This is a genomic window from Planobispora longispora (assembly GCF_016863135.1).
In the GTDB taxonomy this organism is placed as follows: domain Bacteria; phylum Actinomycetota; class Actinomycetes; order Streptosporangiales; family Streptosporangiaceae; genus Planobispora; species Planobispora longispora.
The window spans coordinates 169,310-226,980 of record NZ_BOOH01000001.1; the positions used below are offsets into that span (position 1 = coordinate 169,310).

The 57,671-nt window shown below is 72.4% G+C and carries 49 protein-coding genes and 1 riboswitch (2 of these 50 running past the window's edge); of the genes, 35 read left to right on the forward strand and 14 right to left on the reverse strand.

Going from position 1 to position 57,671, the window contains the following annotated elements:
• The 6 genes from pulA to Plo01_RS00775 all read left to right on the forward strand — a co-directional run.
• Nucleotides 1-5,169: the 3' portion of a pullulanase-type alpha-1,6-glucosidase gene (gene pulA / locus Plo01_RS00750; protein ID WP_203888469.1), read on the forward strand. 648 nt of this gene lie to the left of the window's left edge; the window shows 5,169 of its 5,817 coding nt (coding positions 649-5,817); the start codon falls outside the window, past its left edge; the stop codon is at nucleotides 5,167-5,169.
• 168 nt (nucleotides 5,170-5,337) lie between these two features.
• Nucleotides 5,338-7,203 (forward strand): carbohydrate-binding module family 20 domain-containing protein, encoded by a 1,866-nt coding sequence (locus Plo01_RS00755; protein WP_239315718.1) that lies wholly within the window; start codon nucleotides 5,338-5,340, stop codon nucleotides 7,201-7,203.
• 258 nt (nucleotides 7,204-7,461) lie between these two features.
• On the forward strand, nucleotides 7,462-8,535 hold the full coding sequence (locus tag Plo01_RS00760) for an alpha/beta hydrolase (RefSeq protein ID WP_203888471.1): 1,074 nt from the start codon (nucleotides 7,462-7,464) through the stop codon (nucleotides 8,533-8,535).
• A 107-nt stretch (nucleotides 8,536-8,642) separates the two neighbouring features.
• A complete protein-coding gene (locus Plo01_RS00765; RefSeq protein WP_203888472.1) occupies nucleotides 8,643-10,328 on the forward strand; it encodes a serine/threonine-protein kinase in 1,686 nt (561 codons plus the stop codon).
• A 92-nt stretch (nucleotides 10,329-10,420) separates the two neighbouring features.
• Entirely contained in the window at nucleotides 10,421-10,666 is a 246-nt protein-coding gene (locus Plo01_RS00770) for a hypothetical protein (RefSeq protein ID WP_203888473.1), read from the forward strand.
• The gene (locus Plo01_RS00775; RefSeq protein ID WP_203888474.1) at nucleotides 10,663-11,124 is read left to right on the forward strand and encodes an SRPBCC family protein; all 462 of its coding nucleotides are present in this window, start codon (nucleotides 10,663-10,665) and stop codon (nucleotides 11,122-11,124) included. Before Plo01_RS00770 ends, Plo01_RS00775 begins: the two co-directional genes overlap by 4 nt.
• 43 nt (nucleotides 11,125-11,167) lie before the next feature.
• Here Plo01_RS00775 and Plo01_RS00780 read toward each other — a convergent pair whose 3' ends face one another.
• Together Plo01_RS00780 and Plo01_RS00785 are read right to left on the reverse strand one after the other, a co-directional pair.
• Nucleotides 11,168-11,737 carry a WD40 repeat domain-containing protein gene (locus Plo01_RS00780; RefSeq protein ID WP_203888475.1) on the reverse strand — a complete coding sequence of 190 codons (570 nt, stop codon included), beginning with the start codon at nucleotides 11,735-11,737 and terminating at the stop codon, nucleotides 11,168-11,170.
• A 91-nt stretch (nucleotides 11,738-11,828) separates the two neighbouring features.
• Nucleotides 11,829-12,323 (reverse strand): NUDIX domain-containing protein, encoded by a 495-nt coding sequence (locus Plo01_RS00785; protein WP_203888476.1) that lies wholly within the window; start codon nucleotides 12,321-12,323, stop codon nucleotides 11,829-11,831.
• A 60-nt stretch (nucleotides 12,324-12,383) separates the two neighbouring features.
• Between Plo01_RS00785 and Plo01_RS00790 the strand changes: the two genes are divergently transcribed.
• Nucleotides 12,384-12,713: a hypothetical protein gene (locus Plo01_RS00790; protein WP_203888477.1), complete on the forward strand. Its 330-nt coding sequence runs from the start codon at nucleotides 12,384-12,386 to the stop codon at nucleotides 12,711-12,713.
• A gap of 48 nt (nucleotides 12,714-12,761) precedes the next feature.
• On the opposite strand, the gene Plo01_RS00795 is transcribed toward Plo01_RS00790, so the two are convergent.
• The 5 genes from Plo01_RS00795 to Plo01_RS00815 are packed head-to-tail and all read right to left on the reverse strand — an operon-like array spanning nucleotide 12,762 to nucleotide 19,292.
• On the reverse strand, nucleotides 12,762-13,559 hold the full coding sequence (locus Plo01_RS00795; RefSeq protein WP_203888478.1) for an AAC(3) family N-acetyltransferase: 798 nt from the start codon (nucleotides 13,557-13,559) through the stop codon (nucleotides 12,762-12,764).
• 3 nt (nucleotides 13,560-13,562) lie between these two features.
• Complete coding sequence (locus Plo01_RS00800) at nucleotides 13,563-15,395, reverse strand: alpha-amylase family glycosyl hydrolase (RefSeq protein WP_203888479.1); 1,833 nt, start codon at nucleotides 15,393-15,395, stop codon at nucleotides 13,563-13,565.
• A gap of 2 nt (nucleotides 15,396-15,397) precedes the next feature.
• Nucleotides 15,398-16,267: a sugar ABC transporter permease gene (locus tag Plo01_RS00805; protein ID WP_203888480.1), complete on the reverse strand. Its 870-nt coding sequence runs from the start codon at nucleotides 16,265-16,267 to the stop codon at nucleotides 15,398-15,400.
• Nucleotides 16,264-18,027 (reverse strand): ABC transporter permease subunit, encoded by a 1,764-nt coding sequence (locus Plo01_RS00810; protein WP_239315719.1) that lies wholly within the window; start codon nucleotides 18,025-18,027, stop codon nucleotides 16,264-16,266. Before Plo01_RS00810 ends, Plo01_RS00805 begins: the two co-directional genes overlap by 4 nt.
• Entirely contained in the window at nucleotides 18,024-19,292 is a 1,269-nt protein-coding gene (locus tag Plo01_RS00815) for a sugar ABC transporter substrate-binding protein (protein ID WP_203888481.1), read from the reverse strand. Before Plo01_RS00815 ends, Plo01_RS00810 begins: the two co-directional genes overlap by 4 nt.
• 159 nt (nucleotides 19,293-19,451) lie before the next feature.
• Between Plo01_RS00815 and Plo01_RS00820 the strand changes: the two genes are divergently transcribed.
• From Plo01_RS00820 to Plo01_RS00840, 5 genes are all read left to right on the forward strand, one after another.
• Nucleotides 19,452-20,489: a LacI family DNA-binding transcriptional regulator gene (locus Plo01_RS00820; protein ID WP_203888482.1), complete on the forward strand. Its 1,038-nt coding sequence runs from the start codon at nucleotides 19,452-19,454 to the stop codon at nucleotides 20,487-20,489.
• A gap of 153 nt (nucleotides 20,490-20,642) precedes the next feature.
• Nucleotides 20,643-20,852, forward strand: a complete 210-nt coding sequence (locus Plo01_RS00825) for a hypothetical protein (RefSeq protein ID WP_203888483.1) — start codon at nucleotides 20,643-20,645, stop codon at nucleotides 20,850-20,852.
• 361 nt (nucleotides 20,853-21,213) lie between these two features.
• Nucleotides 21,214-23,274 (forward strand): N-acetylneuraminate synthase family protein, encoded by a 2,061-nt coding sequence (locus tag Plo01_RS00830; RefSeq protein ID WP_203888484.1) that lies wholly within the window; start codon nucleotides 21,214-21,216, stop codon nucleotides 23,272-23,274.
• 121 nt (nucleotides 23,275-23,395) lie between these two features.
• Nucleotides 23,396-24,325, forward strand: a complete 930-nt coding sequence (locus Plo01_RS00835; RefSeq protein ID WP_203888485.1) for a glycosyltransferase family 2 protein — start codon at nucleotides 23,396-23,398, stop codon at nucleotides 24,323-24,325.
• Nucleotides 24,326-24,395: 70 nt separating this feature from the next.
• Complete coding sequence (locus tag Plo01_RS00840; protein ID WP_203888486.1) at nucleotides 24,396-25,703, forward strand: polysialyltransferase family glycosyltransferase; 1,308 nt, start codon at nucleotides 24,396-24,398, stop codon at nucleotides 25,701-25,703.
• 227 nt (nucleotides 25,704-25,930) lie between these two features.
• Here the strand turns inward: Plo01_RS00840 and Plo01_RS00845 are convergent, their stop codons facing one another.
• Both Plo01_RS00845 and Plo01_RS00850 read right to left on the reverse strand, forming a co-directional pair.
• The gene (locus tag Plo01_RS00845) at nucleotides 25,931-27,163 is read right to left on the reverse strand and encodes a DUF6716 putative glycosyltransferase (protein WP_239315720.1); all 1,233 of its coding nucleotides are present in this window, start codon (nucleotides 27,161-27,163) and stop codon (nucleotides 25,931-25,933) included.
• 11 nt (nucleotides 27,164-27,174) lie between these two features.
• Nucleotides 27,175-28,140, reverse strand: coding sequence for a hypothetical protein (locus tag Plo01_RS00850; protein WP_239315721.1), 966 nt, complete (start codon nucleotides 28,138-28,140; stop codon nucleotides 27,175-27,177).
• A gap of 258 nt (nucleotides 28,141-28,398) precedes the next feature.
• On the opposite strand from Plo01_RS00850, the gene Plo01_RS00855 reads away from it, so the two are divergent.
• The 11 genes from Plo01_RS00855 (at nucleotide 28,399) to Plo01_RS00905 (ending at nucleotide 40,837) form a co-directional block, all read left to right on the forward strand.
• Nucleotides 28,399-29,271 carry an oxidoreductase gene (locus Plo01_RS00855; RefSeq protein WP_203888489.1) on the forward strand — a complete coding sequence of 291 codons (873 nt, stop codon included), beginning with the start codon at nucleotides 28,399-28,401 and terminating at the stop codon, nucleotides 29,269-29,271.
• A gap of 14 nt (nucleotides 29,272-29,285) precedes the next feature.
• Nucleotides 29,286-29,864, forward strand: a complete 579-nt coding sequence (locus Plo01_RS00860) for a TetR/AcrR family transcriptional regulator (protein ID WP_203888490.1) — start codon at nucleotides 29,286-29,288, stop codon at nucleotides 29,862-29,864.
• 216 nt (nucleotides 29,865-30,080) lie between these two features.
• Nucleotides 30,081-30,221: riboswitch (cyclic di-AMP (ydaO/yuaA leader) on the forward strand.
• A gap of 16 nt (nucleotides 30,222-30,237) precedes the next feature.
• Entirely contained in the window at nucleotides 30,238-30,981 is a 744-nt protein-coding gene (locus tag Plo01_RS00865) for a CHAP domain-containing protein (RefSeq protein WP_203888491.1), read from the forward strand.
• 299 nt (nucleotides 30,982-31,280) lie between these two features.
• Complete coding sequence (locus Plo01_RS00870; protein ID WP_203888492.1) at nucleotides 31,281-32,087, forward strand: calcium-binding protein; 807 nt, start codon at nucleotides 31,281-31,283, stop codon at nucleotides 32,085-32,087.
• 988 nt (nucleotides 32,088-33,075) lie between these two features.
• Nucleotides 33,076-34,416, forward strand: a complete 1,341-nt coding sequence (locus tag Plo01_RS00875; protein ID WP_203888493.1) for an ABC transporter substrate-binding protein — start codon at nucleotides 33,076-33,078, stop codon at nucleotides 34,414-34,416.
• Between the two features lie 79 nt (nucleotides 34,417-34,495).
• Nucleotides 34,496-35,476 carry a carbohydrate ABC transporter permease gene (locus Plo01_RS00880; RefSeq protein WP_203888494.1) on the forward strand — a complete coding sequence of 327 codons (981 nt, stop codon included), beginning with the start codon at nucleotides 34,496-34,498 and terminating at the stop codon, nucleotides 35,474-35,476.
• Entirely contained in the window at nucleotides 35,473-36,354 is an 882-nt protein-coding gene (locus tag Plo01_RS00885) for a carbohydrate ABC transporter permease (protein ID WP_203888495.1), read from the forward strand. Before Plo01_RS00880 ends, Plo01_RS00885 begins: the two co-directional genes overlap by 4 nt.
• A complete protein-coding gene (locus Plo01_RS00890) occupies nucleotides 36,351-37,775 on the forward strand; it encodes a GH1 family beta-glucosidase (protein WP_203888496.1) in 1,425 nt (474 codons plus the stop codon). Before Plo01_RS00885 ends, Plo01_RS00890 begins: the two co-directional genes overlap by 4 nt.
• 35 nt (nucleotides 37,776-37,810) lie before the next feature.
• Complete coding sequence (locus Plo01_RS00895) at nucleotides 37,811-38,818, forward strand: LacI family DNA-binding transcriptional regulator (protein WP_203888633.1); 1,008 nt, start codon at nucleotides 37,811-37,813, stop codon at nucleotides 38,816-38,818.
• Between the two features lie 69 nt (nucleotides 38,819-38,887).
• Nucleotides 38,888-39,784: an aldose 1-epimerase family protein gene (locus tag Plo01_RS00900; RefSeq protein ID WP_203888497.1), complete on the forward strand. Its 897-nt coding sequence runs from the start codon at nucleotides 38,888-38,890 to the stop codon at nucleotides 39,782-39,784.
• A 78-nt stretch (nucleotides 39,785-39,862) separates the two neighbouring features.
• Nucleotides 39,863-40,837 carry a phosphotransferase family protein gene (locus Plo01_RS00905; RefSeq protein ID WP_203888498.1) on the forward strand — a complete coding sequence of 325 codons (975 nt, stop codon included), beginning with the start codon at nucleotides 39,863-39,865 and terminating at the stop codon, nucleotides 40,835-40,837.
• A 185-nt stretch (nucleotides 40,838-41,022) separates the two neighbouring features.
• Here Plo01_RS00905 and Plo01_RS00910 read toward each other — a convergent pair whose 3' ends face one another.
• The gene (locus tag Plo01_RS00910; RefSeq protein ID WP_203888499.1) at nucleotides 41,023-41,319 is read right to left on the reverse strand and encodes a hypothetical protein; all 297 of its coding nucleotides are present in this window, start codon (nucleotides 41,317-41,319) and stop codon (nucleotides 41,023-41,025) included.
• Between the two features lie 84 nt (nucleotides 41,320-41,403).
• Complete coding sequence (locus tag Plo01_RS00915) at nucleotides 41,404-41,910, reverse strand: GNAT family N-acetyltransferase (protein ID WP_203888500.1); 507 nt, start codon at nucleotides 41,908-41,910, stop codon at nucleotides 41,404-41,406.
• Nucleotides 41,911-42,084: 174 nt separating this feature from the next.
• Between Plo01_RS00915 and Plo01_RS00920 the strand changes: the two genes are divergently transcribed.
• From Plo01_RS00920 to Plo01_RS00950, 7 genes are all read left to right on the forward strand, one after another.
• A complete protein-coding gene (locus Plo01_RS00920) occupies nucleotides 42,085-43,302 on the forward strand; it encodes an FAD-dependent oxidoreductase (protein ID WP_203888501.1) in 1,218 nt (405 codons plus the stop codon).
• A gap of 80 nt (nucleotides 43,303-43,382) precedes the next feature.
• Nucleotides 43,383-43,994 (forward strand): peptidase inhibitor family I36 protein, encoded by a 612-nt coding sequence (locus Plo01_RS00925; protein WP_203888502.1) that lies wholly within the window; start codon nucleotides 43,383-43,385, stop codon nucleotides 43,992-43,994.
• A gap of 84 nt (nucleotides 43,995-44,078) precedes the next feature.
• Nucleotides 44,079-44,639, forward strand: coding sequence for an RNA polymerase sigma factor (locus tag Plo01_RS00930; protein WP_203888503.1), 561 nt, complete (start codon nucleotides 44,079-44,081; stop codon nucleotides 44,637-44,639).
• On the forward strand, nucleotides 44,636-45,709 hold the full coding sequence (locus Plo01_RS00935; protein WP_203888504.1) for a CU044_5270 family protein: 1,074 nt from the start codon (nucleotides 44,636-44,638) through the stop codon (nucleotides 45,707-45,709). Before Plo01_RS00930 ends, Plo01_RS00935 begins: the two co-directional genes overlap by 4 nt.
• A gap of 79 nt (nucleotides 45,710-45,788) precedes the next feature.
• Nucleotides 45,789-46,691 (forward strand): AfsR/SARP family transcriptional regulator, encoded by a 903-nt coding sequence (locus tag Plo01_RS00940; protein ID WP_239315786.1) that lies wholly within the window; start codon nucleotides 45,789-45,791, stop codon nucleotides 46,689-46,691.
• A gap of 10 nt (nucleotides 46,692-46,701) precedes the next feature.
• Nucleotides 46,702-48,033, forward strand: a complete 1,332-nt coding sequence (locus Plo01_RS00945) for a class II 3-deoxy-7-phosphoheptulonate synthase (RefSeq protein WP_203888506.1) — start codon at nucleotides 46,702-46,704, stop codon at nucleotides 48,031-48,033.
• Nucleotides 48,034-48,138: 105 nt separating this feature from the next.
• Nucleotides 48,139-48,939, forward strand: a complete 801-nt coding sequence (locus Plo01_RS00950) for an SAM-dependent methyltransferase (RefSeq protein ID WP_203888507.1) — start codon at nucleotides 48,139-48,141, stop codon at nucleotides 48,937-48,939.
• A gap of 102 nt (nucleotides 48,940-49,041) precedes the next feature.
• Here Plo01_RS00950 and Plo01_RS00955 read toward each other — a convergent pair whose 3' ends face one another.
• The gene (locus Plo01_RS00955) at nucleotides 49,042-49,410 is read right to left on the reverse strand and encodes a thioredoxin family protein (RefSeq protein ID WP_203888508.1); all 369 of its coding nucleotides are present in this window, start codon (nucleotides 49,408-49,410) and stop codon (nucleotides 49,042-49,044) included.
• 191 nt (nucleotides 49,411-49,601) lie between these two features.
• Between Plo01_RS00955 and Plo01_RS00960 the strand changes: the two genes are divergently transcribed.
• On the forward strand, nucleotides 49,602-50,417 hold the full coding sequence (locus tag Plo01_RS00960; protein WP_203888509.1) for a metallophosphoesterase family protein: 816 nt from the start codon (nucleotides 49,602-49,604) through the stop codon (nucleotides 50,415-50,417).
• Nucleotides 50,418-50,508: 91 nt separating this feature from the next.
• Here the strand turns inward: Plo01_RS00960 and Plo01_RS00965 are convergent, their stop codons facing one another.
• Nucleotides 50,509-52,854 (reverse strand): ExeM/NucH family extracellular endonuclease, encoded by a 2,346-nt coding sequence (locus tag Plo01_RS00965; protein ID WP_203888510.1) that lies wholly within the window; start codon nucleotides 52,852-52,854, stop codon nucleotides 50,509-50,511.
• 242 nt (nucleotides 52,855-53,096) lie between these two features.
• On the opposite strand from Plo01_RS00965, the gene Plo01_RS00970 reads away from it, so the two are divergent.
• Nucleotides 53,097-53,795, forward strand: coding sequence for a permease prefix domain 1-containing protein (locus Plo01_RS00970; protein WP_239315722.1), 699 nt, complete (start codon nucleotides 53,097-53,099; stop codon nucleotides 53,793-53,795).
• Between the two features lie 150 nt (nucleotides 53,796-53,945).
• On the opposite strand, the gene Plo01_RS00975 is transcribed toward Plo01_RS00970, so the two are convergent.
• A complete protein-coding gene (locus Plo01_RS00975) occupies nucleotides 53,946-54,275 on the reverse strand; it encodes a PadR family transcriptional regulator (RefSeq protein WP_203888512.1) in 330 nt (109 codons plus the stop codon).
• 106 nt (nucleotides 54,276-54,381) lie between these two features.
• On the opposite strand from Plo01_RS00975, the gene Plo01_RS00980 reads away from it, so the two are divergent.
• The 3 genes in view from Plo01_RS00980 to cydD are tightly spaced (at most 40 nt apart) and all read left to right on the forward strand, a layout consistent with a single transcriptional unit that may run on beyond the window.
• Nucleotides 54,382-55,572 (forward strand): cytochrome ubiquinol oxidase subunit I, encoded by a 1,191-nt coding sequence (locus tag Plo01_RS00980; protein ID WP_203888513.1) that lies wholly within the window; start codon nucleotides 54,382-54,384, stop codon nucleotides 55,570-55,572.
• Nucleotides 55,573-55,582: 10 nt separating this feature from the next.
• Nucleotides 55,583-56,341, forward strand: a complete 759-nt coding sequence (locus Plo01_RS00985) for a cytochrome d ubiquinol oxidase subunit II (protein ID WP_203888514.1) — start codon at nucleotides 55,583-55,585, stop codon at nucleotides 56,339-56,341.
• Nucleotides 56,342-56,381: 40 nt separating this feature from the next.
• Nucleotides 56,382-57,671: the 5' portion of a thiol reductant ABC exporter subunit CydD gene (gene cydD, locus Plo01_RS00990; RefSeq protein WP_203888515.1), read on the forward strand. It continues 435 nt past the right edge of the window; the window shows 1,290 of its 1,725 coding nt (coding positions 1-1,290); the start codon lies at nucleotides 56,382-56,384; its stop codon lies beyond the right edge, outside the window.

Consider the following 57,671-nt stretch of genomic DNA (forward strand, 5'->3'; position numbering starts at 1 on the left):
TACGCCTACCGCTCCAAGGCCGCCCATCCCTACCTCGACGCGAACGGCACCCCGTTCGACGACCGCGAGTACGCCGGCGGGGACGCCTTCCCCAAGGTCACGACCCGCTCCTTCCCCTACACGCCGGTCGCGCCGAAGGGCGTCAAGACGCCGTCCTGGCTGAACGACCCGACGATGTACCACAACCGGGGCGACTCCACCTTCAGCGGCGAAAACTCCGAGTACGGCGACTTCTTCGGCCTCGACGACCTGTGGACCGAGCGTCCCGAGGTCGTCAGGGGCATGACCGACATCTACAAGACCTGGGTGCGCGAGACCGGCATCGACGGCTTCCGCATCGACACCGCCAAGCACGTCAACATGGAGTTCTGGGAGCGCTTCTCCCCGGCCCTGCGCGGCTACGCCGCCCAGCGCGGCAACAAGCGCTTCTTCATGTTCGGCGAGGTCTACTCCGGCGACCCGGCCTTCACCAGCCGCTACTCCACCCGCGGCGCCATGAACGCCACCCTGGACTTCCCCTTCCAGGAGGCTGCAAGGTCTTTCAGCGGCGGCAAGGAGCCCGCCTCCCGGCTGGCCCGGCTGTTCGCCGGGGACGACTACCACACCGACGCCGACGGCAACGCCTCCTCACTGCCGACCTTCCTCGGCAACCATGACATGGGCCGCATCGGGCGGTTCCTGGCCCAGGACAACCCGGGCGCGCCGGATGCCGAGCTGCTCAGGCGCGATCTGCTGGCCCACGAGCTGATGTACCTCACGCGCGGACAGCCGGTCGTCTACTACGGCGACGAGCAGGGCTTCACCGGTCCCGCCGAAGGCTCAGGCGGAGACCAGGACGCCCGCCAGTCCATGTTCGCTTCCAAAACCGCAAGTTATCTCTCCAACGATCTCATCGGTACCGACGCCACCCACGCGCAGGACAACTACACCCCCTCGCACCCGCTCTACCAGGGCATCTCCTCCCTGGCGAAGCTCCGCGACGCCCACCCGGCGCTGGCCGACGGCGCGCAGGTCGAGCGCCTGGCCTCCGGCGGCGTCTACGCCTTCTCCCGGATCGACGCGCGCGCGCAGGTGGAGTACGTCGTCGCGGTCAACAACGCCGAGCAGCCGGCCACCGTGCAGGTGCCGACGTTCTCGGCGAACCTCGGCTTCACCAAGGTGTACGGCGAGGCCGCAGCCTCCGTCACCACCGGCGCCGACGCGAAGCTCGGGGTGACCGTCCCGGCCCTGTCGGCGGTCGTCTACCGGGCCTCGGCGAAGCTCGCCGCCCCGGCCGCGGCCCCGGCCGTCTCGATCGCGCTCCCGGGGGCCGAGATCAGGGGCACCGCCGAGGACGGCCGGATCCCGGTCACCGCGACCGTGCCGGGCGCCGGCTTCGACCAGGTCACCTTCGCCGCGAAGGTCGGCGACGGCGGCTGGAAGGTGCTGGGCACCGACGACGCGCCCAACCTGTCGGGCGAGAGCCGTACCTTCCGGGTCTTCCACGACCTGAAGGGCCTCACGGCCGGAACGAAGATCACTTACAAGGCCGTGGTGAAGGACTCCGCGGGCCGGTTCGCCTCCGCGACCGCGACCGCGACCGTGGCCCCCGAGCCGGAGCCCGAGGAGCCCGGCGCGGTCAAGCGCGACTGGCTCGTCGTGCACTACCAGCGCGCCGACTACGACGGCTGGGGCCTGCACGTCTGGGGTGACGTCGAGAACCCCACCGACTGGGCCGAGCCCCTCCCGCTGACCGGCGAGGACGCCTACGGCCGCTTCGCCTGGATCAAGCTGAAGCCGGGCGCGGCGAACGTCGGGATCATCGCCCACAAGGGCGACGAGAAGGACGGCGGCGACCGGATCGTCAACCCGGCCAAGAACGGCGAGGTCTGGCTGGCCGAGGGCAAGCCGGACGCCTACCCCTCCCGCGCCGCCGCCCAGGGGTACGCGACCGTCCACTACAACCGGCCGGACAAGGACTACGACGGCTGGGGCCTGCACCTGTGGGGCGACGGTCTGGCCGACGGCGTGCCCACCGAGTGGGCCTCTCCGCGGCAGCCGGACGGCGCCGACTCCTACGGCGCCTTCTGGAAGATCCCGCTGAAGGACGCCTCGCTCCCGGTCAACTACATCATCCACAAGGGCGACACCAAGGATCCCGGCCCCGACCAGGCGTTCACCCCGGCGCGGCAGCCGGACGCCTACGTCACCTCGGGTGCGGCGGCGATCCATCCCACCCGCGCCGCCGCCGAGAACGTGGCGATCCTGCATTACCACCGGCCGGACGGGAACTACGACGGCTGGGGACTGCACCTGTGGGGCGACGTGGCGAACCCCACCGAGTGGGCGAGCCCGCTCCAGCCCGCCGGGACGGACGGCTTCGGCGTCCACTTCCGCGTCCCTCTGAAAGAGGGGGCGAAGAACGTGAGCTACATCATCCACAAGGGCGACGAGAAGGACCTCCCGTCCGACCAGGCGCTCGACCTGACCGCCGACGGCCACGAGATCTGGCGGGCCGCGGCGACCGAGGGCCACGTGCTGCCGCAGGCGGCGGCGCGCGGCGCCGACGCCGACCTGTCCAAGTCCTCCGCCCACTGGATCGACCGGACCACCGTCGCCTGGAAGGTGCGGCCCTCGGCCGCGCTCACCTACACGCTGGCGTTCTCCGCCAAGGGCGACATCGCCTACGACAAGGGAGACCTGACCGGCGACCACCGCCTGATCCGGCTCTCCCCGGGCTCGCTGACCGACGCGCAGAAGGCGAAGTGGCCGCACCTGGCCGGGCACGCCGCGCTCACGGTGGACCCGCGCGACGCCGGCCTGGTGCAGGAGGCGCTGCGCGGCCAGGTCGTGGCCGTCGAGCGGGACGCCTCGGGCGTGCTGCTGACCGCGACCGGCGTGCAGATCCCCGGCGTGCTCGACGACGTCTACGCCGGGGCGGCCGGCGCCGAGCTCGGCCCGGACGCCTCCGGCGCGCTGCCCCGCCTGTCCGTCTGGGCGCCGACCGCGCGCAAGGTGGAGCTGGCGCTCTACCGGGACGCCTCCGGCGGGAGCCGCAGCGTGCACGCGATGCGCCGCGACGACGCCACCGGCGTCTGGTCGGCGCGGGGCCTGCCGGCCTGGAAGGGGCGCTACTACACCTTCCTGGTCACGGTCTACTCCCCCGCCGCGGGCAAGGTCGTCACCAACGAGGTGACCGATCCGTACAGCGTCTCGCTGGCCGCCGACTCGGTCCGCAGCCAGCTGGCAGACCTGTCCGACCGGTCGCTGCGGCCCGAGGGCTGGGCCTCCCTGGCCAAGCCCTCGGCCGTGCCGCAGGAGAAGGCGTCGGTCTACGAGCTGCACGTGCGCGACTTCTCCGCCTCCGACACGACGGTCCCGGCCGAGCGGCGCGGCACCTACGCGGCCTTCACCGGCGACTCCGCGGGCATGAAGGAACTGCGCGCGCTGGCCGCCGACGGGCTGACCCACGTGCACCTGCTGCCGGTCTTCGACATCGCGACCATCCCGGAGCGCCGGGCCGACCGCGCCGAGCCGGACTGCGACCTGGCCGCGCTGCCCGCCGACTCCGACAGGCAGCAGGAGTGCGTGGCGAAGACGGCGGCCGAGGACGGCTTCAACTGGGGTTACGACCCGCGGCACTACACCGTGCCGGAGGGCTCCTACGCCTCCGACCCGGACGGCGCCGCGCGGATCAAGGAGTTCCGGCAGATGGTCGCGGGCCTGAACGGCGCGGGCCTGCGGGTGGTCATGGACGTGGTCTACAACCACACCCACGCCGCCGGGCAGGACCCGACCTCGGTGCTCGACCGGATCGTGCCCGGCTACTACCACCGGCTGCTGGACGACGGCGCGGTGGCCACCTCCACCTGCTGCGCCAACACCGCGCCCGAGCACGCGATGATGGGCAAACTGGTCGTCGACTCCATCGTCACCTGGGCGAAGCAGTACAAGATCGACGGCTTCCGGTTCGACCTGATGGGCCACCACCCCAAGGCGAACATGGTCGCCGTGCGCGAGGCCCTGGACGAGCTGACCCTCGCCAGGGACGGCGTGGACGGCAAGTCGATCATCCTGTACGGCGAGGGCTGGAACTTCGGCGAGGTCGCCGACGGCGCCCGCTTCGAGCAGGCGACCCAGCTCAACATGGCCGGGACCGGCATCGGCACCTTCAACGACCGGCTGCGCGACGCGGTGCGCGGCGGCGGCCCGTTCGACCCCGACCCCCGGGTGCAGGGCTTCGGCTCCGGCCTGGCCGGGTCGCCCAACGGCTCGCCCGCCAACGGCACCGCCGAGGAGCAGCGGGCCCGGCTGCTGCGCTACCACGACCTGATCAAGGTGGGGCTCACCGGCAACCTGCGCGACTACCGCTTCACCGCCTCCTCCGGCAAGGAGGTCAAGGGCTCGGAGGTCGACTACAACGGCGCTCCCGCCGGGTACACCGCCGCGCCCGGCGAGGCCGTGACCTACGTGGACGCCCACGACAACGAGACGCTGTTCGACGCGCTGGCCTACAAGCTGCCGCAGGCGACCCCGATGGCCGACCGGGTGCGCATGCAGACGCTCTCGCTGGCCGCGTCCGCGTTGTCGCAGGGCACCGCGTTCGTGCACGCCGGGAGCGAGCGGCTGCGCTCCAAGTCGCTGGACCGCAACTCCTACGACTCCGGCGACTGGTTCAACCGGCTGCTGTGGGACTGCGCCCGGGGCAACGGCTTCGGCGCGGGCCTGCCGCCCAAGGCCGACAACGAGGACAAGTGGCCCTACGCCAGGCCGCTGCTCGCCGACCCGGCGCTCAAGCCGGACTGCGCCGCGATCGGCTCGGCCCGGGCCCGGTACGGCGAGCTGCTGAAGATCCGCGCCTCCTCCCCCGCCTTCGCGCTGGGCTCCCTGGCCGAGGTGCAGAAGCGGCTGTCGTTCCCGGCGGGCGGCGGCGCGGAGACCCCGGGTGTGCTGACCATGCACCTGGACGCCTCCGGGCTCGACCCGAAGTGGAAGTCGGTCACCGTCGTCTTCAACGCCACCCCCGAGCAGCGGGCGCAGGCCGTGCCCGCGCTCAAGGGCGGCCGGGTGACGCTCCACCCGGTCCAGGCGGAGGGGGAGGACGCCGTCGTGAAGCAGTCGGCCTTCGACGCCGCCACCGGCACGCTGACGGTCCCGGCCCGCACGGTCGCCGTCTTCGTGCAGTCCTAGGAAGCTCCGGGGCCGCCGTCCGGACGGCGGCCCCGGAAAGAGACCGGGCCGTGCGGGGAACGGCCCCGAGAACGCCCGGACCGCTCCGGTCCGGGAATGCCACCGGGCCGGGTGTTGCAGCACCCGGCCCGGCACGGGAACCCATCCATCACTCCTGGAGGCCCCACCGTGGAATCCTACAAATCCCCCGACCCCCGGCCCGCCCCCCGATCACCCGCCCCTCGACTCCCCGCCCGCGGGACCCGCGCCCGCACGGCCCTGGCCGCCGCGGCGCTGAGCGTCCTGGCGGGCGCCGCCGTGCTCGTGCCCGTCACGCTCGGCGCCTCCTCCTCCGCCGCCGCCTCCTCCACCGCTCTCTCCGCGGTCCAGGCGGCGCCCCCGGCCGGCACCGGCCCCATCGTCAAGCTCTGGAGCTGGAACTGGAACTCGGTGGCGCGCGAGTGCGTCGACGTTCTCGGCCCGGCCGGGTACGGCGCCGTCCAGGTCTCCCCGCCGCACGACTCGATGAGCAAGGGCGGCTCGGTCTGGTGGGACGTCTACCAGCCCGCCCGCTACACGCTCACCAGCAAGTTCGGCGACGAGAACGCCTTCAAGAACATGATCGACGCCTGCCACGGCGCGGGCGTCAAGGTGCACGTCGACGCGGTCGTCAACCACATGACCGGTCAGGGCAGCACCAGCTACGGCGGCTACTCCTTCAGCAAGTACAACTATCCCGGCCTCTACTCCTCCTGGGACTTCCGCAACTCGCCCTCCTGCGTCATCGACGACGAGGACTACAAGAAGAACGGCTGGCGGGTGCAGAACTGCGAGCTGGTCAGCCTGGCCGACCTCGACACCGGATCCGGGTACGTCCGCGACCGGATCGCCGGCTGGCTCAACAGGCTCACCGCCCTGGGGGTCGACGGCTTCCGCATCGACGCGGCCAAGCACATCCACCCCGACGACCTGGCCGCCATCAAGGCCAAGCTGACCGGCTCGCCGTACCTGCACCTGGAGGTCATCTACGGCGAGGGCGAGGCGGTCCAGCCGAGCCAGTACACCGGCATCGGCGACGTGCACGAGTTCGTCTTCGGCCGCAAGATGAAAGAGCAGTTCACCGGCCAGATCAAGTGGCTGAGGACGTTCGGCGAGAGCTGGGGACTGTCGGTGCCCGCCGACAGGGCCGTGACGTTCGTCGACAACCATGACACCGAGCGCAAGGACGCCTCCAAGAACGACGCCACGCTCAACTACAAGTACGGCGACACCTACAAACTGGCCAACGTCTTCATGCTCGCCTGGCCGTACGGCACGCCGCGCGTCTACTCCGGCTTCACCTGGAGCGACAAGGAGGCGGGCCCTCCGTCCGCGAACGGCGGCTTCGTCACCGACACCGACTGCGGCAACGGCCGCTGGACCTGCTTCCACCGGCAGATGGCCGGGATGGCCGGCTTCCACAAGGCCGTCGCGGGGACTTCGGTCGCCGACTGGTACGACAACGACGACAACGTCATCGCCTTCAGCCGCGGGAACAAGGGCTGGGTCGCGATCAACAACGGGAGCGGCTCCGTCACCCGCACCTTCACCACCGGCCTGCCCGCCGGGACCTATGCCAACGTCGCCGGGAGCGGCTCGGTGACCGTGGGATCCGGCGGCACCGCGAGCGTCACCGTCCCCGCCAAGAGCGCCGTGGCCGTCCACGTCGGCGGCGGCCCCACCCCGACCCCGACGGCCACCCCCTCCCCGACGGTGAGCCCCGGCAGGGTCGCCGCCTCCTTCAACGCGAACGCGACCACCTACTGGGGCCAGAACGTCTTCGTCGTCGGCGACGCGGCCGAGCTGGGCTCCTGGAACCCGGCGAACGCGGTGGCGCTGTCGGCGGCCGACTATCCCGTCTGGAAGGCCACGGTGAACCTGCCCGCCGGAAGGACGATCTCCTACAAGTACATCAAGAAGAATCCTGACGGCTCGGTGACGTGGGAGAGCGATCCCGACCGCTCCTTCACCACCCCGGCGACCGGCACGGTGACCCGTACCGACACCTGGCGCTGACCCCGTCCCGGCGGTGGGCGGCACGGACGCGGGCCGCGCCCGTGCCGCCCACCCGCCGTCATGACGGCACGCCGGCCGGGTTGACGGCGAGCACGCAGGCGACGGGCGGGTCGAGCTCGAGGGTCTCGGTCCGGGGCCGAAGCCGATCTCGAGCACCCCGTCGGTGGGCCGCTGGGTCGCGCGGCAGGGCATGATGGGGCAGAGCCGACCCAGGGGCGTCCCCGGACGCCCCTGGCCCCCGATGCGGTCTGGAGTGGGATGAAGTCCGTCCGAGTGTGGTGGGCCGTGGCGGCCGGGATCGTCGCGGTCGTCGCGGTCGTCACCGTGATCCTGCGCCCGGAGTCCGCCGGGCCGGCGGCGTCCGCCCCGGTCGCGTCCCCGTCCACCCCGGTCGCGTCCCCGTCCACCCCGGTCGCGTCCCCGTCCGCTCCGGCGTCTCCACGCCGCACGGTCGCGTCCCCGTCCGCTCCGGCTCCCTCCGGCGCGGTGCGGGACGTGCGGAGCGAGAAGGTCGGCGTCAGGTCCCGGGACCTGACGTTCCACTCGCCCGCGCTGGGCCGTACGGCCGAGGCCCGCATCCTGCTGCCGCGCGGCTGGAAGCCGGGGTCGGGCCCGTGGCCGGTGCTCTACCTGCTGCACGGCTGCTGCGGCTCCGGCCATCTCGGCTGGGTCGAGGAAGGCGGCGCGGAGAGGCTGACGGCCGGCGCGCCGGTGATCGTCGTGATCCCCGAGGGCGGCCCGGCCGGCTTCTACTCCGACTGGCTGCGCGGCCCCAAGTGGGAGACCTTCCACCTGACCGAGCTGCTGGGCGTGGTCGGGAAGGAGTACGGGGCCGGAGACCGGCGGGCGGTGGCGGGGCTGTCCATGGGCGGGTTCGGCGCGATGGCGTACGCCGCCCGGCACCCCGGCATGTTCCAGGCGGCGGCGTCCTTCTCCGGCGTGCTCGACCCCGAGGCCAGCCCGCAGGGGGTGATGGAGATCGTCCGGAGCTACGGATTCGAGCCCGGTGACCTGTGGGGCGTCCCCGGCGGCGCCGAGGACGTCTGGGCCGCGCACAACCCGAGGCGGCTGGCGTCCGCGCTGAAGGGCGTGTGGCTCTACGTCTCCTGCGGCAACGGCGAGCCGGGACCGCTGGACGGCCCGGCGGCGTCCGGGGACGCCGGCGAGCGGTTCCTGCTGGCCGAGTCCCGGGCCTTCGTCGACCGGGCCCGCGCGGCGGGCCTGCCCGTCGAGACCGACTTCTACGGCAAGGGCACCCACATCTGGCCCTACTGGGAACGCGCCCTCGAACGCGCCCTGCCCGGCCTGCTGGAGGCGATCGACGCCCGCTGAGCCCGGCACGGACGAGGCCGGGGCCGGCGCCGCGTCCCCGGGGGCCCGCGGTCATCCCTCCGGTGTTTCCGTGGTCCGAGGGCAATGAAGCCGATATGTTGCCCCATATGCCGAAAGATCGGTTGCGCGTACTGGCGCGGCGCTACCAGCTGCAGGCCCCCCTCGGCGAGGGCGGCATGGGCGTCGTCTGGCGGGCCTGGGACGAGCTGCTCCACCAGCCCGTGGCCGTCAAGGAGGTGACGCTGCCCGCCTCCCTGCCCGCCCCGGAGCGTGAGCGGCGGTTGCGGCGGACCCTCCGCGAGGCCCGCATGGCGGCCCGGCTCAGGAACCATCCCGGCATCGTCACCGTCTACGACGTGGTCGAGCAGGACGGGCTGCCGTGGATCGTCATGGAGCTGGTCGACGGCCCGTCCCTGGCCGAGGTGATCAGAACCGGGGGACGGCTGCCCGAGGCCCGCGCCGCCGGGCTCGGCCACCAGGTGATCTCCGCGCTGGCCGCGGCCGAGGCGGCCGGGGTGGTGCACCGGGATGTCAAACCCGCCAACATCCTGCTCAAGAACGGCCGGGCGACGCTCACCGACTTCGGGATCGCGGCGGCGGCCCACGACGACTCCGGCGCGACGGGCAGCGGCCCGCTCATCGGCACGCCCGCCTACCTCGCCCCCGAGCAGCTCGACGGCAGGCCCGCCACCGCGGCCTCCGACCTGTGGGCCGTGGGCGTCACGCTCTACCAGGCGGTGGAGGGCCGCAGGCCGTTCGAGCGGGAGAGCATGATGGCCGTGATCGCGGCGATCGTCAACCAGCCGCCCGCGCCCGCGCAGCACGCGGACCGGCTCCGGCCGGTGATCGACGGCCTGCTCCGCAAGGACCCCGCCGCACGGCTGACCGCGCGGCAGGCGATGGAACTCCTCGCGCCGGTGGCCGCCGGAGACCCCGACGCGTCCGACGCCCCCTGGCGGGGCCCGCGGCACGACGGTCCGGCGGGCGGCGGCCACGGCGGAGGGCCGATCACGGACTCCGCCCCGGGCGGGACGCCCTCGCGGTCGCCCACCCACCCCGGCCCGCCCGGAAAGCGGCCGGGCGGCCGGGTGGCCGCGGCGGCGGGATCGGTGCTGGCCGCCGCCGCCGTGACCGCCGCGATCGCCTGGGGGATCCAGCGGGGCAACGCCGAACCCGTGGTCACCCCGTCCTCCGGCTCCTCCGCGCGGGAGACCGCCGCGAGCCCCGGCGCCACCGGAGGCGAACCCGCCCCGTCGCCCGGCCGGAGCACCGCGGCCTCCCCTGCGACCCCGGGGACCCCGGAGAGCACGGCCTCGCTGCCGCGCGGCTTCACCCTCCACACCGACCGGCGCGGATTCTCCGTCGCGGCGCCCGACGGCTGGACCAAGGAGGAGTCCGGCGACCAGGTGGGCTGGGAACGCCCCGGCGGAACGTTCCTGTCGACCTCCTGGTACCTGGGAACCTTCGCCGATCCGGCGAAGAAGGAGACCAGGAGCCCGACGGCCCTGCTCGACGCGCTCCGCGGCACCCTGCAGGAGGACCAGGGGCTGATCGACCCCGCCTCCTACCGGGAGCTCGGCCGCAGGCAGGCCCCCTACCCCGGCGGCCAGGCCGCCGAGCTGGAGTTCCGGTTCTCCCCTCCGGGGGTGGGCCGTTCCTTCCGCTTCATCGCCCGCTGCCTCGTCCGGGACTCCGGCGGCGTCGGGCTGTTCTGGTTCTTCACTCCCGAGGGCGAGTGGGCCGAGGCCGGAACGCACGTCGACACCTTCGTCAGGACCTTCCGGCTGGACTGACTCCGGCGGAGCTCGACCGGCTCCCGGCGTGCCCGGCGCTCCCGTCCCGGGACCCGCTCTCCACTACATCGGTAATCGAGTACATTGTTACCATGGTAACAGTTGAGCGGGTGCAGACCGGGTTCCGGATCGAGAAGAGCATGCTGAAGGTCCTCAAGGGCCTGGCCGAATACCTCGACATGCCGCTGGGAGACCTCGTGGAGGGCATCGTCCTGCACGCCTTCGAGGGCAGGGCCCCGTTCTCCCCGGAGACGACGGCCAAGATCGACCAGCTCAAGGAGGTCTACTCCCTGACGCTGACCTCCGCCGACGCGCACAGGCTGAAGGAGACGCCGTGAGACTCACCGGCGCCCTCACCGTCCCGCTCCCGCCGGACGAGGCGTTCCGCCTGTTCACCGCCCGGGGCGAGGAACTGTGGGTGGACGGCTGGCAGCCCCGCTTCCCGGTCCCCGTCGAGGACGACACCGAGCCCGGCACCGTCTTCGAGACCGGCGCCCACGGGGAGGCGACCGTCTGGGTGGTGCTCGCCCGCGAGCGGGGCCGGAGCATCTCCTACGCCCGTGTCACCCCCGGCTCCCGCGCGGGGACCGTCTCCGTGACGCTGGAGCCGGCCGGCAGGCCCGCCAGAGAGTACGGCGAGGCCAGCGAGGTCACCGTCACCTACGACCTCACCCCCCTGACCGGTACGGCCGCCCGGGAGCTGGAGGACTTCGCCGCGGGCTATCCCGCCTTCCTCGCCTCCTGGCAGAGCGCCATCGAGACGTGGCTGGCCGGTGGGGGGAACCGGCCCGCGTGAGGGCGGACGGCCGGGCGCGTCCCCATGGACCGCGCGCGTGCCGTCACGGAACGGGCCCCCGATGGCGTCCGTCACTCCCCGGGGATCCTCCGGCGCGCGGAGGCATGCTCCACAACCTCACCGTGCCACCCGTGCCGGGGGCGGCCAGGAGGCGGCCGCCGGGATGGAAGGCCACCGCGTGAACGGGACCGTCGGAGCCGTCCAGCGGCCCCCCGGCGGGGCGGAGGGCCGGGGTGCGCCACAGCCGCGCCGTGCCGTCCTGGCTCGCGCTGGCCAGCAGGCGCCCGCCGGGGTGGAAGGCCAGTGCGGTGACGCCTCCGGTGTGGCCGCGCCGCGACCGGGCGACGGGCCGCCCGGTGGAGACGTCCCGCACCCGGATCGTGCCGTCCGACCAGCCGGTGGCGATCACCCGGCCCCCGGGGTGGAAGGCCACCGCCCAGGCCTCCGCGGCGGAGTCCGTCAGGGGACGGCCGGCGGCGCGGCCGGTGGCGGTGTCCCACAGCCGCACCGTCCCGTCCTCCCCGGCGATGGCGAAACAGCGGCCGCCGGGATGGAAGGCCACGTCCGCCGGCCGGCAGCGGCCGATCCGGATGTCCCGGAAAGGAGGGGTCATATCGCCCGAAGAATAGTCCTGACCGGACCGGCGAGACGGATCGCCGTCGCCCTCACCGTCGCGTCGCCCCGGCCGCCGCGCGGGGACGGCCTCAGCCGCCGGTCGCGGGGAACACATCCGAGAGGTAGACGATCCGCCCGGCCTCGCGGGCCTGACGGGCGGCGAGGAGGCGGGGCGCGGTGTGGAACGCGAGCCGGGCGGCCGCCTCGTCCCAGGGCAGGAATGCCGCGTCGTCGAGCTCTTCCTCCTGCAGCCGGATCCCGGCGGGGTCGGCGACCGTGCCGCCGTCGAACAGGAAGTTGACCATCGCCCGGGGCCGGTCGTCCACCGGCGGGGACCACTGGACGACGAGGAGTTCCCCGGCCCTCACGTCCAGCCCCAGCTCCTCGCCGATCTCCCGGGCCGCGCACTCCTGGGGCAGTTCCCCGGCCTCGATGACGCCTCCGGGGATCATCCAGTACGGCCGGTAGTTGGGCTTGACCACCAGCACCCGGTCGTCGGCGTCGGTGAGCAGCAGGCAGGCGGAGACGAAGGCCGTCGGCAGCGTGGCGTACCACTGCTCCGGATCGAGGAGGGGCTTGCTCATCCAGATCAAGATACCCGCCGCGTTCCCCCTCGCTCGGACCTGTCACCCCCGGACCCGGCGATGCCGGAAACCGGTCAGCGGTGCACACCGGACCGGAAGGAGGCGGAAGCCGCGATCTGGAAGTCCTCCTTCTGCTCCCCTTTCGTGCTGTCCCGGTGGGCCTACGATGATTCGACCATCTCGAGCTGGTTCGGGCTTGGATTCCTCTGGTTCCTGATCCGGCTCGTCGTGGCCCTGATCCCCGGCCTGGTCGATCTGGTCCTCATAGTGGCCTGCGTCGTCGCCGCGATCGCCTTCGTGCTCTTCGGCACCACGGGACAGAACATCGTCTACGGCCTGGAGGCCCTGCTGGCGCTCTTCATCGCTTTCGCGGGCAGCAATCTTCTCTAGCCGGACAACCGCGCACCGCCATGATCAACGGCATCTCCGGCTGCCGCGCTACCGGGGCGCGCGGTGGGCGCGGTGGGCGCGGAACCAGGAGGCGGCGAAGTCGACGAGGGCGCGCTGGCTCATCAGCAGGGCGGTCGCCGCCCCGATCGTGCCGTGCCGTACCCCGCCGGTCCCGGCGAACGCGGCCCCCGCCGCCGGGAAGTCGGCGTCCTCGACGGCGGGCTCGGTGAAGCGGACCCACCGGCGCTCCCCGCCGACCAGCAGGGGCGCGCCGTTGGGAACGCGGGCGCGGGGCAGGCCCGAGCGCGCCTCCGCCAGGTGCAGCGAGGTGTTCTTGTCGTGCCCGACGCCGAGCAGCAGCACCCGGCCGTCGAGGTCGTGGACCGCGGGCAGCGGCGACCCTTCTCCCACGGGGTCGTCGAGGTCGTGCCGGGCCGTGACGGCGTCCGCGTGCCGTCCCCACGCGGCGAACGAGCGGTGCGGATGGCCGCTGCGCCGGGCGCCGGGCATCGTGCGCAGCGCCTCGGCGACCGCGCCCATCGAGCGGGACGGCGTCCAGGCGGGGTCGTACGGGGGCATGGTCCGGCGGATCGTCTCCCACCACGCCTCCGGCACGGCCGGGTCGGCGAGGTAGGCCGGGTCGCACAACTGCCACGACTGGGCGGGGACGACCAGGGTCCCGCCCTCCCCCACCGCCTCGCGCAGGGCGAGCACCACGGCCCCGGCCCCGCCGACGACGTGGCCGAGGCGGGAGAGCGAGCTGTGCACGAGGAGGACGTCGCCCCGGGCCACCCCGAGTGAGCGCAGTCCGGTCACGAGGTGGCCGATCGTCAGCGGGTCCGGCATGTTCTACCCCAGCCGCCAGACGTGGAAGGCGGGGCCGTCGGCGGGCAGGGTGAGCACGCCCTCGGAGTCCGGGGCCAGGTCGGCTCCGCCGTACAGGGCGGTGGCGGCGGTGCCGAGCGGGAGCCGTACCGGCGGATGGGCGGCGCGGGCGGCCAGGACCAGGAGACGCTCGCCCGCGCGCTCGCGGACGTAGGCCACGGCGTCGTCGGAGACGTGCAGCCAGCGCAGGCCGCCCCCGGTCAGGGCGCGCTCGCCGCGGCGCAGGGCGATCAGGTCGCGGTAGACGCCGAGCGTGCGGGCGTGCCAGGTCTCGGGACGGTCCCACGGCATCGTACGGCGGGCGTCCTCGCCCCAGGCGCCCTCCAGGCCGATCTCGTCGCCGGCGAACATCATGGGCGTTCCGGGCAGCGTGAACATCAGCCCGGCGGCGACCTCGACCAGGGCGGGGTCGCCGCCGCACACCGTGCGGATCCGGGCGGTGTCGTGGGAACCGAGGATCGACCAGGAGGAGGTCAGCGTGCGCCACGACATCATGGCGGAGAAGGCCCGCATGGTCGCCACCGCGTCGCCGCCGCCGATCCTGGGGATGTCGGCCGGGAGGCCGAGGAACGGCAGCCGGACCTGCGGGCCGCGCAGCCAGCTCCACACCGGCCGGGTGAACCCGGCGTAGTTCATCGCGCCCTGCCAGCCGTCGGCGTCGAGGTCGCCGGTGGCGTCGTGGGCGTGCTCGGCGACCAGCAGCCCGCCGGGGTTCTCCGCGGCGACCGCCCGCCGGACCCGGCGGGCCACCTCGTGGGTGAGGTCGGCGTCGCGCAGGCGGCCCGTCATGTTGGCCACGTCGATGCGCCAGCCGTCCAGGCCGAAGCGGAGCCAGCGCCGGACCACCTCCTCCATCGCGGCGGCCAGCCGCTCGCTGGACCAGTCGAGCTTGGGCAGGGACGACACGCCCATCCACGCCTCGTAGCCGAGGTCGTCGTCGGTGAAGAAGAACATCTCCCGCTCGGGGGCGTCCTTGTCGCGCAGCGCGGCCTGGAACCAGGGGTGGATCTCGCCGCAGTGGTTGGTGGTGAGGTCGCCCAGGATCCGCATTCCCCGCCGGTGGGCCTCGTCGATCAGTGCGCGGTAGGCGGCGTCCCCGCCGAGCAGCGGGTCGATCTCGGCGAAGGAGGTGGCGTTGTAGCGGTGATTGGAGGCGGCCGGGAAGACCGGGGTCAGGTAGAGGACGTCCGCGCCCAGGGCGGCGACGTGGTCGAGGCGGGAGCGGATGCCGTCCAGGTCCCCGCCGAAGAACTGGCGGGGGGTGGCCGGTCCGGTGCCCGCGACCGGGTCGTCCCAGCCGCACGGGATGGCCCAGTCCGGCAGTTCGCGCCGGGCGCCGGAGGAGGCGAACCGGTCGGGGAAGATCTCGTAGACCACCCCGGCGGCGGCCCAGGCGGGTGGGGCGGCGTGGGTGACCAGCCGGAAGTCGGTGGCGTCGGGCACGTCGTGGGTGGCCAGGCCGCTCGCGGTGAGCCAGCGGTAGCCGTACGGGCTCCCGGTGGAAGCCCCCGTCCCGGCCGCGGACCCCGCGGCCCCGGAGCCGTTGATCAGGAAGCGGTAGCGGGTGACCGGGTTGCGGGCCACCACGTCGGCCCGCCACCACAGCTCGTGCTCGGTCTCGCGGTCGATCACCGCCTCGGTGAAGTGCGGCTCGCCGTCGGGCGTCGTGCGCACGTACACACCCGAGCGCTGGTCGCGCGGGGTCCGGACGAACACCGTCACCGTCTCGCCCGGCTCCGGGGCGAGGGTGCTGACGTGGTCGGCCGAGCCGTCGTGGTGGAAGCCCCGATCGATCATGATCATCCTTTCACGGCGCCCGCGGTCAGCCCGTGGACGATGTATCTCTGCAGGAACTGGAAGACGGCGACGGTCGGGATCGCGGTGAGCAGGGTGCCCACGGCGAACATGCCGAAGTTGGCGTTGCGGCGGTCGGCCAGGAGGCTGAACAGGCCGACGGCGAGGGTGCGGGAGTCGTCGCCGGTGAGGAAGACGCTGGCGATGAGGAACTCGTTGATCGTCGCGATGAAGACGAGCAGCGCGCTGATCGCCAGGACCGGTGCGGACAGCGGCAGGATCACCCGGCGGAACGCCTGGCCGGGGGTGCAGCCGTCGATGAGCATGGCGTCGTCGAGCTCCTTGGGGATCGTGTCGAAGAACCCCTTGATCAGCCAGGTGTTCACGCCGACCTGGCCGCCGACGTAGAGCAGGGTCACGCCCCAGACGCTGTTGAGCCCGAAGGCCGGCCAGTTGTCGCTGATCACACTGAAGATGACGTACAGCGGGACGATCGCCAGGAACTGCGGGAAGGCCTGGATGACCAGCAGCGCGACCAGGCCGATCCGGCGTCCGGCGAAGCGGAAGCGGCTGAAGGCGTAGGCGGAGACCGCCGAGACCGCCACCGACAGGACGGCGGTGAGCCCGGCGATCAGGATGGAGTTGGCGTACCACGTCGGGAACGGCGTGGTCCCGAACAGGCCCCGGACGTTGTCCAGGCTCGCGCCGCCCGGCAGCAGGCTCGCCGAGCTGAGGGTGCCGAGCGGGTTGAGCGCGGCGGAGACCACGAACAGGATCGGGAAGAGGGCGAAGGCGGTGGCGGTGACCGCGGCGGCGTGCCGCAGGACGAGCCCGCTCCCCCGCCCGCCCGCGGCGGTCCCGGGACGACGGTTCAACGGTCCACCTCCTGGAAGACCCGGGTGCGCCGGAAGCTGACGATCGAGAGGACGGCGACGATCAGGTAGACGTAGACGGACATCGCCGAGGCCAGGCCGTACTGGGCGCCCTGCTGCCCGAACGCCAGCCGGAAGGTGTAGGTGATGAGCAGGTCCGTGGCGCCCACGGCCGGATTGTCCGCGGGGAAGGGGCCTCCGGCGGTGACCAGGAAGACGCCGTTGAAGTTGTTGAAGTTGAACGCGAACGAGGAGACCAGCAGCGGGGCCAGCGCCAGCATCAGCAGCGGGAGCGTGACCTTCCGGAACCGGTGCCAGGCGGTCGCCCCGTCCACCTGGGCCGCCTCCATGTACTCCGACGGGATCGTCTGGAGCGCCCCGGTGGCGATCAGGAACATGTAGGGGAAGCCCAGCCAGAGCTGGACCAGCAGGACCGACAGGCGGGCGGTCAGCGGCTCCCCGAGCCAGTCGACCTCCAGCCCGAGCATCCTGTTGACCAGGCCGAAGTCGGTGTTGAACATGTCCCGCCAGACCAGCAGCATGGCGAAGGCGGGCATCGCGTACGGCAGGACGACCAGCGTCCGGTAGACCCGTACGGCGCGCATCCGGGGATGGTGCAGGGCCAGCGCGAGCGCGATGCCGAGGGCGGCGGTGAGGGCCACGACGGAGACGGCGTAGACCACGTTCCACCCGAAGACGCCGAGGAAGTGGGCGTTGACCTGGGGGTTGGTGAGCGCGGCGGTGAGGTTGGCCAGGCCGACGTCCACCTTCCAGCCCTGGGGCAGCGCGGTGCCGTCCGCGGCCACGAACCGGCCCTGCTTCTCATCGGCTCGCCAGACCTTCTCGCGGCCTTCCTGCCCTGCCCCGGCCTCGGTTCCGGCACCGGAGCCGGCCGCCGCGCCGGGATCGGGGCCGCGGACGCAGTCGCATCCCGCCTCGTAGGACAGCTCCGCCCTGCCCCGGTAGGCGCGGGACAGACCCTGGCTGCGGATCGCGCCGCCCTCGACCGGCACGGCCAGTTCGGTGACCTCCGCGCCGCGGGCGGAGGCCTGGGCGGCGGTGAGCACCGCGTATCCCTCGGCGGCGGCGACCCGCCCGCCGGGACCGAGCCTCGCGCCCTCCAGCGGGCGCAGCCCTCCGGCGGTGCCCGCGTAGGCGCGCCCCCCGTCCGCCAGCAGGAAGACCAGCTCGCCGTCCCGCTCGGCCACGGTGAGGCGGTACTCCGCGGAGCCGGGCTCCCGCCGGACCGAGGAGGTCTCGATCGCGGTGATCGCCTCCTGCTTGGTGCCGAGGTGCCCGTCGCCGATGTTGGTCAGCGCCAGCGACATCGTGTGGACCACCGGGAAGACCTGGAAGGCCAGGACCAGGAGGGTGGTGGGGAACAGGTACTTGGCGGGCAGCCGCCTCGGGGTCAGGTAGACGTGCATCCCGGCGGCGGTGACCACCGCGACGATCGCCGTACCGGTCCAGTTCCCCGCCGAGACGAGCGGGGCGGCCGCCCAGAGCGCGACGGCGACGATCAACCCGAGCACCAGGAAGCGCGCCGCGATCGCGCCCGGGCTCCCGGGCCATCCCCTGGCCGGTACGGCCCGCGCCCGGCGCCCCCGGGCCGGCGGTCCGCCGGGCGAGCCCTGGGGCCGGACGCGTTCGCCGGTCTCCCCGGAGCCTCCGCGCGTTCCGGCCTCCCCGCGCCGGGACGCGCCGGTGTCCCCCGGCCGGGGAAGGCCGCGGCCCTCCCCGGTCCGGGTCCGCTGGGTGCTCACTGCTTGAGCTGCCCGGCGATGGCCTCGGCGGCGGCGGCGACCGCCGCGGGCACCGGCTCACCCTTGACCGCGGAGTGGATGAGCGTGTTGAACGGCACCCAGATGGCCACCATCTGCGGGATCGCGGGCAGCGGCGTGCCGTTCTCGGCGGCGGCCTGGAACTTTGCCACGTCGGGGTCCTTGCCCGCGGCGTACTCCAGCGCCTGCTTCAGCGCGGGCATGCGCGGCTCGGCGTCGAACAGCGCCCGCGCCACCTCGGGCGAGGCCAGGGTTCCGGTGACGAACTCCTGGGCGAGCGCCTTGTTCCGGCCCTTGCTCGCCACGAAGAAGGACTGCACGCCGACGAACGGCCGGGCGGGCCCGGCGTCCTTGAAGCCGGGAACCGGTGTGACGTCGTATTCCACGCCCGCCTTGCGGGCGTCGGCCAGCCGCCAGGGCCCGGCGACCATGAACGCGGTCTTGCCCTCGTTGAAGGCCGCAGCGGCGTTGTCGGAGGTGAAGGAGCGCTTGAGCGCGCCCTCGCCCTTCTCTCCCAGCTCGGCGATGCGCTCGAACGCGGCGACCGACTCCTCGGTCCCGACGCCCAGGTCGGCCGGGTCCGGGTCGCCGGTCGGGGTGGTGCCGAACAGGTGCGCTCCGGCCGAGGTGTAGAGGGGGTAGAGGTGGTAGGTGTCGCCGGACTGGCCGTTCTGCTGGCTGACCGGGTAACCGACGATCTCCTCGACCTTCCCGGCGGCCTTGAGCTTCTTGCCGGTGGCGACCAGTTCCTCGAAGCTCTCGGGCGCGTCCGGGGCGAGGTCGGTGTTGCGGAACAGGGCGAGGCTCTCCACCGCGTACGGCACGCCGTACACCTGGCCGCCGTAGGTGACGGCCTTGCGGGCCACGTCCACGTATCCCGACAGCTGCTCCTCGGTCATCTGGACGGGGTCGATGAGCCCGTTCTGGACGAGGTTGCCGATCCAGTCGTGCGCGCCGACGATCACGTCCGGGCCCTTGCCCGCCTGGGAGGCGGTGGTGAAGGTCTGCTGCTGGTTCTGGGCCACGACGACGATCTCGGCCTTGATCCCGTTCTCCTCGGCGAACGCCTCGGCGAACGGCTTGAGGGTGGCCGAGCGCATCTGGTCCGCCCAGATGAGCAGGGTGGTGTCGCTCGCGGCGGACGGGGCGCCGGAGGACTGTCCCGCGGTGCCGCCGCCCCCGCCGCAGGCGGTGAGCGTGAGGCCGAGCACGAGGGCTCCGGCGAGGGCGTGGGGGGATCTGCGCACGGTCGGACTCCAGGTGGGAGGGGTTTTTCAGGGGGTGCACCGCGATGTGCGCCGAAGTTAACAGGGGGTTCACCGTCCCTGGAATGCCTTGCAGGGTTTTGCTGCAAAGTTTCAGGATCTCTTGCGTCGTTTCAGCGGGCTGATCCACAATCGGCCACCATGGCGGCACGACTCGACGAGATCGCCCGGCAGGCCGGGGTGAGCAAGGCGACGGTCTCCCGGGTGCTCAACGAGCGCCCGGGGGTGAGCCGGCGGGCACGGGACGCCGTGCTCACCGCGATGGGCGTGCTCGGCTACGAGCGTCCCAGCGGGCTGCGGCCGCGCAGCTCGGGCCTCGTCGGGCTGATCACCGCCGAGTTGCAGAACCCGGTCTTCCCCTTCTTCGCGCAGGTGATCGAGACCGCCCTGGCCCGCCACGGGTACACCGCCGTGCTGTGCACGCAGACCCCGGAGGGCGCGGGCGAGGACGAGTACGTCGGGATGCTGCTGGACCGGGGCGTCTCCGGGATCGTGTTCGTCTCCGGCCTGCACGCCGACACCACGATCGACCCCTCCCGCTACCGGGACCTGCGCCGGCAGCGGCTGCCCATGGTGTTCGTCAACGGCGACCTCCCCGGCCTCGGCGTCACGTGCGTCTCCTGTGACGACGTCGCGGCGGGACGTACGGCCGCGCTGCACCTGATCGGGCTGGGGCACCGGCGGATCGGCTTCGTCAGCGGGCCGCTGCGCTACTCGCCCTCCCAGCGCCGCCTGGCCGGGTTCCGCGCCGCGATGCGGGAGCTGGGACCTCCGGCGGAGGAGGAGTTGATGGAGCTGGCCCCCTTCGACGTGGAGGGTGGGCAGACGGCCGCGTCCCTGCTGGTGGAGCGGGGCGCGACCGCGCTGGTGTGCGGCAGCGACCTGATGGCGCTGGGCGCCGTGCGCGCGGTGCGGCGGCTCGGCCTGCGGGTGCCGGAGGACGTCTCGATCGTGGGGGCCGACGACTCGCCGCTGATGCCGTTCACCGACCCGCCGCTCACCACGGTCCGCCAGCCGGTCCTGGCCATGGGCGTGGCGGCGGTGCGCGCGCTGCTCGACGAGATCAAGGGCCGCCCGGCCAAGGCCGCCGAGTATCTCTTCGCCCCCGAGCTCGTGGTGCGCGGCTCGACCCTGGCCCGGTGGAGGTCCGGCGACCGGGACCCGGCGGAGACCCGGTGATCGGGACGACACGCCGGGGATTTCTCTGGTGGACTCCAACCGAAGACCAGAGAGTGGTGTTGTGTCCCCTAAAGATATTTAGATCGCGATTATCGCCCTAATTTCCGGTTATGACACTGCTCGACAACCTGTCATTCCAACGGGGAAGGCACCATGACGAACTTCGACCAGATGCGGGGCCAGGGCAGAGAGGCCGGGAGCGAGAGCGGCACCGGGCAGGCCCAGGGCGGCCAGGGCAGGAACCAGAACAAGAACCAGTCCAGGAGCCAGTCCAGGGGGCAGGCCAAGCAGCAGCCCTCGAAGAAGGTCAAGGGGTCCGGCGGGCAGGCCGACGACACCGCCCGGGACACCTTCACCCCGTAACTGATCGCTTCGGATCACCCGGCGCCGCGGGTAGGCTTCACGCCACCCGTGGCGCTTTTTTCTGCTTTATTCTGCGGCGGTTCACGGCGCATATCGGTTCACGACGCACGGGCTTTCCCGCCGGACACCCCTGGGGCTTCTGACCGATTTGTCCTAATTATTCTCGGCGGTGTTCACGTTCCCGAGAGAAGATCGGCAGACGGGACCCGCGCCCGTTTCCGGACGGGAGCTCCACCCTCGCGGAAAGTTCAGACGGGCGACTCTGGACGTTCAGCTCGCACACCCCTTTCCGGTCACCCTCGTGGCTAGCGTTCTCAACACCCCAGCTCAGGGGCGCTGCCGTAGGTTAAGAGGAGTCACTTTGCGAGTCCTGGCCGTCATCCCCGCCCGTGGAGGTTCGGCGGGTGTCCCGCTGAAGAACCTGGCCGCCGTAGGCGGAACTCCCCTGGTCGCCCGCGCGGTGAAGGCCTGCATCCAGGCCGAGCTGATCGACGACGTCGTGGTCAGCACCGATCACCCGGAGATCGCCGGAGCCGCCCTCACCGCCGGGGCCACCGTCATCGACCGGCCCGGCGAGCTGAGCGGGGCGACGGCCTCCAGCGAGTCGGCGGTGCTCCACGCGCTGGAGCACATCTCCGCCGCCCCCGAGGTGGTCCTGCTCGTCCAGTGCACCAGCGCCTTCATCGACCCGTCCGACCTGGACGCCGCGATCGCGCGGGTCCTCGACGGCACCGCCGACGTGGTCTTCTCCGGGCTGGAGACCCACGAGTTCCTGTGGGACGCGGCGAACGCGACCATGAAGGGCGTCAACCACGACCCGGCGTCCCGGCCGCGCCGCCAGGAGCGGGAGCCGCACTACCGCGAGACCGGCGCGTTCTACGTGATGCGCACCGAGGGCCTGCGCGAGCACGGGCACCGCTTCTTCGGCTCGATCGCCGTGCAGCCGGTGCCCTCGCGGCACGCCGTCGAGGTGGACACCCCCGAGGACCTGGAGATCGTCCGGGCGCTGGCGCCGTTCGTGGACCGGCCCGAGCCGATCGACGTGGACGCGGTGATCACCGACTTCGACGGGGTGCACACCGACGACCGCGCCTACGTCGACTCCGAGGGCCGCGAGATGGTCGCGGTCAGCCGCTCCGACGGCATGGGCATCTCCCTGCTGCGCCGCTCCGGCGTCAAGCTGATGATCATGTCCACCGAGCACAACCCGGTGGTCGCCGCCCGCGCCCGCAAGCTCGGCGTCCCGGTCCTGCAGGGCCTGACCGACAAGCGGACCGTGCTGCGCGACTGGCTGGCCATCGAGGGCCTGGACCCGGCGCGGGTCGCCTACGTCGGCAACGACGTCAACGACCTGGGCCCGATGAGCGAGGTCGGCTGGCCGGTCACGGTCCCCGACGCCCACCCCAGGGTCCGCGCCGCCGCCCGGGTGGTGCTCACCCGGCCGGGCGGGGCCGGCGCCGTACGGGAACTGTGCGACCGCGTCCTCGCGGCCCGCCCGGAGGTCGCCGAGGCCCCCGCTCCCCGCGCCGAGCTGCGCCTGTCCCCGATCGTCAGGCCGGTGCGGATCGGAGACGCGCTGGTCGGCCAGGACCAGCCCGTCTACGTGATCGCCGAGATCGGCATCAACCACAACGGCGACCTGGACATCGCGCGCCGGCTGATCGACGTGGCCGCGGACGCGGGCTGCCAGGCGGTCAAGTTCCAGAAGCGCACGCCGGAGATCTGCGTCCCGCTGGAGCAGCGCGACCAGATCCGGCAGACGCCGTGGGGCGAGATGACCTACATGGAGTACAAGATCCGCACCGAGTTCGGCGCGGACGAGTACACCGAGATCGCCAAGTACGCCGCCGAGCGCGACCTGCACTGGTTCGCCTCGCCGTGGGACGTGCCGTCGGTGGAGTTCCTGGAGGAGATGAACGTCGTCACGCACAAGGTCGCCTCGGCCAGCGTGACCGACCTGGAGCTGCTGCGCGCGCTCGCCGCGACCGACAAGCCGATCATCCTGTCCACCGGCATGTCCACGCTGGAGGAGATCGACCGGGCCGTGGAGATCCTCGGCACCTCCAAGCTGGTGCTGATGCACGCCACCTCGACCTACCCGCTCCCGCCCGAGGAGGCCAACCTCCGCACGATCGCCACCCTCCAGGAGCGGTACGGCGTGCCGGTCGGCTACTCCGGCCACGAGCGCGGCCTGCAGATCTCGCTGGCGGCGGTCACCCTCGGCGCGGTGGCCGTGGAGCGGCACATCACCCTGGACCGCACCATGTGGGGCTCCGACCACGCCGCCTCGCTGGAGCCCTCCGGCCTGGAGCACCTGGTCCGCGACATCCGCATCATCGAGACCGCGCTCGGCGACGGCGTCAAGCGGGTCTTCCCCGGCGAGCAGGCCCCCAAGTCCCGCCTGCGCCGCGTCACGGTCTGACCGGGCGGGTCCGGCACGTCCCCACTGTTCACCGCCGCTTCCCCGCGCGTTCAGCCCGGACGCTCCGGCGATCGCTACGGTTCAGGCGTCCGCGCCCGCGCCGCACCCCGAGAGGGAAAACTTGATCAAGCTGTCGGTCGTCGTCCCGGTGCGGGACGCCGAGCTCTACATCTCCGACGCGCTGACCTCGCTGGCCGCGAACGCGCACCGGGATTTCGAGTTCATCGTCGTGGACGACGGATCGGTGGACCAGACCGGGCAGGTCATCGAGGACTTCCGCGACGACCTGCCCGGTCTCGTCGTCCTGCGCAACGAGACCCCGGCGGGGCTGGCCGACGCCCGCAACATCGGGCTCTCGCTCGCCTCCGGCCGCTACGTGACCTTCATGGACGGCGACGACTGGCTCGCCCCCGGATACCTCGCCGACCTGGTCGGCGCGATCGAGCGGCTCGGCTGCGACTTCGTCCGGGTGGACCACGTGCAGGCGGAGGGCCGCAAGCGGGTGATCCACCGGGCGCCGCTGGCCGTACGGGAGACGGTGGTCAAACCGCGCGAGCACATCCTGCCCGCCCGGTCGAAGACCATGGTCGACTACCCCTACGCCTGGGCCGGGATCTACCGCCGCGACCTGGGCGACCTGCTGACCTTCCCCGGCCGCCTGCACACCGCCGAGGACCGGCCCTGGATCTGGCGGCTGCACCTGCAGGCGAGCTCGTTCGCGGTGGTCTCCCTGGCCGGTCTCTTCTACCGGCGGATGGTGCCCGGCTCGCTGACCCAGATCGGCGACGAGCGCCAGCTGCACTTCTTCGACGCGTTCGAGCTGGTCTTCGACGACCTGCCGGAGGAGTTCGCGGCCAAGGCCGTCCGCCAGTTCTGCGCGCTGCTGGCCCACCACCTGGAGCTGCGCGAGCGTTTCACCCCGGAGCTGCGCGCCCGTTTCGAGCGGCGGGGCGCGGACGCCCTGCGGCGGCTCCCCGCGGACCTGCTGGCCGCCACCACGCTGGACCCCGAGCGCGACGGGATCCTGCGCGGGCTGCTGGAGGCCCGGTGACCTGTCCATCCCGGCCGGAGGCCATGGTCCCGGCCCGCCGTCCCGGATCGGCGACGAGCGGAGGAATCCGATGACGCAGCTGTTCTACGCCTCGACCCTGTTCGGCGCGATGACGCTGGCCGCCGCGCTGGACGAGGGCGTGTTCGGGCCGCACGAGGGCCGCCGGATCCTGCTGGTCTCCACCAACGCGGCCATCCCGGAGATCACCCCGTCGCTGGACCGGGCGCCCGGCTTCGCCGCGCTGCGCCCGCGCTTCGACGAGGTGCGGTCGTGGAACGAGATCGTGGCGCCGCTGCACCCGTCGGACTGGAAGGCCCGCGTCATCGAGGTTCCGATGATCGGCCGGCTGCTCCGTTCCCACCTGTCCCTGGGCGACGGCCCGGACGAGCTGATCGTGGAGTCCATCGCGGTCCCCCCGGCGCGGACCATCGCCGGACTGATCAAGGACTGCCCGATCACCGTCTACTCCGACGGCCTGATGAGCTACGGCCCGACCCGCGACCCGCTGCCCGCCGAGATCGCCGGGCGGATCACCCGCCTGCTCCACCTGGACCTGGTGCCCGGCCTGTCGCCGCTGCTGCTGTCGGAGTACGGCGTGCCCGCGCGGGTCGTGGGGGACGAGGCGTTCCTCCGCGTCCTGTCCGAGGTCTCCACCGCCTCGGAGACCGGCACGCCGGAAGACGGCGCGCCGGAGGGCGGCCGGGCGATGATCCTCGGGCAGTACCTGTCGGCGCTCGACATCGTCACCCCCGAGGAGGAGGCCGGGCTCCACGCGGACATGCTGCGCGGCCTGGCCGCCCGGGGCTTCGGCTCCGTGCTGTTCAAGCCGCACCCGGCCGCCGGCCGCCGGCACGCCCGGGAGCTGCGCGCGACGGCCGCCGAGCTCGGCGTCCGGCTCGACGTGGCGGGCGAGGCGATCCCGGCGGAGTCGTACTTCGCGGCCCTGCGGCCGGAGCTGGTGGCGGGCTGCTTCTCCACCGCTCTGGTCACCGCCCGGCGCTGTTTCGGCCTGCCGGTGGCGGCCGTCGGCGGGGAGCTGGTGCTGGAGCGGCTGGCGCCGTACGAGAACAGCAACCGCGTCCCCGTCACGATCACCGACGCGCTCCTGCCCCGGCTCGGGGCCGACGGCTCCCTGGAGGAGCCGCCGGAGATCGACCTGCCGGACCTGGTCCGCGCGGTCGGCTACTGCATGCAGAGCGAGGCCTACCCGGACCTGCGCGAGACGGCCGGGACCTACCTGGCCGCCCACGGCCCGGCCCGCTACTTCAAGCGCCAGCGCCTGACCGCCCTGGAGCTGCTGCCCGCCGCCCCGCAGTCCCCCGCCGCGGCCGGCACGCTCGGAAGACTCCGCCGCCGGCTGTCCCGGGCGCTGTCGTAGGCGCGGGACCCGCCCGGAGCGGAGCCCGTCCCCCGCGGGACGGGCGGCCGGGACGCCCGTCCCGCGGAGGTCCGATCAGAGCCGCCGGTAGTAGACGGCGACCGGGAGCAGCGTGCACCCGAGACTCTCGTAGAGGGCCCTGGCCGGCGCGTGGAAGGGGTCTCCCCCGGTGCCGATCTCGACCACCGTGGAAGGTGCGCCTTTCAGGCTGAGGGCGTGATAACCGATCAGCCCAGCGCCCTGAGGTAGCGGCGCATCCGGCGCTTGGCCCGGTAGCCGACGCGCAGCACCTTCGGCGGCACCTCGACGCGGAGCCGGGCGCGGCGGCGGGCGGCGGCGTGCTGAGGGCCGTCGAGCAGCGAGCGGGCCGGCTCGAGGCGGCCCGAGCGGGCCTGTCCGACGAGGGTGACCAGCCTGCTCGCCCAGTCGTTCTCCGAGCCCGGGTGGAAGTAGTTGGCGCGGCACCACTCCGCGTCCGGGGTGAGGAAACGTCCCCCGGACAGGTCGTCGAGGGTGCCGAGCACGCCGCTGCCCTCGAAGACCAGGTTGATCATCTCGGCGCTGACCCCGAAGTCCGACAACACCAGCAGCGGGACGGACTGGGCGATCGCCTCCAGCGCCGCGGTCGAGCTGACCGTGACGAACCCGGCCGCGTGGGCCAGGTGCTCGTGCATCGGCCCCGCCGCGAAGCGGAGCACGTCCTCGTCCCCGCCGAGCTCCCGCCAGAGGCGCTGGTAGTGGTGGCGCTCGTTGTGCGTCTGCCGCTCCCCGTCCAGCGCGCGGAGCTTGACCACCACGTCCAGGTCCGGCCGCCGCCGTGCCAGGTCGGCCAGGGAGGCCAGGATGCGCTCGCGCTCCTCGCGCCGCTTGGGGACCTTGGCCTGGGTGGCGAAGACGACCCGGTCGCGCGGCCCGGTGGCGGGGACCTCGCCGCTCCCGTGCAGGAAGGGCAGCCGGGCCAGTCCCACCTGGCCGCCGCCGCCCAGCCGCCGGCCGACCTCCGTGAACTCCCGGACCTCCCGCCCGCTGTGCAGCACGAACAGCTCGCACCCGCTCCGGAACAGCCAGGCCTTCTCCGTCGCCGGGATCGAGATGCCGGGCAGCCCGGAGACGAACACCGGCCGCGGCGACAGGCCCGCGAGCACCTCCGCGGCCAGGATGTCCACCACCGGCCCGGTGCAGGCCAGCAGGACCGCGTCGGGCCGGAACCGCTCGGCCGTACGGCGCAGCGCGCGGGCCGACACCACCGGCGGGTCGCCCGCCTGCGCCCCGGGCTCACGTCCGGCCCCCGTGTCGGACGCGGCCGGGCGGAACCACGGCGCCCCGGCCACGGCGGCGTGGATCTGCGCCGGGGACGGCGTGATGGGCGTGCGGATCACCGCCAGCTCCGTCGTGCACCCCTCGGGCAGATCACCCAGCAGGCACGCGGCCCACTTCAGGTAGGAATCCGAGTCGGCCACGGCCAGGACTTTCAAGTGCTGACTCCAGTGTCGTGATGGGCGAACATCGAAAGGTGGGAGCGCAGTGACGGGGCGGCCTGGGCGGTCCACCACTCGTCGGGGACCTCCACCGTCTCCACCGCGACGCCCCGCGGCCCGAGGAGGACCCGCAGGGAGGTGACCGCGGTGGAGGGCAGGCTCAGCACCCGCTGCTCGGCGGCCAGCCCGCGCAGGGTCATCTCGGCCGGGGCCCCGCCGTCGTAGACGGTGATCCCGGGCTGTTCCCCGACCAGGGCCAGGTCCCGGGGGTCCTCCCGCCGGTGCGGGAAGTAGGCGACCGGCCCGTCCGAGCCGAGACCCGCCAGCCAGGTGAAGTAGCGGTCGCGATGGATGAGCCCGTTGCGGACCAGCGAGGTGCCCAGCACGACGGTGCGTTCGGCGGGGCGGGGCCTGCGCAGCGGCTGGGCGCGCAGCCAGGCGAACTCGTGGGTGACCAGCTCGGCCCCGGTGCCCCGGACGGCCCGCGCCAGCGCGTCGGGGACCGGCAGCGCGGTGAAGATCGACAGCTTGCCGGAGCGGGCGGCCAGCCGGAGCCGGAGACCGGCCGCGGCCCCCAGGGCGGTCCTCAGCGGCCCGGCCGTGGCGCGGGCCCGGAGCAGCGGCGTCCACGCGCGCCCGGAGAGCAGTTCCAGGAGCCTGATCGTGGCCAGCCCGTCATCGACGATCACAACGCGGCGGGGGAATGCGGTGAGCCAGGCGAGCTGGACCTTGCCGGAGAAGGCGTCGCCGACCACCCAGGTCGCGCCCCGCCCGGGCCGCGGCATGTCCGCCTCCGGATCGGCCAGCTCCAGCCCGTCCGGGAGGGAGAGCCGGCGGAGCTCCCGGCGGGTGACGGCGAGCGGACGCAGCTTCGCCCGGGGGACCAGCCGGGTCCGGCCGCCCAGCAGCCCCGCGTGGTGGGCCTCCACCGCGCAGAGCATCTGCAGCGGGGACTCCACCCAGGCTACGGCCGAACACTGCTCCCGCGCGTGGTCTCGACCGTCTTCCTCCACGCCGGGCGATGACCCGTTCACGACCCGCCCACCGTAACCCGGCGGCCTTACGCGCCCGGGAACCGAAGGTGAACACCGGACTACACCGTTGCGCGCCGGGCGGAGGCCGCCTACCGTGGTGTACGAAACGGTTCCGTACACCACCCTGCACACCACTCCGCACACCACGCCCCGCACCACTTCGCGCACCCCGAGGAGCGAGCCATGTGGACGCCCGACGACATCCCCCGCCTGACCGGTTCCACCGCCCTGGTGACCGGGGCGAACAGCGGCATCGGCGTGCCGACCGTCCTGGAACTGGCCAGGCACGGCGCCCGGGTCGTCATGACCGCCCGCGATCTCGCGAAGGGCCGGGCCGCGCTGGAGACGATCAGGGCGGAGGTCCCGGAGGCGGACGTCGAGCTCAGGCGGCTGGACCTGGCCGCCCTGAGCTCGGTGCGCGAGTTCGCCGCCTCCGTGGACGAGCCGATCGACATATTGATCAACAACGCCGGGATCGGCATCATCCCCCGGAGCACCACCGCCGACGGCTTCGAGACGCAGTTCGGCACCAACCACCTGGGCCACTTCGCGCTGACCGGTCTCCTGCTGCCCCGGCTGCTGGAGCGGAAGGACGCCCGGGTCGTCACCGTCTCCAGCGACGCGCACGCCGTCGGCAGGATCGACTTCGACGACCTCGGGCTGGAGCGCGGCTACGGCAGGTTCTCCGCCTACGGCCGTTCCAAACTGGCCAATCTGCTGTTCGCCCGCGAGCTCCACCGCCGGGCGGAGGGCCGGCTGCTCAGCGTGGCCGTCCACCCCGGCTCGACGAGCACCGGCATCCTGAAGCTGGGCGTGCTCACCCGGCCGGTCATGGCCCTGGCCGGGCTCTTCCTCCAGTCGGCCGCCAAGGGCGCGGTCCCCTCCCTGTACGCGGCCGCCTCCCCCGCCGTCCGCGGAGGCACGTTCATCGGCCCCGGCCCCAAGGAGCTGCGGCCCAGGCCGCACGCGCTGGACGAGGCCGTGGCCAGGCGGCTCTGGGAGACGTCGGAGGAGCTCACCGGCGTACGATTCGAGATGCTCGACCCGCACGTCTAGGCACCGGAGGCACCTTGCGTCTCGACCCGTCCCGTGAGCGCGCCATCCTCGAGGCGACGCGGGAACTGCTCGCGGAGGTCGGGTTCGAGCGGATGTCCGTCGACCAGATCGCCAGGCGCGCCAGCGCCAGCAAGGCCACGATCTACCGCCGCTGGACGGGCAAGGAGGCGCTGGTGGTGGACCTGGTCTGCAACCATCTGGAGCTCGACGTCCCGGCGCCGCCCGACACCGGGACGATACGCGAGGACCTCGTCGAGGCGGTCACCGGCTTCTGCGACGTCCTGCGGCGCAAGCACAGCATGATCGTCGGGCTCCTCCCCGGCCTGCTCACGAACCCCAACCTGGCCGGGGCCCTGCGCGACAACGTGCACCGCCCCGACATCACCGGCACCGTCCCGCTGCTCGAGCGCGCCCGGGAGCGGGGCGAGCTGGCCGGCGCGATCGACCCGGCGCGGCTCAGGACGGTGGTCGAGGCGCTGGTCTGGCACCGGCTGCTGATCACCGGCGAACCGCTGGACCGGGCGTTCGTCGAGAGCGCCGTCGACGGGACGCTGCTTCCCCTGATCCGCTCCTGGGCCGGTACGGGATCATGAGGGACACGGCCTCCGTCGCTCCCGACGACGGCGTGCGGACGCCGCGGCCCGGTTCCGGCGTCTGACGGGTCCCCGACGCCGAGGCGTTTCGCCGGGACTTTCATGCCTTTTGGCCCTCAGTGGAGGCAGGCAGCCGTCTGACGGGGCGTTCACGTCTCCCGCTTGACCAGACGTTGACCTTTCGCGGCTCATCCCACCGCTCCGCCCGCCGATGGGATGGCACGGAAGCCTAATCCGCGGCCCCGCGGAGCCGGGAACCCATGTGTTTCCTGGGGTGAATCGGCGCGTTCGCGCGCCGTAGGGCACTTCCGAGCCCGAACCCGTCAGCTAACCCGGTAGGCACTGGAAGCCGAGCAAGGAGTCGTACCCCTCCATGGGCAAGCACCGCCGCGTTCCCCCGTTCAAGAAGCGCCACCTGACCCGCGTCGCCGTCGGGATGTCGGTCGCGCTCACCGGCGGTACGGCGGCCGCGCCCTCCGCGCTCGCCGACACCGGGACGGGCAATCCCCTCAACGCCCCTGCGGCCGACGTCCCCGTGACCGCCTGGGCCCCGGTCGAAGCGTCCGCCACCGGCGCCACCGCCTCCAAGACCCCTCTCGAGGCCGTCGCCGAGGGGCTTCCCCCCGTCTCGGCCGAGCAGCTGCTGGCCATCGCCGAGCAGCAGATCGGGATCACGGAGAACTCCGCGGGCGGCGGGACCAAGTTCCACTCCTGGTACATGAGCTCCCCGCGGGTGTGGGAGACCATCGCCCGCGACGGCGGCAACGTGCGGGCCTACGCCAACGCCCCCTGGTGCGACATGTTCGTCTCCTGGGTCGGCGAGCAGGCCGGCATCCGCCCCACCGTCGGCTGGGACGCCTACACCGTCACCCACGCCGAGTGGTTCAGGAACAACGGGCACTGGGGCGCCCAGGCCGAGCCGGGCGCGGTCGTCTTCTTCGACTGGAAGGGCGGCGACAGCCTCTACGGGATCGACCACGTCGGCTTCGTCAAGAAGGACAACGGCGACGGCACGATCACCACGATCGAGGGCAACACCGGCAACGGCAACGTCGAGCAGCGCGTCCGGCCGAAGTCCCAGGTCGTCGGGTACGGCTACCCGGTCTACAACGGCTGATCGCGCGTCCACCGCCAGGAGTACGGCTCGCGCGGGCCGTGCTCCCCGAGCCGGTTCCGGTGAGCCGTGCCCCTTGAGCCGGTTCCGGTGAGCCGTGCTCCGCGAGCCGGTTCCGCCCCCGGCGGCTCCCCGTCCGGCATGGCCGAGATCACACTGAGGATCTTTACCTATCGGAGCAGCCGCCGAACGTGCAGTTTTGCGCAGAGATGGACCGTCCTCCCCTCCGATCATGAGGACGAAAGGTGAGCGGGCCTCGGCTTGGCCCGCTCCTCAGCTCCGTTTCGGACAAGGAACCGCACATGAACACCATCAAGCGAGGCGCGCTGCGCCTGACCATGCTCGGCGGCCTCGTCGCCGCCCTGGCCGCGATCCCCGGGACCGGCCTGGCCGCCGCCGCCCCCGGCGACCTCGTCGTCGAGCGCGTCTCCACCGCCATCACGATCGTGCCCGGCGCCACCGCGGTGAACGACACCGTCCAGGTGGTCAAGGTGGGCTCGATCTTCCGCGTGAGCAACACCACCGGCACCCTGAAGGCCACCCCCGGCAAGGGCTGCACCCAGGTCACCGCCACGGTGGTCGACTGCGGCACCGGCGTCACCGGCCTGTCGGCGAGCCTGGGCGGAGGCAACGACACCTTCACCGCCCGCGTCCCGCTCACCGGCGCGGTCAACGGCGGCGACGGCTCCGACGTCTTCAACGCCGGCCTGTCGGCGGGCGGCGGGACCACGCTCACCTACCAGGGCGGCGCGGGCTCCACCGACATGGTGAGCTACGCCCAGGCGAACGTCGGCGTCTTCATCAGGAAGGACGCCGTCAACAACGACGGCCGGAACGCCGGCGGGAACATCGACCGCGACAAGGTGCTCGGCGACGTCGAGATCGTCGTGGGCAGCCGGTTCGGCGACACCATCGAGGGCGACAACGCACCGGAGACCATCAACGGTCTCGGCGGCAACGACCGCCTCACGGCCAACGGCGGCGACGATCGCATCGTGGCCCAGGACGGGGGGATCGACTCCGTGGTGTCCTGCGGCGCCGGCGGCGGCGACATCGCGGACGCCGACGCGGCCGACCAGCCGACCGGTTGCGAGACCGTCAACCGGTGACCCGCGGGGGCGCGGCTCAGGGAAGGGCCGTGGCGCACCCGCCGCCGAGGCCGCGGCCCGGGCTCTCCCCGGCCGCGCACGTCACCCGGCGGCATTTCCCGGACCCCGGCCGGAATGAATCCCGAAAGCGCATTCCGGCCGGATCCCTCAGCCGCCGCTATTCGTTCCCCTTCGCACCGGGGAGCGAATAGCGGCGAGGCGGTTTCCCGGCGCCGCCGGACGACATTCCGGCCGTCGCCCGCCGAATGCCTTCCCGCCTCCCGACGCCGTCCGGGCTCTCCGGCGCACGCCTCACTCCGGTTGCCGGGCCGTGATCGCCGCGGAGCTCCGTACCAGCAGATCAGGAGATCCCGCCGCACCGGAGGCGGGAGCGGCGCGGGCCGGCCGATCTCCACCGGCACGGGACCGCCGGATCACCGCCGGATCCCGGAATCCCCCGCCGGATCCCGGAATCCCCCGCCGGCGGATCCGGCGTCAATGTCACGGACACCGGATCGTCGTCATTGTCATCGCGATAACGCCATCGCCTCTCCGGCCGTCCCGGGCCGCCTTTCCCCCTGATTTCACAATCCGTCGGACCGGACTTCTCTCCCGATCCTCCGGCGGCCATTCAGCGGGTGCATCCGCCGGCCGGACGGCAGCGCCCGGGACGCCTGTGACCGGGGACACCCGCGTCACGCAAAGCGACCAGAGGTCCGCTTGACGTCATATGAGCCAGGAATCACCCCGATGCCGTCTCCCGTCATGGGAGCGCTCCCAACCATATGTTTGGGGTCTTCGTCCTGGTTAGGCCCTATTCATCCCGCAGATGTGGCCATGATGTAACGGTTGAGTTTCGGGATATTGACGCCCGCGTGGCCCTTCGTCCACTCTTCGTGGGAGCGCTCCCAAACACGCTGACGAAGCACCCGCCGCGGACGGAGCTGTCGGGGACTGTCTGCGGCGCCACCTCCCATCGATTCGGGCGACCACCTGAGAGGGGTCCGGAATGTTCAACAGCAAGCGGCAGGGCAAGCTCGCCGCCGTCGCGGTCATGGCGGTCACCGCTTTGACCCTCACCTCCTGCGGCTCGGAGGAGCCCACCAAGCCGAGCGCCGGCGGCGGCAGCTCCGCCCCGGCCGAACCGGTGACCATCACCGTGCACACCTTCGGCGGCGGCGAGAACTTCGGTTACGACAAGGCCGTCGAGAAGTGGAACGCCGAGCACCCGAACATCCAGGTCAAGTACCAGAACCTGACCGACCGGTTCGAGGACGTCTACCTGCCCCAGCTGCTGCAGAAGCTGCAGGCCGGCAGCGGCACCGCCGACATCGTCGGCATCGACGAGGGCGCGATGGGCCTGATGGCCCAGCGTCCGCAGTTCTTCACCGACCTGGGCCAGTACGGCCTGGACAGCCGCAAGGCCGAGTTCCCCGCGGCCAAGTGGGAGAACGGCATCAACAAGGACGGCAAGCTGTTCGCCCTCGGCACCGACATCGGCGGCATGGCGATGTGCTACCGCAAGGACCTCTTCGAGAAGGCCGGCCTGCCGGGCGACCGCGAGGAGGTCGGCAAGCTCTGGCCGGACTGGAACGCCTTCATGGAGACCGGCAAGAAGTTCCAGGCGAAGGTCACCGACGCCAAGTTCCTCGACGGCCCGAACACCCTCTTCAACACGGTCCTGTCGCAGGAGGCGCCGAAGAACGGCAACGTCTCCTACTTCGACAAGAGCAACCAGCTGGTCATCGAGAGCAACCCGGCGATCAAGACGTCCTTCGACACGGTCAAGTCCTTCAGCGAGGCGGGCCTGACCGCCAAGCTCGCCTCCTTCACCCCCGAGTGGAACGCGGCGATCAAGAAGGGCGGCTTCGCCGTCATGGGCTGCCCCGCCTGGATGGTCGGCGTGATCGAGGGTGCGGCCGGCGAGGAGAACAAGGGCAAGTGGGACGTGGCCGCGGTTCCCGGCGGCGCCGGCAACTGGGGCGGTTCCTACCTGGCGGTGCCCGCGCAGAGCAAGCACCCGAAGGAGGCCGCCGAGGTCCTGAACTACCTCACCGGCAAGGACGGCCACATCGCGGCCTTCGAGGAGGCCAACGCCTTCCCGAGCTCCCTGACCGCGCAGCAGGACCCGGCCGTGTCCGGCAAGAAGAACGCCTTCTTCAACGACGCGCCGGTCGGCAAGATCTTCGGTGACTCGACCGCGGGTCTGCTCCCGGTCTTCCTGGGCGAGAAGCACGCCCAGGTGAAGACCGCGGCGGAGAAGGTCCTGGAGGGCATGGACAAGGGCTCCATCCCCTACGGCGAGGCCTGGACCAAGTTCATCGAGGCCGGCACCAAGGCAGCGGGCTGATCCCCTCTCCCACGACGGGCCCGACGGCGGCCATCCCGCCGCCGGGCCCGTCGCCTGCCCTTCGCTGAAAGGCTGACCGATGACCCTGAACATCGACACTCCCGCCCCCCCGAAGCGGACCGGCCCCCGCCGGTCGTCGGGGCACCGGGGTTCCGGACGAGGTGGTAACGCGCTCACGCGGTTCGACCTGCGGGCGACCCCCTACTTCCTCGTCTCGCCGTACTTCCTGCTCTTCGCCCTCTTCGGCCTCTTCCCCCTCGGCTACACCTTCTGGGCGTCCCTGCACGACTGGGAGCTCGGCGGGGACAAGTCCTTCCTCGGCATCGACAACTACACCGAGCTGATCGCCGACGACGGCTTCTGGAACGCGGTGGTCAACACCGTCGGGATCTTCATCATCTCCACGATCCCGCAGCTCGTCCTGGCGCTGATGCTCGCCAACGCCCTCAACAAGCGCATCCGGGGCCGGCTCTTCTTCCGCCTCGGAGTCCTGCTGCCGCTGGTGACCTCGGTCGTCGCGGTGGCGGTGGTCTTCACCCAGCTCTACGGCCGCGACTACGGCATGGTCAACTGGTTCCTCGGATTCTTCGGCGTCGAGCCCATCGAGTGGCAGAACCAGAGCTGGACGGCGTGGATCGCCATCTCCACGATGATCGACTGGCGGTGGACCGGCTACAACGCGATCATCCTGCTGGCCGCCATGCAGACGATCCCCAAGGACCTCTACGAGGCCGCGTCCCTCGACGGCGCCTCGCCCCGGCGTCAGTTCTGGCAGATCACCGTCCCGATGCTCCGCCCGACGCTCATCTTCGTCGTCTTCGTCTCCACCATCGGCGGCCTGACCCTGTTCGCCGAGCCGGTCATGTTCGAGGGCAACCCGACGATGGCGGGTGGCGCCACCGGCCAGTACCAGACGGTGGCCATGTTCATCGTCAAGGAGGCGTTCCGCGACTTCGACATGGGCTACGCCTCGGCGGCCGCCTGGATGCTGTTCGCGCTGATCCTCGTGGGCATCCTGATCAACTACTCCTTCACCCGCCGGATCGGGGGCAAAAAGTGACGGCCATCCAGACCCGGCGGCGCCCGGCGGGCTCCGCCTCCGCGGCGAACCGCATCTGGGACGCGGGTCCGCTGACGAAGGTGGTCCTCGCCTTCGCCCTCGTGCTGTCGGCGTTCCCGATCTACTACATGTTCATCATGGCCACGCGGAGCAAGGACGAGGCGCTGGACACCCCGCCTCCGCTGCTCCCCGGCGGCCGTCTCGGCGAGAACATCCAGCAGCTGCTCGACAACGAGAACGCCTACTTCGCCACCGGCCTGATCAACTCGGCCATCATCGCGACCACGGTGACCTTCTCCGTCGTGGTCATCTCCACGCTGGCGGGCTTCGCCTTCGCCAAGCTGAAGTTCAAGGGCAGCAAGATCCTGCTGGGCTCGATCCTGCTGACCATGATGGTCCCGCTGCAGCAGATGGGCATCGTCCCGCTGTACGAGATGATGGTGAACCTCGGCTGGACCGGTCAGATCCAGGCCGTGATCCTGCCCTTCCTGGTCAACGGGTTCGGGGTCTTCATGATGACCCAGTACACCACCCAGGCGGTGCCCGACGAGCTCGTCGAGGCGGCCCGCGTCGACGGCGCCTCGACCATGCGCATCTACACCAACGTCATCCTGCCCGCGGTACGGCCCGGCATGGCGGTTCTGGCGCTGCTCACCTTCATGCAGAACTGGAACGAGTTCATGTGGCCGTCGATCGTGCTGAACCCGGACAACCCGGTGGTCCAGACCTCGATCGCGGCGCTCAACCAGGCCCAGGGCACGGACTACGCCATGCTCTTCACCGGCACGGCCGTCTCCGTCCTCCCGCTCATCATCGTTTTCGTCGCGTTCGGCCGGCAGATCGTCGGCGGACTCATGGAAGGTGCGGTCAAGGCGTGACCACGCAAGAGACGCAGACCCAGACGCCGGAGCTGGTGTTCCCCACCGGATTCGCCTGGGGTGCGGCCACCTCCGCCTACCAGATCGAGGGCGCCGTCGCCGAGGACGGCCGAGGCGCCTCCATCTGGGACACCTTCGTCCGGCAGCCCGGCCGGGTGGTCAACGGCGAGAACGCCGACACGGCCATCGACCACTACCACCGCTACCGCGAGGACGTCGCGCTCATGGCGGAGCTGGGGCTGGGCGCCTACCGCTTCTCGGTCTCCTGGCCCCGGATCCAGCCGGACGGCAGCGGCCCGGTCAACGCCAAGGGGCTCGACTTCTACAGCAGGCTGGTCGACGAGCTGCTCTCGCGGGACATCGACCCGTGGGTGACGCTCTACCACTGGGACCTGCCGCAGGCGCTGGAGGAGGCGGGCGGCTGGCCGTCGCGGGACACCGCCCACCGCTTCGCCGAGTACGCGGCCCTCATGCACGACGCGCTGGGCGACCGGGTCCGCAACTGGAGCACGGTCAACGAGCCGTGGTGCGCGGCCTTCCTCGGGTACGCCTCCGGAGAGCACGCCCCCGGACGGCGCGAGCCGGCGCAGGCGATGTTCGCCGCGCACCACCTGCTGCTCGCGCACGGCCTGGCCGTGCAGGCCATGCGGGCGCAGGGGAAGAACACCCGGATCGGCGGCTGCGTCAACCTGTACGCGATCTCCCCGCAGACCGGTTCGGAGGCCGACCTGGACGCCGCCCGCCGCATCGACGGGCTGCAGAACCGGTTCTTCCTGGACGCGCTGCTGAAGGGCCGCTACCCCGAGGACGTCCTGGCCGACCTCGGCCCGATGGCGGACTTCGTCCGGGACGGCGACCTGGCCCTGATCTCGGCGCCGCTGGACATGCTGCTGATCAACTACTACAGCCGCTTCACCGTCTCGGGCGTCCCCGGCGGCGCGGCCTCCGCGGCGGCCGCGCCCACCGACACCGGCTCCCCCTGGGTGGGCAGCGAGCACGTGTCGTTCGTCAACGGCGGGCGGCCGGTCACGGCCATGGGCTGGGAGATCGACGACTCCGGCCTGGAGGAGCTCCTGCTCCGCCTGGCCCGCGAGTACCCGCGGGTCCCGCTGGTCATCTCCGAGAACGGCGCCGCCTTCGACGACGTCATGACCGATGATGGGACCGTGTCCGATCCCGAGCGCCTGGCCTACATCGAGGCGCACCTGCGCACCTGCCACGCCGCGATCGAGGCCGGGGTGCCGCTCCAGGGGTACTTCGCCTGGTCGCTGATGGACAACTTCGAGTGGGCCTGGGGGTACGGCAAGCGTTTCGGCCTGGTCCACGTCGACTACCAGACCCAGCGGAGAGTTCCGAAAGAGAGCGCTCTCTGGTATGCCGATACCATCAGGCGCGGAGGCTTGAACGGTCCGGCACAATAAGTCGCTACCGAATATTCACTTTCATGGGGGCGAACATGAACGGCGGCCGTCGTCCGACGCTCGAGGCGGTCGCCGCCCTGGCCGGTGTCGGCAGGGGAACGGTTTCGCGAGTCATCAACGGCTCGCCGAAAGTGAGCGAGAAAGCCCGTGAGGCGGTCCACCGGGCGATCGACGAGCTGGGCTACGTGCCCAACCGGGCCGCCCGCGCGCTGGTCACCCGGCGCACCGACACCGTCGCGCTGGTGGTCTCGGAGTCGGAGCTGCGGGTCTTCGACGAGCCGTACTTCGCCGGGACCATCCGCGGCATCGGCTCGGCCCTGTCCGAGACCGGTCTCCAGCTCATCCTGGCCATGGCCCAGTCCCAGCAGGAGCACGAGCGGCTGGAGCTCTACCTGACCGGGCAGCACGTCGACGGCGTGCTGCTGATCTCGCTGCACGGGGCCGACCCGCTGCCCGGGCGGCTGGAGGCGATGGGCGTGCCGACCGTCATCGGCGGCCGCCCGATCGGCCTGGACCCCTACAGCTACGTCGACGTCGACAACCGGGCCGGCGCCCGGCAGGCGGTGAAGTACCTGCTGGGCAAGGGCCGCCGGCGGATCGCCGCCATCGCGGGCCCGCAGGACATGGGGGTGGGCGTCGACCGTCTGGCGGGCTACCGCGACGCGCTGCTCGCCACCGGGGTGCCGGAGATCGTCGCCTACGGCGACTTCAGCGAGGAGAGCGGCATGGCCGCCATGCGCGCGCTCCTGGCCGACCACCCCGGACTGGACGCGGTCTTCACCGCCTCCGATCCGATGGCGCTGGGCGCGATGCGGGTGCTGCGCGAGGAGGGCAAGGACATCCCCGGGGACGTCGCGGTGATCGGCTTCGACGACTCCCCCGCCGCCGCGCACTCCGTCCCCGCCCTCACCAGCGTGCACCAGCCCACCGAGGCCATGGGCCGCCAGATGGCCCACCTGCTCGTCTCCCGGATCAACGGCGAGCACCTGGAGCAGCCCGTGGTGATCCTGGACACCCACCTGGTCGAGCGGGAGTCCGCGTGATCGTGACCCCGGCGGTCCCGCCGCGCCTCTGACGTCCTCCCCTCCCCCCTCCCCCCGGAAAGGACCCCCGTGTCCCGGCAGTTCACCCTCCGCAGCGGCCTCCTCCACGCCGAGATCACCCAGCGGGCCGCGGCCCTGCGCGTGCTCCGTCACGACGGGCGCGACCTGGTCGCGAGCTGGCCGGCCGACGGGCCGATCCCCTGCTACAGCGGCACCCTGCTGGCCCCGTGGCCCAACCGGGTCGGCGGCGCCCGCTACCGCTTCGGCGGCGAGTCCTTCGACCTGCCGGTGAACGAGGAGGACCTGGGCAACGCCCTGCACGGGCTGGTGGCCGACGTCGCGTGGGAGGCGGTGGAGTGGCCGGCCGCCGACGACGAGCACGGTCTCGTACGGCTGGCGCACACGATCGCCCCCACCCCCGGCTACCCGTTCACGCTGGCCCTGCAGGCGACCTACTCCCTCACCCCCGAGGGGCTGACCACCACGCTGACGGCCGAGAACATCGGGACCGCGGCGGCGCCGTACGGCTGCGGCCCGCACCCCTGGCTGCTGGCCGGCGGCGCGGTCGAGGACTACGAGCTCCACCTGCCCGCGGGCCGCGTGCTGCTCGTGGACGACCGGCTGCTGCCCCGTTCCCTGGAGGACGTCTCCGCCACGCCGTACGACTTCGGCGTCCCGCGCGTGATCGGCGGCGTCCCGGTGGACCACGCCTTCACCGGGCTGGTCCCGGACGCCGACGGGCTGGTCCGGGTCCGCGTGCGCGGGCCGGAGGGCGGCGTCGAGATCCGCTGGGAGGCCGCGGCGATGCCGTGGGCGCAGGTGTGCACCGGGACCGGGCTCGGCTACGCCGGGCTGGCCGTGGAGCCGATGACCTGCCCGCCGGACGCCTTCAACTCCGGCACCGACCTGATCGTGCTCCAGCCCGGCGAGAAGACGGAGCACTCCTGGACGATCTCCCCTCTCTGAGGTCACCGGCGGCTCCGGGACCCTCCGGGGCCGCTCTCCCGCCCCTCCCCAGCCCGACCACCGCCCCGAGGTGAGGCGATGCACAGCCAGACCAAGCGACGGCTCTCCCCGGCCGAGCTCGACGCCCTGCTCCGGCGGGCCCTGGGCGCCGGGGTCGTCTCCTCCGCCGAGCTGAGCGACGGCTTCGCCAACGCGGTCTGGCGGCTGGCCCTGGACGACGGCCGCGAGGTGGTGCTCAAACTGTCTCCCCCGCCCGAGCTGGAGCAGCTGCGGTACGAACGGAACCTGCTGCGCGCCGAGGCCATGGTCTACCGCACGGCCGCGCTGCCCGGGCCCGAGCTGCTGCACGCCGGGTTCGACGATCCGGTGCTCGGCGGCGACTACCTGGTGCTGTCCGTGCTGGACGGGGTGGCGTGGAACCGCGCCCCCGAGGCGCCCTCCGAGGTCCTCCGGCGCGAGCTCGGCGGCCATCTGGCCCGGCTGCACGAGGTCACCGGCGAGGTGTACGGCTACCCGCACGCCGGGCTGACCGGGCCGAGCTGGCGCTCCGCGTTCCAGACCATGATCGGCGCGGTCCTGGACGACGCCCTGCGCTACTCCATCTCCCTGCCGGTCTCCCCCGCCTCCGTCGCCGCGGCCGTCGAGTCCGCGGCCTGGGCCCTGGACGAGGTGACCACCCCCTCGCTGGTCCACTTCGACGTCTGGCCGGGCAACGTCTTCCTCACCCCCGAATCGCTGAACGGCGGCCCGCCCCGGATCCAGGCGATCATCGATCACGAGCGCGCGTTCTGGGGCGACCCGCTGGCCGACTTCGTCACTCCGACGATCTTCGAAACGCTGGAGGAGGGCGACGCGATCGTGGCCGGTTACCGAGAGGCGGGCGGGACCGTGCCGTTCGACGACGGCGCTCGCGTCCGGATCGCCCTCTACCGGAGCTATCTGTCCCTGATCCTTCTCGTGGAGAACGGCCCGCGGCAGTATCCGGAGGAGGACTACGCCCCGATCCGCGACCTCAGCGTCGCCGCCCTCGTCCGGGACCTCGGCTCCCTCTGATCCGGCCCCATCCGGCCCCGTCCGGCTCCGATCCGGTTCTGATCCGGTTCTGATCCGGACGGCGGGCCCGGCGGCGGCCTCCCCGCGTCGCCTTCCCCGCGGACGGGCACGCGGTCGGACGCACGACGGGCACGCGACGGGCCGCGCTCCCCTGGCGGAGCGCGGCCCGTCCTGCGATGTCCGGTCTACATCCGCGCGTGCGAGGGCATCCGGCCCTCGGCGTAGGTGCTGTCGAACATCTCGCGTTCCGTCAACCGGGTGTTGTCGCTGTGGGTCTCCTCGATGCGCAGCGCCAGGCCCATGGCGAAGAAGGTCGGAGCCCACTCGCCGATGAAGATGCCCCAGCGGTCCGCCCGGGCGAGGCTGGCGTTCTCTACGTTCTTGGAGGTCAGCCATGAGGCGAACGACAGGCCGATCGACGCGATCCCGGCGGTGTACATCATGCCGGACTTCACGCCCATCCGGTGAAGCATGTTGATCATTTCTCATCCCCCCGATGGTGGTTCGTCCCTATCGCTACCCCTCACTATCCATACGTAACCGACAATGTGCACTCTGTGATGTGATCAGCTGTCCCGGGAGAGACGGAACATCTCCGACTCCAGCCCGAAGAAGCGGCGGGTCCGCCCGAGGGGCGTCATGCCGAGCCTGCGGCAGACCGCCGCGGACGCCTCGTTGCCCGGCATCACGAGCGCGTGGACCTCTTCCAGCCCGGAGGCGAAACCGCGCTCCACCGCCCCGCGGGCCGCCTCGGTGGCGTACCCGTGCCCCCAGGAGTCGGGATGCAGGTGCCAGCCCACCTCGACCTCCCCGTCGCCGCCGGGGATCGGGCGGAACAGCACGCTCCCGGCCACGAGACCGCTCCGCCGGACCTGCACGGCCCACGAGCCGTAGCGCCGGTCCTTCTCGTGGAAGGCGCGCCAGCCCTCCACCGCCCCGGCCGCGTCGAACTCGAAGGGCGGCAGCCAGCGCGTCACCTCCTCGCGCGTGTAGATGTCGGTCATGCGGTCGAGGTCGGCCGGGTCCGCGGTCCACTCGCGGACGATCAGGCGCTCCGTCTCGTAAACAGTCATGGCGGCCACCATGCCGCACCCCGGCCGGCGGCACGTCATCCGCCAGGCGGATCTCCCGGCGGAGGGGATCGCACGCCGTCCCGCCGGGGGATCGCGCATTTCTCCGGCGGAAGGGGCCGGGCGGCCGTTCCCTTCGGGGAGGCTCCGTGCAATAATTTCATTAGGTGATGAATTATGAACGGGAACACATGTGTGATCGCCGGGGGCGGCCCGGCGGGGGCCGTGCTCGCCCTGCTGCTGGCCCGGTCCGGAGTCCAGGTGACCCTGCTGGAGAAGCACGCCGACTTCCTGCGTGACTTCCGGGGCGACACCATCCATCCCTCGACCCTGGAGATCCTCGACGAGCTCGGCCTGGCCGAGGAGTTCCACCGGCTGCCCCACCGCAAGACCAGCCGGCTGGAGATCCACACCGACGACGCCGTCGTCCCCCTCGCCGACCTGAGCGGGCTCGGCAGCCGCTACCCCTACATCGCGTTCGTCCCGCAGTGGGACTTCCTCGACCTGGTGACCACCGCGGCCGCCCGCTACCCCGGCTTCCGGCTGCTGATGAACGCCGAGGTCACCGGCGTGATCCGGGAGGGGAACGCGGTGCGCGGCGTCCGCTACCGCGACGCCTCGGGGGAGCACGAGCTGCGGGCCGCGCTCACCGTGGCCGCCGACGGCCGCCGCTCCGACGTGCGCCGGGCCGCCGGGCTGGTGCCGGTCGAGCACGGCGCGCCGATGGACGTGGTCTGGTTCCGGTTGCCGCGAGAGCCCGCCGACCCCGATGAGACGTTCCTGCGGGTCTCCGCCGGCCACCTGATGGTCGCGATCAACCGGGAGAGCTACTGGCAGCTCGCCTACGTGATCCCCAAGGGAGGCTTCGAGACCCTGAAGGGCCGCGGCGTCGACGCGTTGCGCGAGCCCGTGGCGCGGATCCTGCCGTTCCTCGGCGACCGCACCGGGCTGATCAGGGACTTCGGCGACGTCAGCGTGCTGTCGGTGGCGCTCAACCGGCTGCGCCGCTGGCACCGTCCCGGACTGCTGGTCATCGGCGACGCCGCGCACGCCATGTCGCCGGTCTTCGGCGTCGGCATCAATCTGGCCGTGCAGGACGCGGTGGCCGCCGCCAACCTGCTGGCCGGGCCGCTGCTGGCCGGCGGCGAGATCCCCGAGGCGCTGCTGGCCCGGGTCCAGCGCCGGCGCACCCCGCCGACCGTGATCACCCAGTTCGCCCAGCGCGTGGTCCAGAACCGGCTGATCCGCCCGGTCCTGGCCGGCGGCGCGAGACCGGTGCGGCTCCCGCGCGACGTCTCCCGGCTCCCGCTGATCTCGTCCCTGGTCCGCCGCTTCGCCGGGCTGGGCGTGCGCCCCGAGCACGTGCGCACTCCCGAGGCGGATATACGCGCGTGATACGGGTGATGTACGCGCCCGCGCGACCCTGATCCGGCAGGGGCGGACCGCCCCGCCGGACCAGGAGGAGCATTCCATCGATGAATAGACCCGCACGCGCTCTTGTCAGGGCGTTCCTCGGCATGGCCCTCGTCACCGCGGGCGGCACCGCGTGCACGGCCCATGCCGACTCCGCCGCCCGCGGGAGCGCGGCCCCCGGGGACGCCGCCCACGGGAACGCGGCCCCCACGGGACCGGGTCCGGGCGGCGCGGCCGCCTACGAGGGCAGGACGATCGACCTGGCCAGGAGCTGGGAGGGCGCCCGGGCCTGCGCCGTCCTGTCCGCCACCGCCGTCACGTGCTACGGGACCTACCAGGAGGCCAACACCGCCAGCGTCCGGGACGGCGGCGACGCGGGATCGGTCACACTCGGCACCGCCGACTGCCCCGCCGGGTGGGTGTGCGTCTACGAGCATCCCGTCTGGGACGGCCGCCGCCTGCAGTTCCGCGACGAGCGCTGGATGAGCCTGGCCCCGTACGGCTTCGCCCGGCAGGCCTCCTCCTGGCACAACAACCAGAACTGCTCCGGGGGCCGCAGGAGCGACGCGGCGTCCCTGCGCAACGGCTCCGGCCGGAGCCTGGCCATGGCGGCCTGCTCCCGGTCGGGTTCCATCGGCTCCTTCAACGACGCCGCCGTCGACATCCACGGCTGACCCCGCGGCCGGGGCGGCGCGCCTGCCGCCCCGGGTTTTTCCCGAGAGCGGAAAGAATCGGCGGTGCCGCGACATAGACCGAGTGTGCGCCAACAGGCAGACAGCGTGACGGGCGGGATCCCGCCGGACCCCGCGGCCACCGGCGGTGAGCAGTGCGACCACTTCATCGCCATGTACAGCCGCTACTACGACGAGGTGCTGCGCTACGCCTGGCGCCGGGTGGGGCCCGACTACGCGGCGGAGGTCGTCAGCGAGACCTTCACCGTGGCCTGGCGCCGGGCCGGGGAGCTGCCGGAGCACGAGCTGCCCTGGCTCTACACGGTGGCGCGCAACATCATCGCCAACCGGCGCCGGGCCGAAGAGCGCCAGGAGCACCTGCTGACCGCGCTGGCCGAGACCGTCCGGACCGAGCCGGACCACGCCGACGCGGTGACCCGCAGGCAGGCCGCGGTGGAGGCGCTGCAGAGCCTGAGCCCGGACGACCGGGAGCTGGTCCGGCTGGTCGCCTGGGACGGGCTGGACGCGCGGGGCGCCGCCGCCGTCCTGGGGTGCAGCGCCGCCGCGGTGCACGTCCGCCTGCACCGGCTCCGCAAGAGGCTGAGCCGCACGCTCGGCTCGTCGATCCGTACGGAGGCCCGCCCGTGAAGTCCGACATCGCCGCGCTCCGTGAGCTGATCGGCCCGCACGACCCCGCCGCGGCCGTCCACGGCGACCCGTCCGTGCGGCGGGCCACGCTCTCCACCGTCTTCGCCGCCTCCCCCGGTCCGGACGGCACGCCGCCGTCCCAGCTCACCGCCGTGCTCGCGACGCGGAACGGGCCCCGCTCCCCCGTCCTCGCCCGCCGCATGCTGATCTCGGGACTGGCCACGGCCGCCGCGGCGACCGTCGTCGCCGTCCTGTCCAGCCTGGACAGGGCGGCGCCCGCCCATGCCGCGACGCCCGCGCCGCTCGCCTACGCCGGCGCCGGCGGCAGGCCCGTGCGCGAGGCGCTGCTGGAGATCGCCGAACGGGCCGCCCGCCTGCCCGACGACACGGGCGCCGGCCGCTATCTCTACACCAGGACGCGCGGCTGGCACCTCGGTTCGGCGGTGAACGGCCGGAGCGTGCGCTCGGCGGTCGTGCCGGTCGTCACCGAGCGGTGGACGGCGCCGGACGCGCCCGGCCGCGTCCGCACGGTCACCTCCTCACCGGAGTTCCCCTCCGAGGAGAGCCTGGCCGCCTGGGCGGCGGAGGGGCGTCCCGGGCTGCGGCCGCAGGTCTCCGACGAGACGCTGGACCTGCGTCCGCGCTGGAATCCCGACGACCTCGCCCCCGACCCCGAGGCGCTGGGCGCCGCGCTGGGATGGGGAGGGCCGCCGGAGGCCGGCGAGGCGGAGCTGCTCATGACGATCGCCGACCTCTACCGCGAGCAGCCGGTCCGCCCCGCGGTCCGCGGCGCGGCGTTGCGGCTGCTCTCCGGCCTCACCGGCCTGCGCTACGAGGGAACGGTCACCGACCGGGCCGGGCGCGCCGGGGTCGCGGTCAGCCTGGACTCCGATCACGGCGGGCTGCCCAACCGGCACACCCTGATCTTCGACGGGCGGACCGGCGTGCTGCTCGGCGAGGAGCGGACGCTGACCGTGACTGCCGGCGAGCTGGACGTGCCGGTGCCCTCGGTCATCTCCTACACCCTGTTCATGGACGCCGGGAGAAGCAATTCACCCACCCCCCGGTGAATTGAACGTGATTCGGACTCCCGATTTTTACATCTGAGATTACTCTTGCCTGAAACTCCTGTTGATGCAACGATTCTCCATGCTGTCCGATCGCCATCCGGGGGCAGGAGTGCTTTTCCATATTCTCGGTCCACTGACGGTGAGAACCGAGCACGGCCCCGCCGACCTGGGCACGAACAAGCAGCGACTGCTCCTTGCCGTATTACTCTGCCGCCCGGAAAAGGTGCTCTCCACCGACTGTCTGGCATATGCCCTTTGGGGTGACAAACCGCCCTCATCGGCGGCCAGCAATATCCGTCTCTATGTGCACCGGTTACGCCGGGCGCTCGGCCGGGACCGCATCATCACCCAGGGGCGCGCCGGTTACCGCCTGCGCGCCCAGCCCCCGGAGATCGACGCGCACCGCTTCGCCGACCTCGTCCACGACGGTCACGCGGCCTTCGGCGCGGGCGACCCGCACCGGGCCTCGCAGCGGCTGCGCTCGGCGCTCTCGCTCTGGCGGGACCGCCCCTTCACCGGCATGGAGGACGAGCCCGCGCTCCAGGCGGAGGCGGACCGGATGAAGGAGATCCACCTGAGCGCCGTGGAGCTCCGTCTCGACGCCGACCTCGCCCTCGGCCACCACGTCGGGCTCGTCCCCGAGCTGGTCGGCCTGGTCGCCGAGCACCCGCTGCGCGAGCACCTCCACGCGCAGCTCATGCTCGCGCTCTACCGGTCCGGCCGGCAGGCCGAGGCCCTGGACGTCTACCGCCGGATCCGCCGCCTCCTCGTCCGGGAGCTCGGCCTCGAACCCGGATCCGAGCTGCGCGCCATGGAGGCGATGATCCTCTCCGGCGCCTCGTTCCCGAGCCCGCGACTCCCGTCGTTCCCGGGTCCGCATCCCCTCCCGGAAGGCTCGCGCCCCCTCATGGAATCTCACCAGGGAAAAAGACCTTCTCACTCCGTGGACATCGGGGTCGGTTCGCCAAGCGGGGTGCAATAGCCTGTCAATCGTGAGCATCAACCTCGATTCCTGGCGGAGCCTGCCCGCCGCGCAGCAGCCCGAATGGCCCGACCGTGGCGCACTGGAGCAGGTCGTCACCAAGCTGCAGGGACTGCCGCCCCTCGTGTTCGCCGGCGAGTGCGACAACCTCAAGGCGGAGCTGGCTGCGGTGACCCGGGGCGAGGCCTTCGTGCTGCAGGGGGGCGACTGCGCCGAGACCTTCGCCGGGGCGACCGCCGACGCCGTGCGCAACAAGCTGAAGACGCTGCTGCAGATGGCGATCGTGCTCACCTACGCCGCGAAGGTCCCGGTCGTGAAGATCGGCCGGATGGCCGGGCAGTTCGCCAAGCCCCGCTCCAAGGGCACCGAGACCCGCGCGGGCGTGGAGCTGCCGGCCTACCGGGGCGACATGGTCAACGGCCTGGACTTCACGCCCGAGGCGCGCATTCCCGACCCCGAGCGGCTGGTGCAGGCCTACCACTCCTCGGCGGTGACGCTGAACCTGATCCGCGCCTTCACCAAGGGCGGTTACGCCGACCTGCGCCAGGTGCACGCCTGGAACCAGGACTTCGTGGCCGAGTCCCCGGCCGGCAAGCGCTACGAGCAGCTCGCCCGCGAGATCGACCAGGCGCTGGCGTTCATGCGCGCCTGCGGGGCCGACCCGGAGGAGTTCCACACCGTGGAGTTCTACTCCTCGCACGAGGCGCTCATCCTGGACTACGACCAGGCGCTCACCCGGATCGACTCCCGCACCGGCCTGCCGTACGACGTGTCGGCGCACATGGTCTGGATCGGCGAGCGCACCCGCCAGCTCGGCAACGCGCACGTGGAGTTCTTCGCGAGCATCCGCAACCCGATCGGGGTGAAGCTCGGCCCGACGACCAGCGTCGACGACGCGCTCGCGCTGATCGACAAGCTGAACCCCGACAACGAGCCGGGCCGCCTGTCCTTCATCACCCGCATGGGCGCGCCGAAGATCCGCAAGCACCTGCCCGAACTGGTGGAGAAGGTCACGGCCAGCGGCGCCCAGGTGGCCTGGATCTGCGACCCCATGCACGGCAACACCTTCGAGGCGCCCAGCGGCCACAAGACCCGCCGCCTGGACGACGTGCTGGACGAGGTGGCCGGCTTCTTCGAGGTGCACCGCGCGCTCGGCACGCACCCCGGCGGCATCCACATCGAGTTCACCGGTGACGACGTCACCGAGTGCGTGGGCGGCGGCCAGGAGATCGTCGAGGGTGACCTGGCGCTGCGCTACGAGACCGCCTGCGACCCCCGCCTCAACCGCGGCCAGTCACTCGACCTCGCCTTCCGCGTGGCCGAGCTCTACCGCTCCGCCTGACCTCCGCGAGCCCTCCTCGGGTCACCGGGCGAAGACCCGGACGGTCCGAGGAGGGCGTCGTATGATCATCTCCCGCGCAAAGCCTACGAACCGGGAGAATCATCCATGGCGGACGAGTCCTCGGCTGTCCACGGGGTCGATCCCAGCGTCCCCAACGTCGCCCGCATGTACGACTACTATCTCGGCGGAAAGGACAACTTCGCAGCCGACAGGGCCGCGGCCGAGCAGATCCTCACGTACTTCCCCGAGACCCGCCCCTCGGCGCAGGAGAACCGGGCCTTCCTGGCCCGGGCCGTACGGGCCCTGGTGCAGGCCGGGGTGCGCCAGATCGTCGACCTCGGCTCCGGGCTGCCGACCCGGGGCAACGTGCACGAGATCGCCCACCGGATCGCGCCCGACACCCGCGTCGCCTACGTCGACTACGACACCGTCGTGTGCGCGCACGGCCGCGCGCTGCTCGGCGGCGACAACGTCAAGATGATCCAGGGCGACATCCGTGAGATCGACGCCCTGCTGACCTCTCCCGGCCTGCGCAAGCTCATCGACTTCGACCAGCCGGTGGCGTTCCTGATGCTGGCGGTGCTGCACTTCGTCTCCGACGAGGACGGGGCCTACGACATCGTCCGCACGCTGCGCGCCGTCAGCGCCCCCGGCAGCCACCTGGTGATCAGCCACGCCATCGACGCCCGCCCGGACACCACCCCGGAGGCGCTGGAGATCTACAAGCAGGCCACCGCCGCGCTCAGCCTGCGCACCTCCGAGGAGATCGGCCGCTTCTTCGAGGGGTACGAACTGCTGGAGCCGGGCCTGGTCTTCCCCCGGGACTGGCGGCCCGACCCCGAGCAGACCGCCGCACCCGAACGACATCGGCCGATCGGCTACGCCGGCGTCGCCCGCCGTCCCTGACCCCGTCCACGGGGCGCAGTCCCCGTCCGCGGGCGGCGGGGCGGACATCTCCGCCCCGCCGTCCCGTCGCGGCGCTCGTGTGCTCCGGCGCCTGTCAGCGCGTCAGTTCTGCGCGCCCAGCTCGCTGGCGAGCTCGGCGCGGATCGCGTCCATGTCCAGGGCGCGGACCTGCTTGATCAGATCCTCCAGGGCGGGCGCGGGCAGCGCGCCGGGCTGGGCGAAGACGACGATGCCGTCGCGGATCGCCATGACCGTCGGGATCGAGGTGATCTCGAACCCCTGGGCCAGGGCCTGCTCGACCTCAGTGTCGATCTTTCCGAACGTGATGTCGTCGTGCTTCTCGGACGCCTTCTCGAAGATCGGCCCGAACGTCCGGCACGGGCCGCACCAGGCCGCCCAGAAGTCCAGCAGGACGATCCCCTTGTCGGCGATATCGTTGAAGTTCGCTTCGGTTACCTCGATGGTCGCCACTGCCGGCTCCTCTTTCCTCTCCGTCGTCTGTACGGCTCGCATAACCCCGTACCCCCGCTGAGCATTCCATCCCTCGCCCCGTAGGGAAAACCGGCCCGGCGGCCGCGATGACAGGCCCGTTCCGCGGTGAACGGCCGCTGTCCGGGCAGCCCACCCCCGTAGCCTCGATGGACTCCCGGAAGGCGCACGGCATGACAGGCGGCGAGGAGACGGACGCCCGGCCCGCCCGGGTCCTGGTGGTCGGAGACGTGCACGGCGACTTCGCGTCGCTGGCACGCTGGTCGGCCGCCGTACGGCGGGAGCGCGGGCCGCTGGACGCCGTCCTCTCGGTCGGCGACCTGGAGCCCCACCGCGACGAGGCCGACGCGGCCGGGGCCCACGGCAGGGGCGGGCTCGGCGACTTCCCCCGCGTCGTGGAGGGCGCGATCGACCTGGGCGCGCCGCTGTACTTCATCGGCGGCAACCACGAGCCCTGGCCCGCGCTGGACGACGCCGGTCCGGGCCGGTGGGGCGGGGTCGCCCGCTTCCTCGGCAGATCCGGGGTCGGCGAGGTCGCGGGGCTGCGGGTGGCGTTCCTGTCGGGAATCTACGCCGCCCGCGTCACCGACGCCCCCGGCGCCCGCCGGGAGACGGCCAAGGACCGCACCTACTACACGCGGGAGGAGGTGGAGCGGGTGGGCCTCGCCGCGCAGCGGGCGGGGGACGTCGACATCCTGCTGACCCACGACTGGCCCTCGGGCATCGCCGGCCCACGGCTGGGGGCCCATGTCGGCCGCCCCGAGCTGCGCGCGCTGTGCGAGCGCGTCCGGCCCCGCTGGCACTTCTGCGGTCACATGCACCGTCCGCACCGGGCGTCCATCGGACCGGCGGAGGTCGTCTGCCTGGCTCACATCCGCTCCGGGTACGCCGCGCTCGCCGTCATCGAGCGGGAGGCCGGCGGGCCGCCCGTCCGCGTCCGCGGTCTCGGCGGCCGGAGGTCCCACGGCCCGCGCCGTCCGTCCGGATGAGACCGCCGGGAAGGCTCCGGAGAACGGGAGGGCTCCGGAAAAAGAACTCGCCCCGCCGGTGACGGCGGAGCGAGTCCTCGGGAACGTCGGGCTATCCCCTGCCACCCGGCAGGTTCAGGCCGATGATCACGGGGTCGTGGTCGGAGGAGCGGAACGCGTTGGGCTCGTAGAGGCCCGGCGGGTTGTACTCCAGGTTGTAATCGAGGGACCTGCTCTCATCCGAGTTGATGTGCCAGATCGTGGCGCCGGTGACCCGCCGGAGCAGCTGCTTGCCGACCAGGGCGTGGTCGAGCTCGCCGAGCTGGCCGTTGAACAGGTAGCTGTAGCGCAGCGGGGCGGGGATGAACTTCTTCGTCACGCTGGTCAGGCCGCCGGCCTCCAGGGTGTCGATCGGGTCCTCCTCGCCGTAGGCGTTGAGGTCGCCCAGGACCAGCGGGTTGGGCAGGTCCAGGCTCTGGATCAGGCCGAGCGTGGCCTGGGCCTGGCGGACGCGCTCGCCGTTGTAGCAGCTCTGCCCGTCGCCCTGGTCGGCGTCCGGCCCGGTGGCGTCCTCGTCGCAGCCCTTGGACTTGTAGTGGTTGACCAGCACGGTGAACGACTGGCCGCCCTGGACCCGGCGGAAGGTCTGGATCAGCGGGGGCCGGCGGAAGACCGGGTCGGTCGAGGACTGCGCCGCGCCGACGAGCTCCACCTTGGCCGGCTTGTAGATCATCGCGACGTGGATGAGGTCGGTGCCGGGGTAGGGGTGGGCCAGCGCCGCGTAGGTGCCGGCGCCGACCTCGGCGTTGAGCGCGTCGACCAGGGCCTGGACGGCGGTCTGGCCGTTGTTCTGGACCTCCATCAGGCCGACGACGTCGGCGTCGATGCCCTTCAGCGCGGCGACCAGCTTGGTCAGCTGGCGCTGCTGCTCCTCGGCGGTGTTCGCGCCGCGCGAGCCCAGGGTGGTGAACCAGTTGAGGGTGTTGAAGCTCGCCACCTTGACGTTGCCGAACACCGGCAGCGGCTTGGGCAGGCGCGGGCTGGTGCGCAGGAACTTCACCGGCTCGGTCGGCTGGAGGCGGTACTTGCCGAAGCCGTACCCCATGACGCCGGTGAGGCCGATCGTGGTGTCGCCCAGCCGGACCACGCGCGGTTCGGTGTGCGGGATGACCGGCGGGTTCTCCACGGTGGAGCCGTCGTCCACCAGGAGGGTGCGGCGCGCGTCCTTGGCGGGGTCCACGCCCGGCCGGTCGGTCGGCTGGTACACGCGGCCGTCGGAGGCGACGTTGATCTCGCCGTAGCGGCCCTGGTTGTAGTGGTCGGTGACGGTGAGCGGCTCGGGGAAGGTGACGAGCATGCTCTCGACCGGCTCGAAGGTCGCGCCCTCGGCGCGCGGCAGGTTCTGCTTGGCCGGGGCGATCGTGCCGGTGCCGCACACGTCCACGGCGGTGGCCGGGGAGATCTCGGTCCAGCCGTTGAACTCCACGGCCCTGCCGGTGACCAGGACGCGGTCGCCGACCTTGACGTCCTTGAAGGACGCGCGGGCGAAGACGAACAGGCCCTCGGAGGTGGCCGGGTCGGCGTCCGGGGTCGGGTCCTGCAGGAAGAACCCGTTGAGCTGGTTCGGCTGCTGGAAGTCGGCGGTCACCACGCCCTCGACGCGGACGGTCTGACCGGCCAGCGGGCTGACGTCGCCGCTGCCCTGCACCTGGGCGATCTGGTGGGTCGCCGGGGTCTCGCACGGGGCGGTGGTCGGCGTCGGGCTGGGCGTGGGCGTCGCGGTCGGCTCGGGACCGGTGCCGCAGGGCGCCGGGGCGGTGGCCCGGTTGCGCGGGGCCGGGGCGGCGGCCTCGACGTCGGCGCCGTTGGCGTCGGTGTCGGTGCAGCCGCCGGCCTTGCGCAGTCCCGCGGTGGTGTTCGACAGGGTGGGGGCGGCGGCGCCCTCGGAGTAGTTGGCGGTGCCGTAGCCGACGAGGTCGGCGATGAGCGCGGTCTGCTCGGGGGTGCAGGGCGCGGAGCCGCCGTTGCAGGCCAGGCCCTCGGCGGAGCGGACCAGGGCGACCTTGCCCGAGCTCCCGCTCATGTTGACCGAGCCGGTGCTGTCCGGCGTGGGCAGCGCGGCGCCGTTGGCCCCGCCGGCGAGCTGGACCAGGTGGTACTGGCCCGGGGCCAGGGTGCCGGACAGCGCCACCGTGCCGGCGGCGAAGTTGCCGGTGCCGGTGGCGCTGGCGTACTGGACCGACCAGCCGTCCAGGGCGACGGGCGCGGAGCTCCGGTTGAACAGCTCGACGAAGTCGTTGGCGAACGGGGCGCCGCTGTTGCCGCCGCCGCCGTAGACCTGGCTGACGACGACGGTGCCCGGCGCGGCCAGAGCCGGGGTTGAGGTGAGGACCGCGACACCGGCGGCGGTGACGCCGACGGCCGCGAAGGCGGCGAGCGCCCGGGATAAAACACGCATGGCAGGAGCGTAGAGCCCATCGAATCGCCTTACGTCCGCCTATAAGTGGACGGAAGGCGAAATTAGGAATATTGACACTTCATGTCGATCCGCTGTACGGAACCTCGGCTTGCCTTGACCTAGCCCGGCCGCCCGACGGCGGCTCCGGGTCATCTCAGGGTCCTCCCGGATGCGCGGCCCCTTCCCGATGACCAGGATGGATGCCGGATACCCTGGAAGGGGACCGCACACCTGGGGAGAGCATGGCGAGCAACGGGGTCATCGACGACTACGTCACCGGGCTCGGCCGGGCGCTCCGCGGGCCGCGGGGCGCCAAGCTCGACCTGATCACCGAGGCGCGCGACAGCCTGCTCGACGCCGCCGAGGCCCTGGAGCTCGACGGCCTGGACCGGCCCCGGGCCGAGCGGGCCGCGGTCGAGGAGTTCGGCACGATCGGCGAGATCGCCCCGGGCTACCAGCGGGAGCTGTCCGTCGCCGCGGGCCGCAGGCTCGCCGCTCTGATCTTCCTGTCCGTGCCGCTCACCGCGGCCCTGTGGACCGCGATCTGGCAGGTCTTCCCGGTGGACGCGACCTCCCACGCGGCCCAGCCGGACTGGTTCGTGCCGGTGGCCCGCGCCATGGACGTCACGCAGGTCGGCATCGGGGTGGTCGGCGCGTTCGCGCTGCTCGCGCTCGGCCGGGGACGGCGCAGGCTCCGGCGGCCGTGGCTGGTCACCCGGGCGCTGGGGGTGTTCGTCTGGGCCATGCTGCCGGTCATGCTCGTGCTGTGCGGGGCCCTGATGTACGGCTCGGACAGGTCGTTCGGCTTCTCCGACTACCCGCCCGGCCTCGTCGCCTCCGTGGTGAGCTACGGCGTGTGGGGCCTGCAGATCTACTGCGCGACCCGCTGCATCGGCGTCACGGCCTTCGCGGGGGCGGACCCGGCGGCGACCCGGTCATAGCGGGATCCGCCCCGACGGCTCGGCACAGACCCTGACGACCCGGCACAGACCTGGCCGCCCGACAGACCTGACGGTCCGGCACAGATCCCGACGGTCCGGCACAGATCCCGACGGCCCGCGGCCCGCGCCCGGCCGGGCCGGGGCCGGCCCTCACTTGGTGGGGCGCGGCTCCAGCACGCTGCCGATGGTGCTGGCGAAGCGCCGCCAGGCCGAGCGCTCGCCGGCCAGGGCCGTACGGCCCGCCGAGGTCAGCCGGTAGGTGCGCCGCTTGCGCCCGCCCACCGTCGCCCACTCGCTGGCCAGGTATCCCGCCTGCTCCAGGCGGCGCAGCGCGGGGTAGACCGTGCCGGTCGGCACGTTCAGCGCGCCCCCGCTGCGCTCCTGGAGCGCCTCGATGATCGCGTAACCGTGCAGGGGCTCGCTCTCCAGTACGGACAGCAGCAGGGCGTCCATATGCCCGCGGAGCGCGTCGGTGTTCACGTCCTTCACCCTACCTCTCGAATAGACAGCCTACATGTAGGTGTTCTACATGTAGGCTGTCTATAAGTAGAGTGTCTACAAGTAGGCCAACAACGGAGGTGACGCCATGGACGTGCTCGACCTGGCCCGGACGCAGTTCGCGGTGACGGGGAGCCTGCACTTCCTGTTCGTCGTGCTGACGCTGGGCCTGGCCCCCCTCGTCGCGATCATGCAGACCGTCGGCACGTTCCGCGGCAGGCCGGACATGATGCGGATGGCCCGCTTCTGGGGCCAGATCTACGTGATCAACTACGCCCTGGGCATCGCCACCGGCCTGGTGATGGAGTTCCAGTTCGGCCTGAGCTGGAGCGGCCTGTCGCACTACGCGGGGGACGTCTTCGGCGCGCCGCTGGCGATCGAGACGCTCGGCGCCTTCTTCCTGGAGTCCACGTTCCTCGGCCTGTGGATCTTCGGCTGGCACCGGCTGTCACCGAGGCTCCACCTGGCGTGCATCTGGATCGTCACACTGACCGCCTACGCCTCGGCGTTCTGGATCATGGTGGCGAACGCGTTCCTGCAGAACCCGGCGGGCGCGGCGGACCGGGGCGACCACCTGGAGCTGGTCGACCCCGGCGCGCTGCTCGCCAACCCCATGCTCGTCATGGCACTCCCCCACGTGATCGGCGCGTCCCTGCTCACCGGCGGTTTCGTGGTCATGGGCGCCAGCGCCTACCGGCTGTTCCGCAGGACTTCCGAGCAGCGGTTCTTCACCGCCTCCCTCCGGTTCGGGGTGGTCGTCGCCGCCGTCGGCGCCGTGGTCACGGTCGCCTTCGGCTTCGCGCAGTTCGGCCCGGTCGGGGAGTTCCAGCCGGGCAAGTTCGACGACGCCCCGCTGGCCGGGGCGGGGCTCGGCTTCATGATCATGATCGGGGAGCTGCTCCAGCTCTTCGTGCTGTTCTTCCTCCTGCCCGTCATCCACTGGCTGCCGCGCTGGCGCTGGGTGCACCCGCTCGTGATGCTGGCGACCCCGCTGCCGTTCCTCGCCGCGATCCTCGGCTGGCTGGCCCGCGAGGTCGGCCGCCAGCCCTGGCTGATCTACGGCAAGCTCACCGTGGCCGACGCGATGTCCCCCGGGCTGACCTCCGGGATGGTGACCACCTCGCTCATCGCCTTCACCGCCGTGCTCGGCCTGCTCGCGGTGACCGACTACATCCTGATCGCCCGCACGGTACGGCGCGGCCCGGCCGCCGTCTCCCTGGGCGCGGCCCCCACCGGCCCCGACCCCGCCCCCGAGCGCGCCGCCGCGCTGAGCCTGTAAGGAGGCACCCGTGGACATCCTCTGGTTCGGCGTCTTCGCCGTCCTGCTGCTGGGCTACTTCGCCCTGGAGGGATTCGACATCGGGCTCGGCATGCTCCTGCCGGTCCTCGGCCGCACCCAGGAGGGCCGCGACCGCGTCGTGGCCGCCATGGCGCCGTACGTGCTGGCCAACGAGGTCTGGCTGGTGGCGGTGGCCGGCGTGCTCTTCGGCGCCTACCCGCGCGCCGAGGGCGAGGTCCTGTTCGGTCTCTACCCGCTGGTCGTCTCACTGCTGGTCTCGTGGATCGTGCGCGACGCCGGGCTCTGGTTCCGCCGCCGTCTGGACGGCCGCGCCTGGCGCGCCGGGTGGGACGGGGCCATCTGCCTCGGCTCCTTCGGCCTGGCGTTCAGCTGGGGCGCCGCCCTGGTCGCGCTGGCGAGCGGGATGTCGATCACCCCGCTCGGGCTCGCCGGCGGGGTCGCGGTCGCCGCGGCCCTCGCCTTCCACGGGTGGACCTTCGTCTCCTGGCGGCTGCCCGGCCGGGTGACGGGCGCGCGCCGGAGCGGGACGGCGCTCCTCGTCTCCGCCTGCGTGGCCGCCGCGCCCGCCGCCGCGCTGCTGGCCGGGGCCGCACCCTGGCTCCTGGGGCACACCGCCCCCACCGATACGCTGAATGTGCTCAGTCTCATGATCCTGCCCTTCGCGCCGGTCATGATCGGTGGGCAAGTATGGGTGTGGCGCACGTTCGGTCCCGGGCGGGCGCCGGAGCGCACTCCGTCCTTCTTCTAGGGACTCCCCCCGGGGCCCCGGACACCCTCGTAAGGCACGCATGCACAAGGATCTCCTGCGGCTGGCGCGAAGCGAGCGAGCCGTCCGCCGTCATCTGGCCCTCTGCCTGGCCGCCGCGGTCCTCGCCGGGCTGCTCGTCCTGGTCCAGGCGGAACTGCTGGCCGGTGTCCTGTCCGGGCGCTTCGCCGCCGCGGCCCTGCTCCCGCTGGCGCTGGTCGTCGGGGCCCGGGGAGTGCTCGGCCTGGTCCAGGGCGTGGCGGCCGGGCACACCACGACCGCGGTGAAGTCGGTCCTGCGCCACCGGCTGCTGTCGCGGCTGCGCGAGCTGGGCCCGGCCCGGCTGGCCTCGCACCGCTCCGGTGAGCTGGTGACGCTGGCCGGCCGGGGCCTCGACGCCCTCGACCCCTACCTGAACGGCTACCTGCCGTCGGTCGCGGTGGCGGCCGTCGTGCCGGTCGCCGTGCTCGTCCGGCTGGTCACCGCGGACCTGGCCAGCGCGGTGATCGTGCTCGTCACGCTCCCGCTGATCCCGATCTTCGGCGCGCTGGTCGGGATGCACACCAAGGCCGTCACCGAACGCCAGTGGCGGGCCCTGTCCCGCCTCGGCGGGCACTTCCTCGACGTGGTCCGCGGCCTGCCGACGCTGCGCGCCTTCGGCCGGGCCCGCTACCAGGCGGAGGTGATCGGGCGGGTCGCCGACGAGCACCGGGCCGCGACCATGCGCACGCTGCGCGTGGCGTTCCTGTCGTCGCTGGTGCTGGAGCTGGCCGCGTCGCTGTCGCTGGCCCTGGTCGCGGTCCCGATCGGCCTGCGGCTGCTGGGCGGGACGCTGGACCTGCCGGCCGCGCTGCTGGTGCTGCTGCTGGCCCCGGAGGCGTACCTGCCGCTGCGCACCATGGGCAACAGGTTCCACGCGGCGATGGAGGGCGTCGCAGCCGCCGACCAGGCGTTCGCCGTACTGGACGGGGAGAGCGGGGACGACGCACGCGGGGCCGCGCACGGCGGGCACGGAACGGACGGGCGCGCGGGCGCGTCCGGCCCGGATGGGACGGGGACCGCGCCGCGGGCCCGGCGGGGGGCGCCGGAGATCCGGCTGGAGAACGTCACCGTGCGCTATCCGGGACGCCCGGAGGCGGCGCTGGAGGACGTCTCGCTGGTGATCGGGCCCGGTGAGCGGGTGGCGCTGGTCGGCGAGAGCGGCGCGGGCAAGAGCACCCTGCTCCACCTGCTGCTCGGTTTCGTCACCCCGGAGAGCGGGAGGGTGCTGGTCGACGGGGCGGAACCGACCGCGGACGACGCCTGGCGGCGGCGGCTGGCCTTCGTGCCGCAG

Bases quoted from the DNA above. Each gene is read 5' to 3' on its own strand.
- Plo01_RS00760 (WP_203888471.1), top strand. From the start codon at position 7,462: ATGAAGTCCGTCCGAGTGTGGTGGGCCGTGGCGGCCGGGATCGTCGCG.
- Plo01_RS00765 (WP_203888472.1), top strand. From the start codon at position 8,643: ATGCCGAAAGATCGGTTGCGCGTACTGGCGCGGCGCTACCAGCTGCAG.
- Plo01_RS00770 (WP_203888473.1), top strand. From the start codon at position 10,421: ATGGTAACAGTTGAGCGGGTGCAGACCGGGTTCCGGATCGAGAAGAGC.
- Plo01_RS00780 (WP_203888475.1), bottom strand. From the start codon at position 11,737: ATGACCCCTCCTTTCCGGGACATCCGGATCGGCCGCTGCCGGCCGGCG.
- Plo01_RS00785 (WP_203888476.1), bottom strand. From the start codon at position 12,323: ATGAGCAAGCCCCTCCTCGATCCGGAGCAGTGGTACGCCACGCTGCCG.
- Plo01_RS00790 (WP_203888477.1), top strand. From the start codon at position 12,384: ATGCCGGAAACCGGTCAGCGGTGCACACCGGACCGGAAGGAGGCGGAA.
- Plo01_RS00795 (WP_203888478.1), bottom strand. From the start codon at position 13,559: ATGCCGGACCCGCTGACGATCGGCCACCTCGTGACCGGACTGCGCTCA.
- Plo01_RS00800 (WP_203888479.1), bottom strand. From the start codon at position 15,395: ATGATCGATCGGGGCTTCCACCACGACGGCTCGGCCGACCACGTCAGC.
- Plo01_RS00820 (WP_203888482.1), top strand. From the start codon at position 19,452: ATGGCGGCACGACTCGACGAGATCGCCCGGCAGGCCGGGGTGAGCAAG.
- Plo01_RS00825 (WP_203888483.1), top strand. From the start codon at position 20,643: ATGACGAACTTCGACCAGATGCGGGGCCAGGGCAGAGAGGCCGGGAGC.
- Plo01_RS00840 (WP_203888486.1), top strand. From the start codon at position 24,396: ATGACGCAGCTGTTCTACGCCTCGACCCTGTTCGGCGCGATGACGCTG.
- Plo01_RS00855 (WP_203888489.1), top strand. From the start codon at position 28,399: ATGTGGACGCCCGACGACATCCCCCGCCTGACCGGTTCCACCGCCCTG.
- Plo01_RS00865 (WP_203888491.1), top strand. From the start codon at position 30,238: ATGGGCAAGCACCGCCGCGTTCCCCCGTTCAAGAAGCGCCACCTGACC.
- Plo01_RS00870 (WP_203888492.1), top strand. From the start codon at position 31,281: ATGAACACCATCAAGCGAGGCGCGCTGCGCCTGACCATGCTCGGCGGC.
- Plo01_RS00875 (WP_203888493.1), top strand. From the start codon at position 33,076: ATGTTCAACAGCAAGCGGCAGGGCAAGCTCGCCGCCGTCGCGGTCATG.
- Plo01_RS00880 (WP_203888494.1), top strand. From the start codon at position 34,496: ATGACCCTGAACATCGACACTCCCGCCCCCCCGAAGCGGACCGGCCCC.
- Plo01_RS00895 (WP_203888633.1), top strand. From the start codon at position 37,811: ATGAACGGCGGCCGTCGTCCGACGCTCGAGGCGGTCGCCGCCCTGGCC.
- Plo01_RS00905 (WP_203888498.1), top strand. From the start codon at position 39,863: ATGCACAGCCAGACCAAGCGACGGCTCTCCCCGGCCGAGCTCGACGCC.
- Plo01_RS00910 (WP_203888499.1), bottom strand. From the start codon at position 41,319: ATGATCAACATGCTTCACCGGATGGGCGTGAAGTCCGGCATGATGTAC.
- Plo01_RS00915 (WP_203888500.1), bottom strand. From the start codon at position 41,910: ATGACTGTTTACGAGACGGAGCGCCTGATCGTCCGCGAGTGGACCGCG.
- Plo01_RS00920 (WP_203888501.1), top strand. From the start codon at position 42,085: ATGAACGGGAACACATGTGTGATCGCCGGGGGCGGCCCGGCGGGGGCC.
- Plo01_RS00925 (WP_203888502.1), top strand. From the start codon at position 43,383: ATGAATAGACCCGCACGCGCTCTTGTCAGGGCGTTCCTCGGCATGGCC.
- Plo01_RS00940 (WP_239315786.1), top strand. From the start codon at position 45,789: ATGCTGTCCGATCGCCATCCGGGGGCAGGAGTGCTTTTCCATATTCTC.
- Plo01_RS00950 (WP_203888507.1), top strand. From the start codon at position 48,139: ATGGCGGACGAGTCCTCGGCTGTCCACGGGGTCGATCCCAGCGTCCCC.
- Plo01_RS00960 (WP_203888509.1), top strand. From the start codon at position 49,602: ATGACAGGCGGCGAGGAGACGGACGCCCGGCCCGCCCGGGTCCTGGTG.
- Plo01_RS00965 (WP_203888510.1), bottom strand. From the start codon at position 52,854: ATGCGTGTTTTATCCCGGGCGCTCGCCGCCTTCGCGGCCGTCGGCGTC.
- Plo01_RS00970 (WP_239315722.1), top strand. From the start codon at position 53,097: ATGGCGAGCAACGGGGTCATCGACGACTACGTCACCGGGCTCGGCCGG.
- Plo01_RS00980 (WP_203888513.1), top strand. From the start codon at position 54,382: ATGGACGTGCTCGACCTGGCCCGGACGCAGTTCGCGGTGACGGGGAGC.